Source organism: Neobacillus niacini (genome assembly GCF_000759675.1).
GTDB classification, from domain to species: domain Bacteria; phylum Bacillota; class Bacilli; order Bacillales; family Cytobacillaceae; genus Neobacillus; species Neobacillus niacini_A.
In genome coordinates this window covers 57672-115342 of record NZ_BAWM01000021.1, presented here as the reverse complement: position 1 = coordinate 115342, position 57671 = coordinate 57672, and the positions used below count along the sequence as shown (strand labels likewise).

Below are 57671 nucleotides of genomic sequence, written 5' to 3'. Positions count from 1 at the left end.
AGCAAAGGTGAGGCAACCAAAAACTACTCATTAAACTAAGGAACAATCTGCAGGCTATGTCTATAAAAATCTGTTAGATCGTGATTTTGACGCCGTTCATCCCAATCAAATATGGGTAACGGATATGACTGAAGTTTTGATGGGGCAGGAAAAGTTGTATATTTTTGCGGTAATGGATTTATTTAACCGTGAAGTGATTGCCTTTGAAATGAGTTCAAGCCCTAATAAGGAATTGATAAAAGCCACCATCAAGGCAGCACAGAAAAAGCGGAAATTGGATACATTGGAGGGCGTTCTGATCCATAGCGACCAAGGAAGTGTTTACAGATCCCACATGTATCGCAATCTAAGTAAGGAGCTACACTTCATACCAAGTATGTCACGAAAGGCAAACTGTTGGGATAACGCTGTTATTGAAAGCTTTTTTCGCAGTTAAAAACGGAATTCCCTTGTTTTTATCCCAACTGCCCAATCGAGTCTTTTCAACAAAATCTAAAGAAATATATTCGCTATTACAACGAAAAACGAATCCAGCATAGAATGGGATTCGTTTCTCCTAAAATGTATTATTTTAATTACCAAAATGCTTCATAAACGTCGAATTTTCCAATGTCTATTTTTCGGGGGCTTGACCACAGGCACGGATATTATTTTTTCTTTTATTCCATCTTCTACAACAGTTTTAAAATTAATTTTTTCCATAACTTTATATTAAGAGTCTTTTCAAAATCGCTTAATATATCATAGGCAACCGTTGGAGTAAAACTTATATTTCCTTGAGCATACTTAATTATCTGCACCCTACTAGGATATCCAACTGATTTATAGGAAAGCTGCTTACGGCTATTTTCATTTTCAAAATGTAGAGTTATTTGAGAGTCTTGAATTTCCTTTGGAGTTAAATTCGCTAAATGGACCCCTTCTATTGAAGCTCTAATTTCCTGTAGCAATACAACACCCTTTAAGTGTTTACTTATTAGCGAACCAAGTTTTATGAATGCATTCTTCCAGCTTAAATATTCACCATTCTTATAATGTATAAACTCGTGTGCAAGCATATAATGGACTACATGTGGTTTTTGTGAGTAAATATTAATAAGTGTATCTGTGAGAGTAATTTTTTTTGAGTTTACTGTTGTTCCATTCATTAATGCACCTTCAACAATCCATAGCTCTAGATCATTAGGGCTTGAAGTTTGAACTTTTAATTGACTAAAAAAATTATACAAATTTGGGTGACTCATATTAGTAACCTTTTGACTTTTCCCCATTAATTAAATATCCTCTTCTCCTTTTAGCTTTTGTACGCACTATTTATTCATTCTACTTTTTCTTCCGGCGCCTATTTCATAGCATTCTTTACAACCTCTTGGTCTGTTCGTTTTACTACCCTTTCTGCTATAAACAGAGGCCTGCCATTCGTGCCCTTTATCGCAAATCCACCAAACCTTTTTACTAGAACCGGCTGTTATATGATAAGGTGTAAGATCTTCATTTTTGGTTGGATTCCATTGAGCAGCAAGCTTTGGATTAACCGTAGCTAAACAATTATCACTTCCAACCTTTTTTCCTACACAGTATGGACACCCTTTCCCCCTACTCCGATGTTTCGGAGCAGCCCTGTAAGAATGTCCCTTAGAGCATTTCCACCAAAATTTCTTATTAGAGTTAGGGAGAATATCAAAGGGAGTAAGGGTTTTATTCTTATCATAATCCCATTCTTTTGCTAGCTCTTTTTTTACTGTACCTAGTGATGTTTCAGTTGTAGCTATTTGTCCATCACAGACCGGGCAACCATGTCCCTTTTTTCGGGTAGAAGGTGCTGATTCCCAACTGTGTCCCTCTTCACAAGTCCACCATAGTTTGAAATTAGAACCGTAAGAAAAGTGTTCTGGTCTAAACGGAAAGTTCTTTTCTAAATCAAATTGTTTTGTTAACAAACTACTATTTTGTTTTATATTATTTCTCTGTTCTATAGGAAGTACTTGACTAAGGATTTCAAATCTTTGTTCTTCTATATGGATATCTTTTAAAGCCTCTATTCTATGTATTTCTTCTGCTGAAAGGCTTACTTTTTTGGTTATATATTGTAAAGAAGCCATGACTGCTTCCTTAAGCGGATTTCTATTTTTATTTGAAAACGTAATATTAATAACCCCTTGTAATGGAACTCCAGATAACCCTTGTTCACGCATTCTAATAAGAAAATCGCAGAAATTAAGAAGCTGCCTACTTTTTTCACTATCAATTGAAAGTCTGTCCCGGTGATGAAATTCACTATCGTACTCCAATATTAATTTGTACTTTGGTACATAAATATCAACCTTGTAACTTTTGTCCCCAGCTTCTATCTCGTGATTTAATTTAACCTCTTTAAATACTCTTTTATAAAAATAACCAAATGCTAATTCTTCAAAAGATACGTTATACTTTTCATTACATTTTGGACAAGCTGTTTTTTGACTAGTCCGATGGTTAGGTGTAGTTTGCCATTTATGATTACACTCTTTACATATCCACCAAACTTTTTTATCTGAATAAGCATGTATCATATTCGGCTTCAATTTCCCATTTCTAGTTGGATGCCACTCTTCTAGTATCTTAGGATTAACAGTTGCTAAAGAATTTTCTTCTGTTACAACTTTACCTGCGCACTTCGGACAACCATTTCCTTGTTTTCTATTTGAGATTGTAGATAGCCATGGATAACTACATTTAGAGCACTTCCAATATACTTTTCTAGAAGATCCTGCTGTTACATCATCCGGTGTTAAATTCCCATTTTTGTTAGGGTGCCATTCTAAAGCCATTTTAGGGTGAGTTTTGGTTAATGGCTCTTGGAATCTACCAAAACAAATAGGACAGCCACTCCCTCGATTCCTTGAATTTATCCTAGCTTCCCATTCATGCCCTTTCTCACAAAGCCACCATGCAAAATTATTGGTACCAGCTGCAACATCATCAGGTGTTATAGGAGTATTTTTTGATGGATGCCATTCTGAAGCTAACTTTGGGTTTCTTTGTGATAGGGGGGTAAACTTTTTTGGCATTTTTGAACTCCTTACTACAAATTTATAAATTGATATAAGACATCTGCTGTATTTCGTAATTGTTTTTCAGAATAATCACATCCGTTATATTTTACCATTCCCACCCAGTACAACCATAAATAATCATTAAAACTATTAGAAAATTTTTCAAGTCTACTAATGAGGTTTTCTAACAATTGATGATTCCTTAAACAAAAAAATGGCCCACCTCCCTGTATGGATTTGAGCCTAATGAATCATATTTTTCTATAGTAATAGAATGCTTAAAGTTCCTCTTCTTTCTTTATTCTATAATGATTTTGTTCTAAGTGATAATCGTCCCGCTTTGCTTTGAACTTTTCCATTCTTCCCGACTCCAATAAAGGGTTTATAACACCAAATGAGGTCTTAAAATAAACATCCGCTCGTTTATAAAAGCCATTATTTCCTTTAACACCCTTGGTTCTTCACAATACTTCAGTAACTCCGCAATCTCGGGCCTGTTCCGTAGCGCTTCGTGTCGTTCCGGGACTTTTCCTTTTTCTCTTCTGCCATTAGCTCAAGGAAAGGTTCATACGTTTCAACGGTTGTCCATTCGAACCCGAAGCTTCTCCCCTATTAAAAGAAGAAGATCAACAACCGGTCACCCTCACAATATTAAACCACAACCCCATTCTAGCATTATCTATTAAAATAAAGAACTATCAATCTTCGACAAATCTCGGGGAGTGACAGGCACCGACATTTTGATTTCCACCTAGACCTTCTCAAGACAACCATTACTAAAAAAATGGTTCCATAAGTTTATCTCAGAATCAAATACATATACCCTTATCTACTGATAGATAAGAGTATAAAGCTAATGTAGCAAACTTCCATCATAATCCAGAACCTGGCAGCACTTATTAACCTATCAAACTTCGACAAAACCCGGGGAATGACAGGCAACGGAATTAATGTAAATTCTGTATTAAAATAAGGACTAACCTTTTTAGAATAGATTGAGTTAGTCCCTTTATTTTCCCGATTGGGGGTCTGACCTCGAGCCGTTATAACCGTTTATTAATTTTCCCCCAATGTCGTTTAATCTGCTTACGGATGAGGCTTTTTGTTTTTAACCTAGCCATCTTAGCGTGAGCTCGGTATGCATAAGTGATAAAGTTACCTCGATCTTTATAATCGAAACCGAGATGAGTATAAATTTTATATAAATCTGTTTTTGGTCCCTTCCGATTTGTTACAAAAGCAATGCGCCGACTTGTATCGGCTTTACGATATGCACGGCAGTAATATTTAAAAAGACTCTTTTCACGTATCCGTATTGATTGGCCATTAGTTACAAAACCCAGATAATCTAACTTACTGTTTTGTTGGGATTCGTCTAAAATTATGTGGTTAGTATATAAACGTATTTCTGTTTTTTCCTCTTGAATTTTTAAACCTTGGGAGTGGTATTTTTGAATTATTTGTAGTAATTCATTCTTTTTTCCTTCAACTACTTTTGTTGATCCATTAGTGACTGGAATGACTAAAATTAAATCATCGCAGTATCTACGATAAAGTGCTTTTTGGGCATCAGCCCATGCTTTAACCTCTTGATCAAAATGAATTAAATGTACATTAGAGCAAACAGCACTCATACCAGACCCTTGTGGAATCCCATAAGGTTTTTTATTTTTGTATAGATAGCGTTCTTTAAAAGCCCGAAACTCTTCTGGGGGCATTATTTTTTTCAATTTTTTATTTTTCAAGAGCTCTTTTAGCTTTTTGACACCGTATTTTTGTATTAAATTAACATCAATGTCATTTTTATTTACATATGTAAATTGTGTAAGGTTTTTGAAAACCTTATACCAATCCTGAGACAGCTCTTCAACACCCAGAACAGTTTTGATATTTTGTTTAAGCGTTCGATGGTCAATATGATCAAAGAACTTTGTAAAATCGATAGAAATGACAACAGCTTGATTTTGGGTTAATAGAAAATCAAATACTTCATAAGCAAAATCAATATTATTTTTACCGCACTTATTATTGCGATAAGCTAAAGCGATGATGTCAATTCCTTTTCTTTTGGCATAATCATTATAAGCGTTATTTAATAAGTCACCGTAGTATTTATAGACAAAACGATCTTTGTGCGCAGCATAATATATTTCGCGTACCTTTTTCTTCTTTATCTTCTGTTCACTGACTGGGAGTGTTTTATCCTTAGAGATTGTTACATACTTGTTAAAGTTTATTTTAAAATGGATAGACGGCAAAAAAGCATGTGAAGAAACCCAATCAGGATCTTGGATTTTATCTTTCACATGCTCAATATCGACACGTTCATCAAAGTGTAAATAATACTTAGTTTCATATTTTGACCAATCAATCTTCGAAGAGCTAGGGAGGTTATGTAATTGTCGTGGCCTATTACTCTGTTTCATAACAGAAAACCTCCTAGCATTCGTTGTTGGGATTCAGAAAAGATGAATAGCCCGGTGACCACTATCTCGTTAAACATTTCAATTATAATATCAGTAAGGAGATTATTATAACTGTGATAAGTTTGATTGACAATCCAGGTTTGCTGTTGGTTATTGCACTTGTGGACATGGTCAGGTTACTTGTTGAGGTCCTTAGTAATAAGGAGGTTGACAAGCTGAAACTTATCTCTCTTGCAACCAATTTTGCAAGACACCTTCAACTAGATTGAATTAAAAATATTATATACCAATTTTCTATTTTTTTCAAAAATAAACAAAAACAACAGTTATCTTCATTCTATCACTATTTAGCTATCTAACAATCTATCAATCTTCGACAAAAATCGGGGAGTGACAGGCACCTGAATTTTCCTTATCTAATAAGTGAGCTTCGTCTACTACAACCACTGGCTGAATACCACGGATTCCTCTCATCAACTCTATTTCCCGTTGGAGTTGCCGTTTCGCATCACCTCTATAAAACTTTGCTTCTGAGCCTAATTGTTCAAGCAATCCTTTATAAAAGTGTCGAGGTGTTAATTTTAAGTCAGACAAATAGAGTACTTGAAACTTCCCCTTATCAAGTCGATCTACAAACCTGCGAATTGTGGTTGTTTTACCAGTGCCACAATCCCCGGTTAAAACGGCAAACATTTGTCTTTCTGCCGCATATTTCAGCCTCCCAAGAATTTCTTGCATCATCGGAGAGTCATATAATTTGTCCGTTGGGACATCTCTAGAAAATGGCGTATTTTCCATCCCGTAAGCAGCCTCAAACATTTTCTCCGTCCTCCTTCCAAATTGCACGGAAGGTAACTGCTGGTGTTATTTCAACTTTCCGTTCCTGGTGTTTCTTTTCCGCTGCTTTTAGTAGTCTAGAAGAGTCAGCTTCTTGTGGTTGAAGATGCGATGGAAGTGCAGGCCGTTTTCCTGCCTTTTCACCAATAACCAACTTTCTTGCTTTCCAAGGTGTATGTCCGTCATACTCAATAGTCAATTCCTCTAGATCCGAAGGATCGTAAATGATGTCTACTTGACGGCCAATAAATGAGAGACCAACTTCATATTTCTGATCCATGAAACTGATACATCCTGATTTATCAACCTTCCGTGTTTCACAATGTAAGAAGGCATTTGCCAATGTATCAGGATCAATGAAATGAAGTGCTTTCTTATCACTGCGATATGCCGAATGCGGACTAATTTTTTCACCAAGCGCAGAATGGGGTTTTTCCTGATAACACTCAGTAAGCCAGGATTGAAACAGTTCATTTAATCTTTCTAACGTTTGTGGCTTTTCAAGAGCTGCCTCACCTAGAAAAGAATCAATAACTCTATTAAATCGTTCAATTTTACCCTTCGCTTCAGGGGAATAGGGTTTTGTAAATATAAGGCGAGTACCTAATTTAGAACATGTACGAGACATCCATTTTGTTCGATACTGCTTACCATTATCAAAGTAAACAGATTCCGGTACTCCAAATTTCTGTATTGCCTGACGAAAAGTATCCTCTACAATCCTCGAATCAAGAGTTGGATAAAAGGAGGCATGTAAAACAAATCGTGTTGCGTCATCTATTATGGCTACAAGATATACCTGCTTTTTTGTCCCATTAGGACCAATAGGTAAATATGGACCATATTTAATGTCCGATTGCCACAGTTGATTACGATGCCTTTTTTGAAAGCGTCTAGCTGCCACTCCTGATTGAGAATAAAGTTTCATATGCCGAGAACTATATCCTCTTTCTGTCAATTTCTCTTGAAGAGTAGAACGTTTTAGTTGTCCAGGTACAGCCAAGCCCTCCCACTCAAGTATCTGAATGATTTGTGCAACACTTCGACTCGGGACTTCCTTGCGAAGAAGAATAGCCTGCTCCATTAAGTGCGAAGGAATCGCCTCTGATTTGGTTTGAGCATTCTTACCTTTAGGTTTTAATCCTCCAAAGCCTTCAGAACGAAATTGTGAAACGTACCTTCTTATTGTTCTTTCAGAAAGACCGCTGGTCTTACAAATCTGATCCTTCAATTGCTTGGCCTTTCCAGCATCAAGGCCTTCTTCTAATAGAGGGGCAATAAGCTGGAATCTTTGTACTGCAGTATCTTCCACTTTTTTATAATTTCTCATGATAACACTCCTCTCAATGTGTTTATCATGAGTGTAAATCAACTCTCTTCGGACAAAAATGCAGAACGGGTATGTAACCATAAATTAATATTTACAATAGGCCGGACAATTCTCGCCAGCCATCTAGGGGCATTACCCACCAGACGTCCTAATCTATGAAGTGCGGTCTCTGAACTTTCGGACGGTAAATCCAAAGGGATATTTTCCTGTTTAGTTTGAAGCATGATAGAAATAAGACAACCGACCCAATAATCTAGAAAACTTTTAACGATACAGAGTTGATTCATCTGCAGGTATATCGTGATTAATAGGGTTCGAAAGAACCAGCTCAATGCACTCTGATTCATATCTTTTATAAGGAACTAAGAAATCCGGTAATTCATGATGAATGCATTCACAATTATCACATCTTAAACGTCGAATATTATAAACTCTCGTTTCTCCTGATCTTTCTTTTGATTTCCTATCTCTAGTCCCAATAACACTCATGCTTTTTCCACAACAAGGCGATGGAATCCTCCCCGCACCCCTAACTAAAAACTCCAGTTGATGTCTTTTCAATAAGTTTGTAATCTGATACAATAATCACAGTTGTTTTAGTGGGACGTCTCCCGTATAGCTGTTGGCGCAGTTATACATTATGGGAGGCGTCTTTTCCTTTCTCCGGATTTATACGTGGACATTATACTCGTCTACTTCCGGACAGGCAATACCGTCAACTATCGGTAATTTATGGGTGTCAAAAACAATCAGAAATTGCTAGCATCCTTTCGTAATCCTCCACTCTGTATTGATTCGACACCTATACAGTAGAGGGACTTGGGGTGGCTGGCAAGTCTTTTTTTGTGCACCTATTAAATAAAGTGCAGGACTCTGCAGTTTTTACTTGCAAAGGTCTGCACTTTTATTTTGCAATAAACAGGCTGTGTATTTGCTCATTAAAATAGAGCCACCTTGATTACGAAATCGTGAGCCAATGATCAGAGTGGCTCAAAATGTAGTTAGCAAAAACAGGCCGTAATCAGTGTAACTATTCAGCTAATTTTATTATTGATTGTAACATAGGTATTGGTTGTACCATTACAGTTATGAAATTTCCGACATGTTAGTCTGGTAATCAAGGATATGGCAGATATGGTGAAAAGTCGAGAATAGAAAAGGAACCAAAGCTTATTTTAATAAAGCCTTGGTTCCCTTTATGAAACTATATTATAGTGTCAACTTTTATGACCGTAATGTCAGGCACCCAAATTTTGCTTATAAACTTTTAATCATCTAGCATTATAAATTGATTTAATACTTCTTAATAGATAAACTATATCACCCTTCTTTATGAACAGATATACCGCATACGCTGCCAAATACATAATCAAAGCAAAAGGAAAAGTTAAGGTCCACGATACTAAAATAAAAATAACTGTCATACATATTTCTAGTATTATATCTTTCTTTACTTGAACTTTTAACACTTTTGATAGGTACAATTCCGTAATGATACAACGAAACGCCAATAAAATTACAATGTTTAAAATAGATAAAGTTATATTGTTCAATATAAAAACACTTAAAGATGTCATAATTATACTTAACCCTACAGTAATTAAATTAATTACCAGCATTAATTTTTCTTTCCGAAGAGTTTTTAAATAAGTGTTAATTAACAAAAGCATTTTACCTTCATAAAGACAAATTGGAAATAATAATGCCATATAAGTTAGGCTTTCTGCATAATTTGGTAACCATGCAGAAAAAATCACTTTTGCTGGGTAATACAAAATTAAAAAACCAAGTAATGGAACCGTAATCATTGATCTCATTGTTTGGTAAATAGCAGGTAAATTTTCTTTTGAAGTCCGACGTAAGGTAGGAAATAAAACTATTGCGATCGAATTAATAAACATCATCAACATATTGCATATGCTTAATGTGAGTGATACTTTTCCAAAGGTTTCTATATCCCATTTTTTTTCGATGCAAAATCGTATAATACCAATAATAAGCATACTTGCAAAATTTGCAAACAATAATTTACTTCCAACAGAAATATTTACCCATGTCTCTTTTATACTTATCTTTATTGATGCAAGTTTACCAAACACTAATTCTTTGCATGCAAAAAACGAGTATAGAACTGAAAAAATTTTACCAATAATGTCTGCAACAATTAGGTATTCAAATTGTTCAACTCCGATAAGCAAAAATGTAATGACCAAAATAAAGTAAATTAAACGTTCTAAAATTAATATAATAGAAAATTCTTTAATTCGATTGGTAGCCTGTAAGATAAAAGTTAACAAGGAACGGGGAACTACTAATACGCCAGTTAAACAAGTCAACACAATCACTATAGTTTTACTTGTATCTGTTGCAACTGAACTATACAATAATGCAATTGAAGTATTTATGACAATATCGAATATAACTAGAAACCAATATTGAGATACGAAAACGGGTTTATACAAATCACTATATTCATGTCCCCCATAGCGTAAATAAGCTCCATCTGTTAAACCTAATGACATATATGATATATATGATGTATAAAAAAGATATAACTGCCAATATCCGTAATCATCAACACCAACAAACCTGGGCACAAGCACGATTAAAACTGTGGAAATAATTATTGACAAGCTATTAGCAATAAAAGTATAAGAAAAGTTACGAAAGAATTTTTTGAATTTATTGTTCACGTTATTGCCTCTTCTTTTATCTAATATGTGGAGATTAAATCTTCTATCAGCTTAAGCATTTTATGCTATTTTTTTACAACCTTTATGATATTTATTATACTAATTTAGTACATATTAGACATTTTGTATTTTACTAGCCCAAATAGACAATTTATTAGCCGTTTATTAATTCACATTGAAATGCCAATAAGTCTGCATATGGGCTCAAGAAAAATAGTGAAGGGAAAAACGTATTCTGGTATGGCGTACCATGTTGTACTACAAAGATAATATATTCAAATCTATTAAATGGATACTCACTTCATTGCACTACAATAACCGTGGTAGAAGGAGAAGTTGTGGGATTCAATCAAAATTTGTCCCACTTTGTTTGAACCGTTACGGTAGTTATAATGGTGCGTTTCAATTTATGAATGTAAATCTTGTTTATATTATCTAAAAGTAGATGTGACTTTCCGTATGTGTTTTGTATAAATTCCCTTCCCGACATAGCGCATTATATACATTAGTTTACAAGTAGTATCAATTAATACAATGCTCTTACGGTTTATTACTTTTGTCAAAATTTTTGTATATAAACTTCTTACACCTTCTTTTGAATCGAATACTCTTTTTACCCTCCCAATACTTTTTATTCTATTTACTTCATTTATACGTTCCTTTCTTGAAAGGGGGCTATCTTCTCTATATAAGTTGCTTAAACAAAGTATAAGATAATCTCGTTGTTTTGAAATACAATGTGTTTCAACAACTTTGTTATAGCCGAAGGCAGAAAACATCTCTACTCTTAACTTTGAAATATTTTCATATGCATTTAACATATCAGGTTTGTATTTTGAACTAAGAGTAATATTATCAAAAAAAACGTAGTGATAACTTGCATAATGTGATATATAAATATTTCGACACTGTACTATAAATTTACAATTAAACTCAAAATCTTCTAAATTACTTACACCTATTGGAAATCTAATATTATGTTGATCTATAATTTTTTTTGAATATATTTTATTACAAGGAGATTCTAATAATCTTTTGGAATCATATTCTAATAAGGCACCAGAGATGCTGCTTTTGTCATTAAATAAACCACAAATAGTAGGCTGTGATAATAAAGTATAATCATTATTAGGAAATTCATATGTTAAACCATAACATATAAGGTCATTTTCTTTTATTCTTGCCAATCCTAATACATCCTTCATGTCATTATCCCAGTAATCATCCGAATCAACAAAACAAACATATCTACCCGTCGAAAGTTTAAAACCATCATTTCGAGCAGCAGATACACCTTCGTTTAACTTTTTTAGTAATGATACTATTCTTTTGTCAGAATTCTCTAATTTCATTATAACTTCTTTAGAGTTATCATTTGACATATCATCTATAATTATTATTTCGTCAGTATCTTGAATTACATTTAGAATACTTTCCACACATTTTTCTAATGTATTTTGTGCATTGTACACTGGTATAATTACACTTATTTTTGTATCATTCATTTTTCCTGCCTCACAAATTTATGTTTTCTTAAGACTAACGGCAAAACAATCCCATATGTTGTTAACATATTGCTAAATAATCCAAAACCAAAAAGTTTCTCGCCCTCAAACATCCCGTATGCAAAAATCGATACAATGCTAGCTATAGCCAATGCACCATATTTTGAGTTTCCTTTATATACTTGAATAGCAATTTTTAATGAATATAGGATAAATACACAGGTGAAAACAAACCAAAACAAACCTCCATCAATTGCGGCTTGAAGAAACATATTATGGTACCCCGAAACACCTGCATATTCCTCAATTAAACTACTTCCATACATTGTTCCATATCCAAACAGTGGTTTGTCTGATAGCAATTGCAATCCATAATACCATATGAGATCCCTACCGGAAATCCCTTGATCGGCCTTAATTATATATTCATCAATAAAACGTGAGATCCCATCGATTTGAATTATAAAATATGAAGCACCTAGTAATGCTAATATAATAAACATCCCATGAATTCGCCTATTTTTAAGTGTAGTAAAAATGACAAAAAATATAATTGATGAAAGAATTGCCGTTCTTGAGAAGGTTAAAACCAAATTCATTGCAATAAACAAAATAGCTATTAAAATTATTGCCGTTTTGAAATTAGGTTTTCTTTTAAACCTAATTTCATCAACTAGCGCATAGGTTCCAGCTATTAAAGACAAAAATAAGAATAGTCCAAAACCATTTACATTTGTAAAATAGGAGCTAAAGTTTATCAGGTATCTTGCCTCAAAAGAGGAAATAGATGATAGATAAGAATAATTTTCGACTATATTATAGATGGAAAAAAGAACCGCAAAAATAAGTACATATATATGAATTCTTTTTAACAAGCCGTACTGATCTCTTATGTTTCTAAATATAAAATAGATAAATATAAGATTTAAAATACTAATCGTATCGTGTACTAATTGAAGTAATAAAGCTTCACCCACTAAATGTTCAAAATTTAGGAAGAAGGTACTCAACTTTAAAAAAACAGATAAAATAACGACAAGACTTATCATATCAAAATTTCTATGATATGGAATTTTTGTATTAAACCATATAAATATAAAAGGAAACAAAGAAACAATTGCATTAAATAGTGCAAAACTTGTATTTGGATTAATATGTTTTAAGTAGGGGTAAACTAGTGCTAAAAGACAAAATGAAAAAGTTAATAACTTATCATATCTTTCAATCGCACTTTTTTGAGTTAGTTTCACTTTATTATTTTGTAACATTACGTTTGCCTCTCTTAATTTTATGAAATCCATCACTTAACCATTTATAAGTAACATTTGACTAATATTAAATAATACAGTAAAAAATTATTTATATTACCCTATAATATAATAGCATTTTTATATTCTAATGGGTTTCCAGTGTTTTTTACTATAGATACCATAATACCTGATTGTCATTTGTAATAAAGTCTTTTCAAAAACTACACTGAATTAATGCAATTTACCTTTTACAATACGATTTATAATCATCTAAACCTTTTAACATATGCTTTATAGCATTTAAAAAGCTTATTTCTTTACTGTATAATTGATATTTTCTTATTGCAAATTGTATTATAAGCATTGTTGAAAATATTCTAGACATAGCATAAAAACAGGCCCCTTTATCGAAAAAATATTTTTCGTTAAACCCATTGAACCAAGTTGATTCTTCATGAGATACTAAACCTATTTCATAGGGTACATATAGTATTTTTAGCCCTTTTCTTAAGCATTCCATTAAGAAAATATTTTCTTCTCCCATGCGATAATGTTGAGATCCCGCTCCAAACAATTCATCAAATTTAACACCGGCTTTAATTATACTATGTCGTTTAAATGTTATTTCAAAAGAAGCTATTTTCATGCTGTTTATAAAATTGATGTTTTTAATTTTATCACCATATTTTTTTGAACGTTTTTTATTAGTAGTAGGAACCTGAAATGCTATTATATCAACATCCTGATATTTCTTATATGTTTCATAAATAACTTTCTCATAATTGTTATGATATACTACGTCATCATCTGCAATAATACATATTTCACCTGATGCGTTTTCTATTGCACGATTTCGACTTTTACTTAATCCCCGTTCATTATATGATAAACATCTAATCTTATTTCCATTTATTAGTACTTCTTTATTCTCCACATTATTGCATTGATTTATAATTAAAGTATCTGTTTTTATGCTCATTTTTTTGACAAGTGACATATCTTTTTGATTCATTGTTGAAACAAGCACTTCTATTTTCATAAGCATTCTTCCATTCAATGTTTATTGGAAATAAGGTGTTGGTCAATATACTGAATAAATTTTACTAATAATTACTTTGTAAATAAAAGGAACCTGAATTTTTATTCAAACGTAAAAACACCTTTTTTTAAAAAATTCTTCCCATTTTTTTTAGTTATTTATAATTTCTAAGAAGTATGATTTTTTAGACTCATTTTTATTACTCATTTCTAAAAGAGCCTTAATCACAATCTTTCATAAATTTTTTTAAAAGATATTTTTTATAATTCAATCAATCATATTTGAAATCAAATCAACTATTTTTAAATATGTTACACTTCTATCAAAATATTTTTCCGCAATTACTCTATTATTTTTCCCCATTTGAACTCTCATATTAGGATTGTTATAAAGTATTAACATGTTATCAGCAAGAGTTAGAATGTCACCTGGTGGAGAATTAAGTCCGACATTGTACTGTTCCACTAAATTTCTGTATTCGTTACTTTCTTGTGTATTTAAAACCGCAAGACCAGCAGCAGCATAGTCGCCCACTTTATTGATTATACTTGAAGCTCCTCCCTTAACGATTGGATTGACAGCAATGTCACATAATACTAACATTTTAATCATATCCTCGTATGAAAGCATCCCAGTAAATTCATGTCTAATATTTAGATTTCTGGCACATTCTTCAAATTCTTCACGTTTTGGTCCGTCACCTATGACAATAAACTTTATATTATTTATACCTCTATCATTGAGTAGTTTGATTGCTTTAGAAACAACATTAATATCGTAGCTTGTTCCCAAAGTGCCTATATATCCTACCCAAATTTCACTTTTGGGTTTAATAATTAAATTAGATTCATTTTCTACAGAATCAAACTTTTTTAAGTCAGTACCCAAAAACACACTTAATCCTTCGTTTAGGGATTTATTTACACTTAATCCTCTATTTACATATGTTTCAGATACTGCTACAATAGCATCTGCATTTTTAAAGATTTTATTAGCAGTTAATTCCATAGGCTTAAAAACAAGATCACTTATTATTGGTATATTAAATACCATTCTAAATGCTTCAGGCCATAAATCCTGAATATCAATAACAAAAGGAATATTATATTTTTTTGCAAATTTTTCGACTCTTCGCCCAATCGATATTGGGGGAAATGGACAGTATATTAAATCCGGTTTTTTACGGGCTTTCAAATATTTTATAATATTATTCGCTATTACTTCATTACTATATAGCCTTTTCAAACTAATATTTTTAGAGTATCCAGGTTCATATATTAATGTTGTTTTATAAACTAAACCTTTCAAATCAGTTCCTGAGAAAGTTCGTTGTTTTTTCGTTTTATGATAGAAAGTAGAAGCAATAATTTCTACAGCAAAACCTCTCTGGACTAGTTTTTCAGCAAGATAAGTATATCTACTATTACCAGTCTCCCCAGGAAATTGTGCATAATTTGTAACTAATAAGATATCCTTCATTTTGTCATTCACCTTGATTTTAGAGGAATTTTATTGCATATATTGTTAACAATATTTACTAAGTTTTGTCTATTTATTTCTAATTTTTCATTATCATATTTTAGTATTTTTTCTTCGAAATCTCTTATTTCACTTACTCCATCATTTATTATCTTTTGAATTTCTGCAGGATCGTTAAATTCTTTAAGGTTGATAAAGCTTCGTGAAAGGATTAACATTTGTGAACCTAGCCTATAATGTTCAGTTAATATTTTCTCAGCAGGTAGAATACCCTGCCCTGGTTTTGCGATGCCACCAAAGCCATACTCTATTCCTCTTGCCCATATTTTATTGCAGATGTACTCAACTATTCCACCACTTAATAATTCGAACATAAAATCGAGACCCATAACTAAATGTAAATCATTAAGACCGATGTGTATTTCATCTATTCCATCTACATCGAGTATTTCATCAATACGAGCTAAAGCTTGTGTCGTTTCTAATAGTAAACATGTTCTTGCCTTACACATATTTAATAAATGACGTTACCTCTTGAGGAGTTTTAAACATTGGGAGCATCACGATATCTGCACCTCTAGTAATAACTTCCTTAATCTCATATTCTGAATCTTCATTTATAGGATTAACTCTGACTAACAAGTCAGATCTGTTTAGAACCGAACGTATCTTGGTTACATCATTAATGTCATGAAAAGATATCACCGTGTCTAAATGCCCTTACGCTCAATCTTTCCGATTCTTTCTTAATCTATAAAAATACGATCTACTTCAGCGTCTTGAGCAGCTTCGGCTATATTAATATCATTTGTAATAAACATGAGTTTCATAGGCATTATTTGTTCTTAACCTCTTTTCGTTATATATTAACATAGTTATTTAAGGGTTTATTCTCTCTAAATCTACTTAAATTATCATATATTAAGTTAAACATTCTACTAGATACATTATCTGAAATAAAAGAATTATGTGGTGTTAGTATTACGTTAGGGCATTCCCAAAGAGGGCTTTTATTGGGCAATGGTTCTTCTGAAAAGACATCAAGTGCAACTCCCCTGAGTTTTCCTGTTTCGATATACTTAATAAGGTCCTCCTCATTAACGATTTCTCCACGAGAAACATTTATTAATATAGCACCATCTTTCATAGAACGTAAAACTTCAGAATTAATTAAATTTTGCGTTTTGTCGGTAAGTGGCAAAGTTAAAACTATAATATCGCACTGTTTGACAAACTCATATAAGCTGCTGCTTTGCATACATTTATCAAAGAATTCCTTTTTTGTACCACTTGTATTGAGACCTAGCACATTACACCCAAACGCCTTAACTCTTTTTGCAATTTCAACCCCTATACTTCCAGTACCGATAATCCCTATAGTTTTACCATATAATTCTAACAGCTCCCTGCTTTTCTTCCAAACTGAGTTTCTCTGATTAATTTCAAAAAAACGTGTATTTTTATAAAGTTCTAGAATTTTAAGAATCACCCACTCGGCAATTGGAATGCTGTACACGCCCCTGGCATTTGCAAGTTGGATTTTATTTTCTTTAATATTTTCAAGTGGGGCCCTATCTAATCCAGTACTGGTTAGCTGAATAAATCTCAAGTTTGTGAATTCCTTTATATCATTATAAAGAAACAAACTATTACAAACTACTACGTCAAACTTCGAAACATCAATAGTAAGCGTCACTCTCTCATCCTGAACATATGTTATGTCATAATTTAAGGCAGCCAACTGATTTAATTGGGCATCTGAGTATTGATATGCCCCTGTAATAAGAAGGTTCATACGCTTAGCCTCTCTTTGTTAGTTGCTTTCTTTGTAAATTTCTCAATGCCCTTTATAACCCTACCTGAAACTATATGCAATAAATATGCTGATATTATTATAGCAGTAGTAATTGCAATCCAATTAAGTGGGAATAACAAGAAAGTTAATCTTGGAATAATCACATATTGGACTAAGTAGATTTCCAATGTGATTATAGAAATGAAACTTATAACATTCTTAATCTTAAGAGGTAGTGCCACAAGCTTATTATCAATTCCTGCAAAACATTTAAATACAAAGTAAAGAAGTGCAAACAAAACAACTTGGTTCAATATTTGATATTCGCTTAAGTCTTCAAGGTTTGCAAATGCAAGTTTTGAACCAAAATACAAAGAAAATAATATGGTCAAAGTAATCCAATTAATTACTCTGTTCTCGTTCAAAAATTTATCTTTGTTTATCCTAAAATATGCCCCTAAAAGCATAGACTGAAAGAATAGAAAACGTATCATTGGTTCTCTTACTGTATCAATATGATAAGTTGATTTATCATATAGAAATAAATAAATTAGCAATTCAATAATAAAAATCACTATCATAACCATTGGGATGTTATTTACTAGTTTTTTTGTTCTAATAACAACATAAAAGGCTATATATAGAACAACAATTGATGCAACAAAATGATAGTAGGAAGGATATAGATAGTATTCAATTACAGTCCATTCTTTAAAAGAATAAAAACCTAACAAGATATAGAGAGTAGTAATTATCCAAACAATAGGGTATATTCTAATAATCCTTTTTTTGTACCACGAAATAAAATTTCCTTTAATATTAACAAGACAAAATCCAGAAACAGCAAAGAAAATTACATCACCTAACAATCCGCCATTTGCTATTAAATCTGTGGGATAAACTCCAACATAGTGAGCATTAGTTATTATCATTGCTGCCAATGCTCTAAGTACTGTAATAAAAAATATCATTAAGAATACCCGCCTTAAATCCCAATAAGTTCTACTTGTTTTTTTACAATATCCTCTATCTTGCTCTGATTTTCCTTAAAAAAATCTCTTCCTTTATTCAAAAGCAAATTCTCATAGTCTCTAATTTCCCGAACTCCGTTTTCAAAAACCGAATTGATCTCGTCTTTAGGTTCCTCATTAGTACTTCTATAAAAACTTCTAGATAAAATAGCCATATTTGAGCCTAAGCGATAATGCTCTGCTATAACATATTCCGCTGGCAGTATCCCTTGACCAATTCTAGCAATACCACCAAAACCATAAGGGATACCCATAGCCTTAAACTTATTACTGAGCATTTCTACTGTACCGTCTGTTAAAAGTTCGAACATAAACCTTTTATTATAGTTTAGGTGTAAATCATTAAGACCTATATGAATATAATCAATACCGTTGAGTTCTAAGATATCATCAATATTATCAACAGCCTTCTGGGTTTCACATAACAGACATACCTTTGCTCTACCTCTAACAAGTTCAATGAATACTTCAACTTCATCCTTTGTTGAAAAATATGGGAGCATGATAATATCTGCTCCGTCATTAACAACTTTATCTATTTCGTATTCTGAACCGTCATATATCGGATTTATCCGAACCAACAATTTTGCATTAGTTAATACATTTTTTATCCTTTTTACATCACTTATATGATGTCGTGAAATTACTGTGTCGAGGTGGCCCTGTCTTTTTTCCTTACCATTAATCTCAAGGTCTATGAAAATCCAATCCACACCACTTGACTCGGCAATCTTTGCGATTCTTTCATTATTTGTTATATACATTAACTTTAAAGCCATAAAAATACATCCCAACTTTCTATTTATTGTTTGCGTCACTATTCTTTTTACCATTTGTTCTATCGTGGGATTTATCTAAGGTGTAGTGTTGGTTAGAACCAACCTGACCACTGTTTTCGTTAACAGTTGCAACAATATTAACATTATCCTGCATAGTCAAAACTTTAATAATAGTTTTAATGAATATTTTCAAGTCAAACATAAATGAGATGTTTTTTACGTATTCTACATCGTATTCAATTCTCTTATCCCACTGTACATCTTTACGGCCGTTAATCTGTGCCCATCCAGTAACACCAGGTCGGGTATCAAATCGCTTGCGCTGCTCTTCTGAATATTCTTCAAGTGGCCATGGATGATACGTAAGTGTAGGTCGTGGTCCTATAATGGACATGTCCCCTTTTATGATATTAAAAAATTGAGGAAATTCATCTATACTTGTTGCTCTGATAAATTTCCCAACCTTAGTTACTCTTGCATCACCTTTAGCAGAGTAAACTCCACTTTTCTCAGCCCCTACACACATAGAACGAAATTTATAAATCTTAAAAGTCTTTCCACCTAATCCTAATCTTTCTTGCTTAAATATCACTGGACCCTTTGATTCAAGTCTTATTGCGATGGCTGTAACCAGAAGAATTGGGGATAAAACAATTAGTCCAGTTAATGATAAAATAAAATCTAATATTCTTTTTACTCTAAGGTAAGATAAATTCTTTACCATCTATCTGACTCTCCCATTTCAGCTTTTTAGAATTCAAAATACTGTCCATCCTTGTTCCTTTTGAAGTAAGATTTTCATTATATTCGAAATTTTTATTATTGTACTTATTTTCCTTTATGCCTTATAAGATTGCTTCTTTATCGACCAAACTATTAACTATTTGCAATAGGAAATCAAATAATTCTTCCTTAATTTCCTCATTCTGCAACGCAAACTCAATAGTAGTCTTTACAAACCCAATTTTTTCCCCCACATCATATCTCTTTCCCTCAAAATCATAAGCAAACACTCGTTGAATCTGATTCAATCTCTGTATCGCATCTGTCAATTGAATCTCTCCACCAGCACCAGCTTGTTGTTTGTCTAAAAACATAAAAATCTCAGGTGTAAGAATATAACGTCCCATAATCGCTAGATTAGAAGGTGCAGTTCCCGGTGCAGGCTTCTCCACAAAATTATCAACCTGGTATCTTCGACCTTCTTGCACAGAAGGTTCAACAATACCATACCGATGTGTCTCGTTATCAGGCACAGTTTGCACCCCAATCACTGATGAGTGAGTTTCTTCATATATATCCATTAATTGTCGTAAGCAAGGCGAATCACTTTGAACAATATCATCTCCAAGTAGAACCGCAAAAGGCTCATCACCAATAAAATTACGCGCACACCAAACCGCATGTCCTAACCCTTTAGGTTCCTTTTGACGTATATAATGAATGTCTGCCAAATTAGTTGAGTATCGAACTTTATCTAGTAAATCTAACTTCCCTTTTTCAAGAAGGTTTTGCTCTAACTCTGGTGCAAAATCAAAATGATCTTCAATTGCCCGTTTACCTTTTCCAGTAACGATAATGATATCTTCAATTCCTGATGCAATAGCTTCTTCGACAATATATTGAATTGTTGGTTTATCAACAATTGGCAGCATTTCTTTTGGCATTGCCTTTGTAACCGGTAAAAATCTAGTTCCAAGCCCTGCAGCTGGAATTATCGCTTTTCGTACCTTTTTCATATTCATTCCACCTTTAAAAACTTTTTTATAATCAAACCGAAAGGTTTACATCTATTAATCTTTTAATCCAATATCCTATTTCGCCGTAGCCAACACAGGTGAATGATCAAACTTATTATTAGCAACCGCAATCAATGTATCATGCATTTCCACTTCAGACATCTCTAATAGTCCGCTAATTAACTTACTTAGCACCTCAGCCTGAAGTACATTCGCTTTCCCTATATGAATTTTAGGGAAAATACTTTCAGGATGAACCTCATTCTCATTCAGCAGCTCTTCATACATCTTCTCTCCGGGACGGAGTCCAGTAAAATGTATTCCGATTTCTTCTATTGTATAGCCAGAAAGCTTGATCACGTTTTTCGCCAGGTCAACAATCTTAACCGGCTCACCCATATCAAGGACAAAAACCTCTCCACCGCGTGCTAAAGACCCTGCCTGAATTACAAGACGAGAGGCTTCTGGTATGGTCATGAAATATCGTGTCATATCCTGATGTGTAACCGTAACCGGTCCACCGGCTTGAATTTGCTTTTTAAATAAAGGAATTACACTCCCACGGCTGCCGAGTACATTTCCAAACCGAACAGCAACAAATTTCGTGTTGCTGTGTTTTGCTAGATTCTGAATAATCATCTCCGCAAAGCGCTTCGTTGCTCCCATTACGTTCGGAGGATTCACGGCTTTATCCGAAGAAATTAATACGAATGTACTAACACCGAAGGTATCAGCTGCCTCAGCAACATTCTTCGTACCGAACACATTATTCTTAACTGCTTCTCGAGGATTATATTCCATCAAAGGCACATGCTTATGTGCAGCAGCATGATAAACAACAAATGGTCGATGTTCTTCCATCACCTCAAACACCCTTGACCGATCTTGTATATCACCAATCACTGGAACAATCTCAATTTGCTCTTGATAGTGCTTTTTGAGTTCCATATCGATTTGATAAATGCTGTTTTCACCATGACCAACCAAAACTATTTTTATAGGATTGAACTTGCATATTTGCCTGCAGATTTCTGAACCAATTGATCCCCCTGCACCGGTTACTAACACGGTCTTGCCTGATACATATTCAGAGATACTGCCAATATCTAACTCTACTGGATCTCTTCCTAATAAATCCTCAACTTGAACTTCACGGAATTGATTGACTGAGATTTTCCCCGTCATTAGATCCTCTAGTTTGGGAATAATTTGTGTTTTTGCTTTCGTTTTCGCACATTCCTCGAAAATGCGATTTAACTCTTTTTGTTTTAAAGAAGGAATCGCAATGACAATGTTATCAATTTCGTATTTTTCAACTGTTTCTGCAATTCGGTACGAACCACCAACCACAGGAATTCCGAGAATATCCAATTTGTATTTCTTTGGATCATCATCTATAAATGCAACAGGCTTCAAATCGATTTCATGGTTGTTCAGTAACTGACGTGCCACCATCGTTCCGCCTGAACCAGCACCTATGATCAGTGTTTTCTTGATATTCTTTTGTTTATTCATAATATTGTCTCGGAACATTCTCCAAGAAAACCTCGAACCACCAATTAATAGCACATGCAGCATCCAGGTAATAAGTAATGCTCTTACATACGTATTATGAAAAACAATCATCTGCATTGCAGATGTCACTGCAATCGAAAACGTAACTGCTTTAACAATCGCAATAAGTTCGCCGACACTCGCATATTGCCAGGCCTTATTATAAAGATGGTAAACGGAAGCAAATAAATGATGGCACAAAAATAAGGTAATCGCCGTAACAGGCAGCATTGGAACTTCAAAAATATGAATCGTAGGATTTAGAGTCCAATAGCTTATGTAGATAGCTGTTAACATAATAATAGAATCCATTATAGAGAGTGTAGTTAATCTTTTCTTATATGTCACCTGAACATTCCCCCTTTATCTCTTTATTTGGTTAAACTAAATTGACAAAAAAATAAATATCTAATGGAAACTCAGTTGTCACTTCTCCTGATCTTTCATTAGATATTATTATTTTTACTGTTTTTTTTATAACCAGGCATTTAACCCTTCCTCACATCATGCTATTGACGACAGGCGTCTAAGGATAGGAAGTATGTCTTCCCTCCCACAGCATAATCGAGTGCCTCCATAGATAACGGACAGGGAGCCTCGCCGTTCAGGGGGTTAAGCCTGAAAAATGCATTTTTATTGTAATTCATTCTCATCGGCTTAGTTGTTTTTAAAATAAATGAAATAGCTTTTTCCTCTTAATTCGCTCTGGGTCCTCTTTGTAGACATGCATACCCTCTGTAACGAGAGCTGCATTTTCTTCAAAGTAGCAGACCATTTCATTCCCATACTTTTGACCAATAACGCCAAAGGCCTCTCTCATTTTAAAGCTACGATTTGTAATATTATGAGCATCTGATGCAATAAAGTGAGTTTGATTTGCTTCAATTAATTGCAGGGAGAAGTTCCTAATTTTCTTACCAAAGTCTCCGCAAACACTTGCCGCTGTGATTTGCGTCAATGCTCCTTTTTTAACTAACTGATAGAGTAAATCCGAACGTTCAATGATTTCCTGATTCCGTTCGGGATGGACAATTACAGGTATGAGGCCTTTCATCTGCAGGTCATAAAACAGCTTTTCTGTATACCTAGGCACATGGTTTGATGGAAATTCTACTAGTATATACGGTGTGTGATTAACTGGCAGGATTTCTCCTGCCTCAAATCCTCCGAGCATTTCACCATGTATCCGCACTTCCTGTCCAGGTAATACCGCTAACTCAATATTTTCTATAGCTAAAGCCTCATTTAACTCTTTTACTCTATCAATAATAGATTGCTTCGGATTTTCATAAGAGTTATTCAAATGGTGTGGTGTTGCTACAATTCTATGTATACCCTGTTGAACAGCCATCCTCGCCATGTTAAGGCTATCGGAAAGCGACTGTGCACCATCATCAACACCAGGCAATATATGACAATGCAAATCGATCATGGGGCAACACTCTCTTTCCAACTAATTATTATTTTCCTATGACAATATTCATCGTAACATCGTCGAAATTCTAGGTAAAGGGGTGGATTTTGTCGAAAATTAGTTATTTTGTACCATAATAATAATAATAATCATTATTCTTCAATTCTTTATGGTTTAAAACAACACCAACCAATTTACTTTGTGCACTTTCGAGCAATTCCTTTGCTTTTTTAGCTTGGTCAATTTCTGTTCTGCCACTAAAGACAACAAAAATGGAACCATCGACCTTATTCGCTAGAATTTGCGGGTCAGCCACCGCTAATAACGGTGGTGTATCAAAAATGACATAATCAAATTGTTCATTGGCTTCTTCAATAAACTGTTCCATTGATTTCGAGCTTAATAACTCTGCAGGGTTCGGAGGAACCGGTCCGCTTGTTAAGATATATAAATCCTTCTCTTCTGTTTCCAGAACTGCACTAGCAAGAGTTGCTTGCTTAGTTAATACCGTTGTAAAACCGAATAAATTACTGACACCAAAGGTTCGATGAACGGTTGGTTTACGAAGGTCTGCATCTACAAGCAATACTTTTTTCCCAAGCTGAGCAAAAACGACTGCAAGGTTTGCAGCTGTTGTTGATTTACCCTCGGCTGGACCTGAAGAGGTAACCATTAGTGTTTTAAGTTCCTTATCAATAGAGGAGTATTGAATATTTGTCCGAATCGTTCTGTATTGCTCCGAAATCGGTGACTTTGGGTCTAGATTTGCAATAAGCTTTCTGCTTGGATCTGTTGTTTTAACCTTCTTATTTCTCTTAAACACCATAAGTCTCACCTCTTCCTGCCGTTCTTGTTGCTGCTGCCTTACGTTTTTTTAACTCTTCCATCTTTTGGTCGTCAATTTGCGCTATGACACCTAGTATTGGAAGTTCTAATATTTTTTCAATATCTTGTTCATTTTTAATTGTATTGTCAAAGTACTCCAATAAAAATGCTAGTCCCACAGCTGCCATCAGTCCAACAACAATGGCAATCGCTACATTCATTACTGGCTGCGGTTTAATCGGAGATTGATTTTCCGCTACCGTTGCTTTTGCAAGGATACTTACATTATCTACACTCATAATTTTAACAATTTCTGTTTGAAACACTTCTGCTGTTTTATTCGCTATGTTTGCCGCCATGTTTGCATCTGGGTCTTGAACGGATATATTCACAACCTGTGAATCCTTTTCACTGCCGACAGTAATTTTTTCATTTAATTGTCCTGCAGTCATATCTAGTCCTAATTGAACGATTACCTTGTCGAGAATCGCAGGACTTTTAATGATAACATTGTAGGTATTGATTAATTGAAGGTTGGTTTGAACTTCACTTGGGCTGTATATTGACTGTTCACTTTTTGCCTGGTTGACGAGAATTTGTGTCGAAGCTTGATAGATTGGGGTTAGAAAAAAGTAACTAATGACACCACTCACTAAACCAGCTGTCATTGTAATGAGAATTATCATAACCAGCCGCTTTTTCAACGTCGCTAGTAACTCTTTTAAACTAATAGTTTCTTCCATAATATCCTCCTGTATATGCTCATTCAAAATAAGAGTATTATATCATGAATGTATGTCGGTTTTTGTCGCATTGTGTCGAATGATGAATATTTATTTTTACTGTTATAGGTATTTATACATTATTTGTAACAAATTGGTTTTAATAGATACATTTTACTAGAATGATGACTCAGTCATTGAAGTTTGAAGTAAATTTAACATAACTTTTACATACATATTTAGGTATTTAGCAACTGGAAAAATATTCAACTAATCGATTTTGATTACTTTTTTGTTTATGAATATGTAGGAATTTGTATTTACCAAAACAATAATACCATGTTTTTTGTAAAAATATGTAGATTCTGTTAAATCTGTCTAAATTTCTTTATGTGTGTTTGCTATAATAATAGAAGAAATGCATTTGGAGGTATAAGAATGAAATATTTTTTAACAGCTGCTTGGTCCATTGTATGTATAGGTATACTTGCTTATAGCCATCTTCATTGGAATCAGCAAACTGCTGTAAAGGCAGTTGTTGAATCTGAAATACCACAAGAATCTAGTGAGACTAATCATACGAACTATCTGGCACTGGCTGAAAATTGGCCGGAAGCAGCAAAGGAACAACTAAAGTTGGCCTTAGAAGTTGAGAAGCCTTATAAAATCCTCTTTGTAGGCTCTAGCGCAATGGATTGGGAGAAGAACGTTACTCAAAGTCTAACAGAAAGCTTTGGCAGTGAAAGGATTATTACTGCACAGCATACATATGATCTGACAACAGAGGAAATAATTGCTGAAAATAAGCAGCTAGAACTTGCCGCTGAACAAGCAAATCTCGTAGTCATTGAACCATTTCTATTTAACGACAATGGCAAGTTTAAGATAGATGTAACTTTAGCCAACTTAACGAAGATGATCGAGGACATTAAGGCTGAAAACCCTGACACCACCTTTATCCTGCAGCCATCGTTCCCATTCTATCTTCCGAAGTATTATTCCGTCCAAGTGGAAGCATTAAAGGAATATGCAACTGCAAACAACTTAACATATCTCGACCACTGGACTGCTTGGCCATCCATCGACAATCCGGAAATTAAAGATTATTTAAATAAGGATCAAAGTAGTCCCATCGAAAAGGGCTACCAGGTTTGGGCACAGTTCCTTATTGATTATTTTATTAACAAAAAGGCAAACTAGTTTTAATCCTAGTTTGCCCCTTTTTTCTCTATATTATTGAACCTTTAACTTCAAAAGGTCATGTTTCAAATCAACAAGTAGCTTTTGGACTGTCATCCCATCATCACTTTTACCACGATCATATGCTTTTTTAACAATGGCAGAGAACTCATTTACAGAAAACTCTTCTTTGTTATCCTTTTCCCCCATTTGGTAAATTTCTCCTCCCTTCGCATTCCTTTCGCCCATTCTACTAAACTTCTTCATAATTGTAAATATATTGTCAAAATTTGAGATTTGTATATTTTGTGTAATTTTTTTACGGTTTTTAAGGGGAATTATGGTAGAATATGTTTAAAATACCAGAATAGTAGAGGTGATCTGAGGATGAAAAAGACGATTGTTCGCAGTGTTTCGACTGCTGCCCTTCTTTCGACTGTTTTTGCAGGTTCTGCGTATGCGAGTTCATATACAGTTCAAAAGGGAGACACACTATCAAAAATTGCCTCAAAATATCAAACAACCGTACCGCAAATTAAGAATTTAAACGGGTTAACGACGGATATGATTTACGTCAATCAAACACTTAAGGTTACTGACGAACCAATCCAACCTGAAGTAACTGCTCCTGCTCCTGCACCTACTTCTACTAGTGATTACGTAGTCAAAAACGGTGATTACCTTGGCAAAATCGCCAAGGAATTTAGTACGACAGTTGCGGAGTTGAAATCTCTTAATGGGTTAAACTCAGACAGGATCTATATTGGACAAACACTAAAGGTTTCAGTTGTCGTTACAACGCCAGTCACTCCACCGCCTGTTGAGACTCCAACTACACCACCTGCTGATACTTCAGCCACTGCAGTCTATACAGTGGTAAATGGTGATACGCTAAGTAAAATCGGTTTACAGTATAAAATGAGTGTTCAAGAATTAAAGAATCTAAACAACTTGTCGTCGGATAGGATCTATATTGGGCAAAAATTAAGTGTAACGGCACAGGCAGTAGTGACACCTCCGCCTCCCACAACACCTGTAGCACCTCCTGTTAATCCAGTGCAAACTAGTGATTATATCGTAAAAAGCGGTGATACATTAGGTAGCATATCACAACAGTATAAAATGACTCTTCAGGAACTAATGGGTATAAACGGTCTAAATTCTCATATGATTTATGTTGGTCAAGTACTGAAGGTTGTTGGTGAGGCTGAGGTAGTAACACCACCAACTGGAGAATTTGCAACTGCATTTGTCAATGCAGCACAAAGCGTCATGGGCATTCCTTATGCATGGGGTGGATCCTCGTTAAATGGCTTTGATTGCAGCGGCTTTATCTACTATGCGGCAAATCTAGCAGGCAAGAAAATGGGCCGCTATTCAGCAGAAGGCTACTACAGTCGTACCTTCTACGTCGACCAGCCACAGCCAGGCGATCTTGTCTTTTTCGAAAATACATATAAAAAGGGAATCTCCCATGTTGGTATTTATATAGGTGCTAACCAATTCATCCATGCCGATGAGAAAAAGGGTGTATCAATTGCAAATCTTTCAAACCCTTACTACACAGCACACTTTGATGGTTTTAAACGATTCTATTAATCTTTTTATAAACTTGAAGCCAGGCAGGTTGCCTGGCTTTTTCAGTTGACTGCATTTTATTTTGTCTCTTGAATTTGTTTTATCACAAAGGATTGATTCATTCCATTTTGAAAGGAAGCTAAGCTCGCTAGCGAAGTATTAATGCGTAAATCATACGGTGGATGTATATGATCAAACCATACGACCATTTTGATATTTGAATACTTTGTTGGAAGATCATTGAACATTTTTGTTATCCATTCCGCTTTATTGCCATCTTCTTCAACCGCTCCAACCTCCCCATTCAACAGGACTTTTGTCTACAATGATACTTTCTTCGGGGGTATCCTTCGTTTTGCTTATTTCTGGATTGTCCTTTATTGAAGGATTTTTGTCGATTGTATAATATGTAATACCAGCCCCGGCAAGCGTTAGAGCAATTAGAACTATCGGCAATACTCTTCTTTTCATTCACTATATCCCCACAAATATCTATCTTAAAATATCAAATTTTGATTCCTTTTTTTCCAAAATGATTCAATAACTGGACCTTTTCGTCTAAAATCTACAATTTAATACTATTACCGCAATATTGTTTCGACAATTCCGAATTTTCTAATTTATAGGTACTAATACATGTTATAATAGCCTAAATTGTATATATTTTACAATACATTATTACAAGTAACACCTAAAGGAGGATGTAATGAATACAGCAATAGAGTACATATTCCTGATTGTTCAGTTTGTTCTTTTATTCTTTTGGGCCTATTGGATGATCATTAGTTTCTTTGGATTTGGTAGGGCGAAAAAGATAAGAGACAAAATGCCTCAGAAGAGATTTATCTTACTTATACCCGCACATAACGAGGAAAAGGTAGTCGGTAATTTAGTAGAAAATCTCTTGAATTTAGATTATCCAAAGGAACTTTATGATGTATTTGTCATTGCTGATAATTGTACGGATGATACGGCAAAAATTAGTAGAGAGCTTGGTGCGGGAGTCATCGAGCATTTTAGTAAGCCAGGTGAACTTAGAGGAAAACCTTATGGGATTAAATATGCGATTGATGTCTTGGGTGATGATCTAACCAAGAAATACGATGGAATTGCCTTTTTTGATGCTGATAATTTGGTTACTACTAACTATTTAAAAGAAATGAATAATCATTTGCTAAAAGGTGATCGCTTAATCCAATGTTATTTAGATTCAAAGAATCCTAATGATAATTGGGTAACCCTCTCCTACGCAACTAGTTATTATTATATGAACCGTTCTTGGCAATTGGCCAAGTCTAGACTTGGTCTCGGTAATGCCATTGGCGGAACGGGTTTCTGTGTTGACACCCATCTCTTGGAAGAGGTAGGCTGGACGGCTCGCTCCTTAACAGAGGATTTAGAGTTTACTATGCAGTGTCTTTTAAGAGGAATTCCTGCGAAATGGTGTCATCATGCTCGAGTATATGATGAAAAACCAGAAGGCTTTGTTTCTTCTTGTGTCCAAAGGTTAAGATGGGCACGCGGCCACTGGGATGTTTGTTTTAAATATTCCCTACCATTATTATGGCGCTCTATTAGAAAACTGGATATTCGAGCCTTAGACGGTGTTATGTATCTATTAAATCCAGGGAAAATCATCTTAGCAACCTTAACAAGTCTTATGCTGATTTTTTCTTTCTATTCCAATGGTCTTGGAATTCAACATGTTAGTATGCCCGTCTGGTTATGGTTAACGTTCTTAGTTTATAACTTCGTTTATGTTGCCTTAGCAACTGCCTTTGATTCCGCAAAAAGAATCAATAAAGTCAAAGCGATTATTAGCCTTCTGATTTTCAATTATAGTTACGTACCGCTTTTTATTTGGGCATTTATAACCTCTCAAAATAAAACATGGGTGCGTACGGACCATTCTAAAAATGTTTCTTTAGAAGAAATGCATTTAAAAAAGAGTAGTTAATATATAGGAAGTCTGGGGGGATTCTCATTTTAAGTAGCCTAAATCTTTATAACCTCTCTTTCCACCATTTACTTAGTGAACTAAAAGAGAGAATCTCTCAGCAACAAAAGACCTTCCTTGTAACGGTTAATCCTGTTATCTATATGCAGGGACTCAAAAGTCCTCTGTATAAAGAAATCATTCATCAAGCAGATTATATCACCCCTGATGGAATTGGAATTGTGAAGGCTTGCAAGTGGCTGCGAAGACCAGTAAAGGAGAGAATTACTGGGTTTGACCTCATGACTGAACTGCTTCAATTGGCTAATCAACATCAATGGAAGGTATATTTACTAGGTTCTAAGTCTGCGATTGTTTCTAAAACTAGTAGCAATATGGTAGAGAAATATCCTAACCTCGTTATGGCAGGCTATCATCATGGTTATTTCACAAATGATGGTCATATTATTGAAGAAATCAAGGAAACCCAGCCTGATTTGATTTTTGTAGCAATGGGCTGTCCTAGACAGGAAAAATGGATTTATGAAAGCATCGATAAGTTTAGTAGAGGTCTTTTTATTGGAGTTGGTGGATCAATTGATGTTATGTCTGGTTTGGATCAGCGTGCCCCTCAGAGATGGATTGACATGCAGCTAGAATGGCTATACCGAATCGTAAAAAAACCTCGTAGAATCCTTTTAATCCCCAAGCTACTCTCGTTTATTTTTGAGATATTGAAAGAGTACATTGCTCTGAATACCATCGTAGCCAAACGGAAAGTCATTGAAAAAAAGAGCTAGCGGCACCCAAAATAGGTTTTTGCTGATAAGTATCCTGGTTTCGCTGATATGTTTAGGAACCGCTGATAAGCTATACCTGATCCAGGCTGCCGCCTGGATTTTTCAGCTACTTTATTCTGCCCTTATGACAAGTAGGCAGGTAAGATGGGTTTTATGAAAAAAGGTATTTTAAAAAACGTCTCCGTACTCGATTTTAAGCACCATTTCAATCAATTTTCATGTAAAAAAGCTGAATCCATTTTGTTGGATTCAGCTTTTTCTACTTATTATTGTGGCAATTTAGCTTGTGCTGCTGCTTTAATATCCCCTGGTACTCCATTCGTATTTACAAGTAACCAATAGTCATTTAAGGCCTCTGCTCCGGTCTTGGTGGCAGCGGCATTAAATAATGCTTGGGCCGCACTATTCATGAGGTCTTGGACTTCTTGACGAGCGTTGCCTTCGGTGATGGCGGCGCCTGCGAAGTATACCGCATTGTAATTGTTGCTATTTTCATAGTACCAAGCCGCTTCTGCATATTTCACTTCAGAAGATAATTTCGCAGAGGCTGCTTCTATGATCACGGTTGGGACTCCTGTTGTTGAGATGAGTAGATTATAATCATTTTGCGCCTCTCCAGAGTTCTTGCTCGGAGCTGCATTCAATAACGCTTGGGCAGCGTTGTTTAACAACTCTTGGACTTCTGGACGAGCATTGCCTTCTTCAATGGCCGCACCTGCGAAGTATACCGCATTGTAATTGTTGCTATTTTCATAGTACCAATTCGCTTCTGCATATTTCACTTCAGATGATAATTTCGTAGTAGCTTCTTCTTTGATCGCGGTTGGGACTCCTGTTGTTGAGATGAGTAGATTATAATCATTTTGTGCCTCTCCTGAGCTCTTGCCTGGAGCAGCAGCTACTAATGCCTGTGCTGCGCTGTTTAACAACTCTTGGACTTTCGCACTTGTATCGCCTTCAGCAATGGCTGCACCTGCGAAGTGCACCGCGTTGTAATAGTTTTTATTGTCATAATACCAAGCGGCTTCTAAATAGTTTGGTGAGTTCACTTCAGGTGTTAATTTCGCTTGGGCTGCTTCTTTGATCGCAGCTGGGACACCTGTTGTTGAGATGAGTAAATTATATGCATTTTCAGCATTAACACCGCTTACCGCTTCATCCAATAATGCTTGTGCTGCATCGTTCATCAATTCTTGAACTTCTGGACGTCGGTCTCCTTCATTTATTGCAGCACCTGCAAAGTATACCGCATTATAGAGGTTGTTATTTTGATAGTACCATAGAGCTTCATCATATTTTGCAGATTCCACCGATGGTTCTACAACGGTCAGCTTTTCAGAGATGGTTGCATTGACCCTGTTCCCTGCATTGTCCTCAAAATCTAAACTTACTGAATAGGCGCCTAATCCAGAGTTGGCTGGAATTACATAATCTGCGGTCCATACATCGTTTGCTCCAGACGTTAAGACAATACTAGTTACATTCGGATCGGTACCATTATACAAATAGGCAGTTGCAGATTTCATTCCAGATTTGTCATCTACGAGCTTTGCTTCAAAGTGCACGGTTTCTCCTGGCTTTACAGTCGTTGGAGACATCGCAAAGCTTTCTACTACCGGCGCTGTAAAATCACCATCTGGGTTATGGACTAGGAATGAAACAGCATCAATGAATTGTACTGTTTGATTTTCTTTAATGTCTACCGCATCAATAAAATTAATCTTAATGACTTCTCCGTCAGGAACATTCGTTGGAACCGTAATCGTACCTACCCATTTATTAAGGGTACTGTCGTACGTTAAAGTGACACTTTCATTTTCATAGTAGTTTGCTGTCACAGAAGCTACACCTGACTCTGAATCTTCAACCGTTGCCGATATCGTGACCTGCTCACCTGCATTCACCTCTGTTTTATCAAGCTCAACAGCTGAAATGACCGGTCCTGTATAATCACCTTCAGGATTCACAACCGTAAAGCCACCTTCTGCATCTACAAAAGCTAAATTAAATGATGTATCAAAGGCCGAAATGCTAGCCGAATAGAAACCTGGTGCCGTCGTTTCTTGTACCAAAAGGTTTCCAGTCCACTGATCCTTTGCTGCATCGTAACTCATTTCAACAAATTGCGATCCCTCTTGACTGTAAAAAGTGGCTCTTACAGAATCTACTCCTACATTGTCACTTACATTGGCCGTAACCGTAACAGTATCACCAATCTGGACATCACCCTGTGGAGTCACTTGTACATTAGAAATAATTGGTGCGTCAAAATCACCTTCATTATTGATGACATCAAAGGCTGCAGGGTATTCTTTAAAACCGCTGTTTCCTGCCATATCGGTAGAATGAATAACCACATTCCATACTCCAGATTGGAAACCAGAACCTATGTTGAAATCAACGACCCATTCTCCTGATGCTTGGTCAAGAGTTAAGTGTCGAAGATAGACTTCACTCGGGGAGTCTATCTGTGAAAACTCAGCATAGACGGAGCTTACACCCGATTGTGAATCACTCACTGGAACGGATAGCTTAACACTCTCACCTGGAGAGGCGGATTTCGGTGTAATGTTAGGTGCACCAATCGTTGGGTCTGTAAAGTCACTAAAAGGATTGGTTAATACTAATTCTTCTTCGAGTACTACCCAATCAAAGTTCCCAGCTGTATCAAACATCTGAATATCGATATACCATGGACCCGACTTATCGTTTTCGCTAAAATAATGACTGACTACCCACTCACCGTTGGTTTCATCTAAGGTTAGAGGTAAATAATAATAACCAGTACTATCTGCCGTGTATACAGCTGCATATACGGAATCCACTGCATTATTGTCATTTACTTTTGCCCGAATGCTGACCTCTTCATCTACCCCTACAGCTAGAGGAGAGACGACCACTTCCTCTAAAGTTGGCGCAACAGAGTCACCACCATTTGGATTATTTACTTGAAGGGTATCATTGTCGTCACCAAAGGTATAATTTCCTACGGCGTCCAACAAATCAAAATCTATTATCCAGGTACCTTGTTGATCTAAATTCGTGATAGTATATGTACCTTTCCATGCCCCTGACTCGGCATCAAGCTCTAATGGAAGTTTTTTGTACCCATTTCCATTTGGTAGATTCAAATAAGCAACTACCGCTGCCACACCACTTTCGTCAGAAACTTGAGCAGTAATCGTAATGGTGTCACCTACTCCTACTGAGGCTGGGCTGACAGTTGCACTTTCCAGAACCGGTCCGAAGAAATCATCTGCCACCGTTACAATAGAGGTAGAATCTACTGCCGCTGTTACTTTACTCTCCACTTTTATAGATTGTGGAATTTGTGCTCCATTGGTCTCTGCCAAAACACCGACAGGGAGAGACAATGATAAGCACAAAACACTAATAATAATGGTTCTTTTCCTCAAACATAACCCTCCTTATTCTTTATTCTCTACTTAACTAGTACCCTCCTTTACTACTATGTATAGGAATTATATACCATTTTAGAACTCTATACTATATAGTTAGCTTAATCTTCTATATCTTATGAAAATATTGAATATTACGACAATATATTTAACTTATCGACAGCAATATTTTAACAATAAAAAAGGATTGCCCCTCATAGTATGCGCGAGAGAGCAAACCTACTAAGTTTTAGGAAAGCTTCTTCAATTTACTAACCACTTTTTCAATGCGTTTTTCCTTTTGAATTCGATACAATTCAAAGTATTCATCCCCAATATTATTATTCAGATCTTTTAAGATTACCTCTTTTTGCATACTGGAAATAATACTATCGATCTGGGTCTTTGTACTTTGTTCATAATCGTTATAAATGGCGAGATACTTTCCTTCTAATCTCGAAACATCCTGATTTCTCTCTTTCTTTACGTTAAACTCTTTTTCCGCCTGGTTTATTAATTCAGAAAGCCTTTTATCCGCTAGTTGATTCACCTTTTCCCATTCGGGTTTATACATTCTCTTAATTTCTTCGATTATTTCTTCTTGTTTTTTAGCCTGTGGATCAATTTTTGGATTTGGTTTACTCGTTACCTGTTCTACCACTAGGCTCTTTCCAGAAGATTCTACGGCTTTTTGTTCTTTATGATTCTTACTAAAAACTAGTAAAAGAGTGGTTCCAAACGCAACCACGGCAATGACAGATATAGCCCAATACTTTTTCATTCTTTTCACTCCAGTTATGTAAGTTTTGATTGAAAAAAAATAGGAGGGCGCAGTGGGGAATCTGAGGTGTTTTTCACGGCGGGCACTTCAAATAAGGTCTCCTGGTATAATAATACATTTATTATATAGCGATTTTATCCAAAAAAAGAACCCCCTTTCATTTTCTAAAAAGTGAGTTTTTTCCATTAAAACTTGGTATATATTACTTTTTTCGCATTACTTAAGAAGTGGTTATACCTTTGTATACGATGATATTGGTAGTATTAGTGTAAACAGAGGCGACTTGTAGAACTTCGAGCGGTTTCGACTTCTACCCTCCATTCGACTGATTCTGCCGCTAGCTTAGGGTGGGCCATTTTTACTAGATTTCCCTTTTAGGAGTGGTGGTTGGCAGGTGATTAATTGGTTTTTGCAGTCAATGTAGTTAGTATTCTTTGTCCTTAAATTTATACACCATTTAATACCTGAGCCCGGCTTCCGCCTGGCTTTTCAGCTATAAAAATCGGTCTTCGAGATTGGATGGCAGGGTGAGGAAGGTAAACAAAATTACCTTTTCCTAGGATTTCGCTTTGTCGTTTTCGCTTCGATCGCCTTATCCTGTGCTATTTTTTGAAAATGCAAAAAGAAATCTGTAATCACTTTTGATAAGACGATGATCACGATATAGGTTAGAAACAGGTGGAAGTAATTAACCCATGAGTTGAACTTGAACAAATGATGCATGACAAAAATAGGTTTTAGAATAAATGAAAGAAAAAGACTTAATAGCAGTGTATATAGGTAATAATTTTTATTATGTTTAATCGTCCATTGGTACACCAAGATAAACATTACCGGAACCAATGATGCGTCCATCCCGACACTGTGTGGGATAAAGGGTATCATCTTGTAAGGATACGTCCAGAGTGCTTGAGTCGTACCAAAATCATCAAAATATGTAAACCAAACATGTACGTTGAATCCATAAAAGCCAAGCCGGAGTGCCCTTTTCCAGTCCAATGCAAAATAAAGAATGATTAGCGGGGCCACAAACATAATCACATGAAACCAAAATTGCCACGTATCAAAGGCAGAAAACTCTTGCCAATAGTTGAGCCATTGGCTTGCCCCCTTTTGTTGCTCTTTGATTAACTTATTTAAAGCCTCTTTTTGAGCATCACTCATGGAATTCCCTGCCTTGATAGTATTTTCTATCTTAAGTTGCCCAAAATATTAGCAAAAAAATGGTGGCATAAAAAATTTTATAGGAATCCGTATCTAGAAAAGGAATATAAGTTACTCCTGTCCCTTTTCCGCCAGATTTAGTTGCTTCACCATAGACGAGACTAATGCAATCAATGGATTGATAATGGGCTGGGAAGTTTCCCGCTCTACCTGCTGTGCTGCCCCAACCATGGACAGTTGCGCAACAGAGACCGCTCTTTGCTGATTCAGTTTCTTCAAGAAATTGGACACTACTTGATTGTACTTCTCATTTTGCCCACGCATGATTAATTCAAAGGTATCCTCAATGACCTTAACCTCGATATCAAGTGTTTTCTGCTGAAGCTTTGCATATTGCTGAAGCCGAGTCATCGTTCCTGATACGGTATCCGGGTTCGTAAACAGGATGGTCTGAGGCTGTTCGATTTTACAAATAGCCTCGAAGTACGGTTCATCAATCTTTATGATTGGCACGCTTATGTTACATTGCTCCAGTAAAGCAATATAGTTTGTACATGTAATAAGGATCGCATCCACGCCAGATTGCGCAATCCATTCGACTTGATTCCACACCTTCTCCTTTGCGTCTGACTTCGTGAATTCCTGGTCGGTCATCACCCGGTGCATTAATCCTGGGTCAACGAAATGAGTTAATTCGACATTATAGGTTGAAAGTGTACTTTCGATATAGTCGATATTTGAATAATGTGCATGCAGGCAGCCAATTTTACTCTTCAACCCCAAACACCTCCATTTTTTCCACTCTGTTTTTATAGAACTAACTAATTCATGTAGCCAAGTACATAATTTATTACGTTGAACACCAAGATAATAGATAAAACAAAGGGGGATTTTACCTTGAAAAAACTTCTAATCTGTTTATTAATATCGTTATTTTGCTCCAACGTTTCCTACCCATTTCACTTAAACCAAATAGCCCATGCCCAACAGAAACCTATTCCACCCTATGCCAAGTGGAGTAAAGTAGCATTGGAGAAGACAAAGGCAAAGTATCCGAATGCCAAAATCGTGGATTATCTCCATATTGGAAGAAGGAGTGGACAAAGCACCTCTACCGAGAGATTTAAGTTTTGGTTAAAAGAAAATCAAAAAGAATTCGGTGTTTTTGTAAATATTGAGTTTAACAATCAAACCGAACAAGTCGTTAACGTCACTTTTCAGGAAACGACTAGATAGTGTACTGCCAGGGGTCCATGAGAGCTTTCATCGTTTGACTTCATAATGCAGTTCGGCAAATTGTTTATAGCGTCGAACATCGACCAGTGTGAGTTCATTCTCCCGGTCCCCTGGCACAAACATTGGTATTCCTCGCCCGATAACTACAGGAGCAATTTGGATAATAAACTCATCGATAAGCTTTGCTTGCAGTAGCGGCTGCAGAATTTCACCTCCACCTACCATCCAAATCCGTTTGCCCTCCTGCTCCTTCAAGGACTGGGTGAAACCTACAATATCCTCATTAATGAACGTTACATGTTCATTCGAGCCCGTCAATGTGCGAGAAAAAACATAACATGGCTTTCCTTCATAGGGAAATTTCTCTGGTGAAAGTATTGCGATTTGTTCGTATGTACTTCTACCCATCAGAATCGTATCCACACTATCATAGAATTCCTGATAGCCCGTTTCCTCCTCCCCTTCCGTTCCAAATAACCAATCCAATGAATGATTTTCACGCGCGAGGTAGCCATCCAAACTGATTGCACCGTAAAATACTAACTTACTTTGATTGCTCATATTTTCACCTTTTCCTTCCAATATATAAGATGTGCGAGGAGATTCCCAGGATGTAAGGGTCATTTGCTTTTTCAATAAGCAAGTCTATGACTTTTCCCCACTCTTGTTCTCCTTTATCCCTCCAATAATTCCATTGCTCCTTTGTTAAAACTGAACCTATATTAGAACCGATTAACTCTACACTTTCAAAACCTTGTGCCTCCATGAAAGGTTTGATTTCTTCAATATTAAAGTAATATGCATTGGTGAATCGTCCCTCATCTTGGTGGTTAAAACAACCTGTTTGCGAAAAATCTTGTATGGTGTCGATATTGTTGTTGGGCTTCCAATTTTCAGGATACATCAGTGAGGTCAACATATGCCTGATTCTGGGCATAAACGCAACAAAAACCAGTCCATTATTTTTCGTCACTCTATGTAACTCATTAACTGCTCTGATTCGGTCCTCTTCCTCCTGCAAGTGATACAGTGGACCGAGCATTAATGAAGCGTCAAACTGCTCATCATCAATCATCGTTAAATCTCTAGCATCAGCCTTAAAAAAACCGTTAAATTGACCACTTAAATTAAGCACTCGTGCTTTGTGTTCTGCAATCTCAACAAGTCTTGGAGTTAAATCCGTTAGCGTTACCGTATATCCTTCATTAGCCAGCTGCATTGAATATTTACCTGGCCCTGCGCCATTATCTAGTATATGTCCTGTTTTCGGTAAGTATTTTTTTATAAAGTGCCAATTTACTTGGAATTCAATTGGTTCTCGATCAAGCCGTCCCCATTCATCAAACTGATTATAATAATTAATAATGCTGCTCATCCGCCCACCAACTTCTTTATACTCTTCGTTTTTCATGCATATACCTCATCCATTTTTTCTGTTTCAGACTTGAAATATAGTATCCTGCCAATGCGGCTCCGGTGCCGCCCACTGATAGGTTCAAAATGAGTGCGTGTGAGGTATAGATCCCCGCTACGATTCCTGTGATTCCAAGCAGGGTTAACTGAAATAAATGTTTTTTATTGTTTTCAAAAATCATAAATTGAAATTGTCTTCGTTGTTCCAGTTCCTTTAAATCTTCTAGCCTTTGGGGTGCATTTAAAAACTCTGTAACCGAATGGATGATTTTAAAGACTGGCTGTGATTGAATCCATTGCCATAGTAAGGACCATTTATTGTTGCCTTGTTTGTTTAGCCACTCTATAAAAATAGGTTTACCTAGCTCCATGAGTTCCGCTTCAGGAGCCAGATTGCGAATGATTCCTTCGATGGTAACGAATGAGCGACCTAAAAAGACAAATCTTGTCGGAACCTGAATCGGAAGGGCTTGAATCGTATCGTTCATTTCCTTTTTAAAGACAAGCAGATCCATTTGTTTTAATTGTTCTGGTTCGAAGGAGATCAACTCGGCCAAAAGCTTTTCGATCGTTCTCGAATCCGCTTCCGGGAGCAAGAATCCTAATTGCGCTAAGCAATCCACTGCTTTGGAATAATTTTTCGAAAGAAAGCTTTCAATTAAGTTTTGGAAATGAGCGGCATCCTTTTTGCTGATCTCCCCAATCATTCCAAAATCGAGTAAGATGATTTTTCCATCCAGTGAAACCAGAACGTTTCCTGGATGGGGGTCTGCATGGAACCTACCAGGCTCTAACCATTGGGGAAGAAAAACTTTAATCAGCCTTTGAGCCAGCTCTTCACGACTCACTGCTACCTGCTCCATTGCCTTGATATCAGTGAGCCGTATTCCTTCTACCCATTCCATCACGAGGACATTTGACGTACTCAGTTCCGAATAAACAGAAGGTATCTTTACAACATCCATATCCTTAAATCTTTCTCGAAAAAAAAGGATCGTATCGAGTTCTTTTGTATAGTCAAGTTCTCGTTCGATTACTTGTTTTAGTTCATTAAATAAAACTTTAAAGTTAATAAACCCTTTTGGTATCGGAACGAAGTGATCAGCAAACCAAATGATAATCGCTAACACACGGAAATCCGTTTGGACAATACTATCAATATATGGGCGTTTTACTTTAATCGCGACCTCTGTTTCATCTTTCAAGACACCCTTATACACTTCTCCAATGGAGGCGGAAGCAATCGCTGTTTTTTCGATGGAAAGAAAGTTTTCATGGAGAGCCTTTCCCCATTGGTTTTCAAGTATTTTCTCAATCTCACTCCAGTCAGAAGGGGGAACTTTATCGGTAAGGTCTTCGATTTGACTGATAAATGCTTTCGGCAGCAAATCTGCACGAGTGCTGAGGAACTGCCCTACTTTAATCAATAAGCCTTCTAATTCAAACAGTGTATTTCGATACCGTTCTCCTATTTTCCCCCAAAGTTTTTCCCATTCCGATGCAGGTTTTCTGCGAATTTTATACCAATATATTTGTAGAAAGATGACAAACGCCATCGAAAGCATCTTCGACATTCTGATCAGCTTATTTCTCTGTTTCAACCTCACCCCTCCTCCCATTATTTGTATATTATCTATGAGATTTCGACTTTCCTGTTAAATTCCCCTTCTTTCTTCAACGAAAAAACGTATCAGCCACTATATTGCTAAATTCTCTTAAGTAATGAAGGTAATTACTGCCTCCGTAGTTATATCGCTTATTGAACATTTTGGCGACAACTAGATTGTATTCTGGAATCACTAATAGAGTTGGCCCGGTAATACCTAGTATTTGGTATGAACCTTTAGGGACTCTTTCACCCAATTCACTTTTTAGAGCTGGTGTATCCTGGACATACCAGAACAAGCCGTTTTGTGGCAATTCTTTATTTTTATAATGACGATTTTGAACTTGAGTCGCCAATTGAATCACTTCTTTTGGAACGATCTGCTGCCCATTGTTTAAATGTAGATTGCCCCAAAGCGCAAACTCACGTGCAGAGGTATGCAGATTTGATTCCATTCCATCATTTGTAAGCCCCACTGTATAGGAAGCAGGTTCGTTAGGATTATCAATGACCTGTACCAATTTTTCATTCGGTTCTGTTTGCCAAAAGGTTTCCTTGAATCCTAGTGGTCGAAACACTCTTTCTTCCAGGAGTTCCGGAAATCTTTTACCATAAAGCTTGTTAATCAGCTCAGTCATCATTAAAATGTTAATTCCCTTGTACGCCCACCCTTCGCCAGGCTCAAACTCTCGAATAATCGTTCCGTCCTCAGCTTCATGTAAACCGTGAGAATGGGTAACTAAATGCCTGATCGTCGTTTTCCCCAGCAGCTCCTGATCGAAACTTTCAAAATATTGAGCTGCAAGGTCATCCAAACTATTAATTTTGCCTTCATAGAGTGCATAAGCTATAACTAAACCTAAGTAACTTTTTCTTGCTGAAGCAACATTAAATTGAGAGCTTTCATCTACTGGCCGAGAATTAGCTGTGTTGGAATGATAGCCGCTATAGTGCTCTAAGACTATCTTGTTGTCTTTTATGATAACGAGTGCGGCCCCGCTGCTATGATTTCGTTCCTTTATTTCTTCCAAGTACGATATTAGTTTTTGAAAAATAGTAGTCACACACCTTTCTACTATTCTTTAATTCTATATTTAATTACTTTTATCCTTTAGGATTTAAATTGGGAGGTTAAACATGGAGAAATTGCTTGAAGAGTATAGTCATGGATACCAGTTGCTGAGGAAAGCCATTGAAGGATTGACTGAGGAAGAGCTTCGTTTTAAGCCTGAGGCTGACAAATGGAGCATCCATCAGATCCTCATCCATGTGGCAGATTCCGAATTGGTATCAACCCAGAGGATAAAAAAGGTTTTGTCGGAGGAGGCTCCGCTTTTGAATTCGTTTGACCAGGACGCCTGGGCGAATACGTTGGGGTATGAACAGCTAGACCGCGAACAACATCTTCTCCTGTTCAAATTGCTGCGCTCCAGCATGCTGCCTATTCTGGCGCAACTGCCGGCACAACAATGGGAGCGCGTGGGGGTATATGCCGACGCTGGTCCATTCACAGTTAAGGAATTGCTAGAATACCGCGTCGAGCACGTCCTAGGGCACCTTGCTCAGATTAAACGGGTGAAAGAGGCATATCGGGAGAGCCAAAAATAATAGATTCTTGTAACACTTACTTGCACACTTGAATATATTATATCAGACGGGAGGCAGCACCTCGCGTCACATGGACTGACTTTAATAGTCAGTATTTTTTTTGGAAAAATGGCAGGAAGCCTATCACTTTTATCGAATACTATGCAGTGAATAAAGGAGGCATGCAGATGAAAAGTCGCCATGAAGTATTTTTTACCCAATTAGAAAGCTATCGAAGTGAAATTTTAGGAGTACTAGCGAATGTAACTGCGGCCGAAGCGGAAGTAATTCCAAAGGGATTCAACAATAATATTCGCTGGAACCTCGGGCATATCTACCTCGACCAATATTTGTGGATCCAGGCTGTAACGAAAGAAAAGACCGGTGTTCCCGAACAATTTAACACTTGGTTTGGCTATGGGACCTCCCCTGCTAACTTCACTGCTGATACACCTTCAATGGAGGAGTTAAAGAATCTACTAAAAGAGCAACCTTCTCAAATCAAAGCAGAATACGGTAACCGACTAGAGGAAGAGTTCCCGCCAACAGAAATGGGCATGCATACCATCGAGCATGTTCTGGTTCGAACCATTTTTCACGAAGGGATGCATTTACAGACCATTCTGGATCTGAAAAAATGCATGAGCTAAGCACAAAAGAGGACACCCTCTCTTGTGCTAACTCCAAATTTCATTCAATTTATCAGAATAGAAATGAATCGCTTTTTTATAATGTAGGATGTCATCGTCTGTTGTCGTATCAATCAAGCATGTAAGCAGGATCTCCATTGCACGGTCATGCACTTTTAAATTATATAGGACCATTGAATAGAAAACTTGAAACGCCAGATTGTTTGGAAATAACTCGATTCCCTTTTGAAAAACGGTTTTTGCTTTTCCATATTCTCCCAATGCCCGGCAGGAACTCCCTAACCCTAGCATCGCTCCCTCTAAATCCTTGCCGGACAGCCCTAGATCAATTGCTTTTTCATAAAAGGGGATGGCTTCTTTTTCCATCCCTAATAAATCAAAGCTCCAGGCACATTGGTAGTTGACATAGGCATCCGTTGGAAACTCCTCCACTACTTTTAAAAGTAATTCGTTTGATTCCTTTTCTTTCCCTTCATGACGTAATTCAATGGCTCTTATCACTTCATTTTGCATCGAGTTCACTCCTTAGTGGGTCTAGCAGTTTCAAATTAATCCCTCCAGTGAATCGGTTACCGCTTTCCATGCCGAGGACGAAGGATCGACAACCATGAAGTGTTCCGCATCTGGAAGTGTGACCAAACGGACACTATCGCCAAGCTCTATTGCCCTCCGATGATACCCAACACTCAAGGAGACTGGAACATGGCGGTCTAACTCACCATGAATTAAAACTTGCTCCACATTCATGGGCAGCAATTCAATTGGAGACGCAATCGGTAACTCTTCAAGTGAGTCGCCAAGGAACGCTGTGACGGGACTAGTAATTGCTCTTTCAGTATGTATCTGCAACATTTCGTTGAGGTTGGAAACCCCCGCGAGGCTGATGATTCCTTTTATCGAAACAACCAATGGGCTTTCCTTTTGATTCAAAAGCGATCCCAGCAAAAGAGCCAAGTGCCCTCCCGCTGAATGCCCGATAACCACCATTCTTGAGAGATCAAGTTGATAGCTGTCTTTAAGCTGGTCTAGATGGTTGACTGCACTGATCACATCGTGAAAAGTGCCCGGCCACGCTCCGCCTTCCTCGCCGATTCGACGGTACTCTATATTCCAAGTCGCATAGCCACGCTTCGCCAAATCTTTAGCAAGCGCGTCATTTTCATCAAGACCATATTTCGACTGCCAAAAACCGCCATGAATACTTACCACAACTGGACAACTTTCCGATGTCTTGGGCCTGCGCAACACACCAAATTGTGACGGGTGCTCCCCATATGCTATTTTAATACTCATGAACAAAACCTCTCTCACTCTACAAATTATCAGCTATCCCTTTTTCGAGGAAAAATTAGAAATTCCTCGATTAACTTGGGGCGTTAAGCCAGTTTCTCGAATTACTTATGTACTTTGAGCAATATTGACAATTCTATGAATAACAGACTGAATCTCATCACTGTTTGTAATTTCAAATAAATAATCTGCCTCATCTTTTGTTGGTTCTAATATATCACCTATATGAGACTCAGCTTGTTGCCTAATCAGCACTTCCTCAAAAGAAGAAGCACTCCTAAATATAGTTTTACTACGGCGACTTTCTGCGACTCGTTTTCGTAGGATATGTTCAGGAATATCAAAATTTACGAGAATGTTGATAAATCCCATTTCATGAAAATGTTTAAGTAGTTCTAAACGTCCTTTGCGAATACGATTTGAGTTACATAGAATAAGATGAAATTTAGTCTGCTCCACAGCATAATCTACAATCGTTTGAGTGATCGCGTACTTTATCGTATTAGTCCCTTGTTTCGGCAATAGTTTTTTATAATAGGTGTTGATGAATTCAGCATGGTTATCTTGGTCAATCACAAGTGAGTTGGACAACTCTTGCTCTAGGGCTCTAGCAAATGTTGTTTTTCCACTATGTGTTTTACCAACTGTTATTATCACGAGCCTTTTCATTCAATAAGCCCCCAATCTTCAACTCTTATCTCTAACATCCGTTTCTTCTTTGATAAATTCGATTATTTCTCCATTCGGCGTAATTTTCACTCCTGCTAGAAAACCCGAATAGGCTGCACCCGTATCAATATTCCATGAATGGCTGCCCGCATCATACATGGGCTCATCGCATGGCGTATGACCAATAATTTGCAGTTTTTGAATGTTCTTTAACGGACTTCGATTCCAAAGTACACTAAATCCATCGTCTTCCTTAAATGGATCCGCTGCTTGCTCAGCGATTCCCGCATGACACACAAACAGGTGATCATTTTCCCAAAATAGCGGCAGCTCACTCATCCACCTAACATCACTCTGACAATCTATTCCTTCTGCCTCGTACTGCCTTAGCGTTTCCTCCCCGCACTGCCTCAGCCAATTATGATTGGGGTGATTCATAAAATGATCAATGATTTCAAACTCATGATTCCCCCTTAAAAAGATCGCTTGTTCAGGATAATTCTCTCTTAATTGCCTTGCCAGCTGCACCATCTGAGGCGAATTCTTTCCTCTGTCAATGATATCCCCCAACTGAATAAGCACTTCATTCTCTTTATTCCAATGTTTCGTAATCATTTTTTTAAACGTATGATAGCAACCGTGTACATCACCGATAACAAAATAATTCATTGTTGGTGGTACTCCTTCTCCAAAAATAAAGGCAATTCAGCTAGATCCTCCACTACACAATCCCCTACAATCTGGTTCCATTGAGGATCTTTCTTCCAAACTCCTATCATCCCTACATTCTGAGCCGCTTTTACATCATTGTCAGGATGGTCCCCAACATAAATACTCTCGTGGGGTGCTACATTAAGCTGCTTCAATGCTCTCTTAAAGATATCGGGATCTGGCTTTTTTATTCCTTCCCATTCTGATATTAAAATACGATCAAAATACTCTTCGATCCCTAATGCCTTTATATTATCAAGCTGAAACTGCCCTCTGCCATTTGTAATCATGCCTAATCGAAGATTCCTACTCCTCAACTCTTCCAGCATGGGGATGAGATTAGGAAATGGAACGCAATGATTTTTGAATTCAGCGATATAATCTTGAAGCATCTCTTCCCAAGTGATTTCCGTTATTTGAAATTCAATGACCAGTTGCTGATACACTTTATCCTTCCACACATATCCGCGTTGATCTAATTCAATAAATCTCTTTATGTAGTTCTCTCTTGGAATATGGCCAACAATATTATTCAACCTGTCATATTGGCTATGAATGAACCCTTTTACCGACTCATCTCGATCTAACAACGTTCCATCTAAATCAAATAACACCGCTTTAATCATTTTGAGCACACTCCCTATCCTTATATTCTTCTTTTTAGGGGGATGAAAGTCCTGCTTTAGCGATTAAACCGCCGACTTTGGCGAGTAAATGGTAAAAATCCGCGAGTAAATCACTAAAACTCGCGAGTAAAAAGGGGTTTTACTAGAAAAGGTATCTTTACATGATTATAAATTCCAAATAAAAGAAATATAATGACTTAAAAACTCCCTCGAACTTAGAAAAATACCAAAGGCAATGACCTGAGCCCGGCGTTCGCCAGGCTTTTTTGAAATTTTGTTGATGGGGAAATCGGTTTGGCACGTAAAAGAGGATTTCGGCACGTAAATTTGGAAAACGACACGTAAAATCCAAAATCGGCACGTAAATATAAAAAAAACACCAGGTTCGCATCCACGAACCCAGTGTTTCTATTATGCAGCCTGTTCGATCATTGCCTCACTGACCTGTTTACGTTTAAACGAGATCGTAAAGTAGATAAATGTGACAAGCATGAAACCAGCGATGTAGGCTAGCAAGATGGCGTTGTTTTGCCACATGAATGCAAAGTCGCCGCTTGAGATCACTGCTTTAAACGCTTGGACACTGTACGTCATTGGGAAGAATGCGTTAAATGGCTGCAGCGCCTCTGGAATTAACGCAAGTGGGAAGGTACCAGCGCTTGTGGTTAATTGCATGATCAAGATGAGAATGGCGATAAAACGGCCCACATCCGCTAACGTTGTGACGAGCATTTGGATCAATGTAACGAACACCATGCTTGTTAAGATTGTTGTCACGATAAACAATGGCAAGCTTTGTACTTCGATTCCAAGTCCAACGAGTAACACAAAATCGACTAATAGTGCTTGGAACACACCTATGATTGTAATGACGCCTAACTTACCTAAAAACCACTGTGTCGCTGAAGCTGGTTTTACGGCTGGTTCTCTTAGGCCGAATACGATTGAGATGATAAGAGCACCAACAAAAAGACCAAGTGAGATGAAATATGGTGCAAAGCCCGTACCGTAGTTTGGCACAGTGTTAATCTCATTTTTATCAACTTTCACAGGTTCGCCCATCATATCAAATGTGTCATCATTCGCTTGTACACTATTCGCCGCTTCAGCCCCGGCTGATAGCTTCTCATTTAATTCTGAGGTTCCGTCCTGCAATTTTTCTGAGCCTGCTTGTAATTCAGCAGATCCTTCTGCAAGCTTACCAGTTCCTTCAGTTATTTTACCTGCACCCGCAGACAGTTCTCCCATACCAGCTGTCAGTTGGTTGGCACCCCCATTTAGTGCGGTTGACCCTGTATAAAGCTGGTGGATTCCTTGCTGTAATTTCACCTGGTTGGCATTGATTTCACCGATTCCGCCAATTAACTGATCAAAGACAGGATCAGTTTGTTTTTTCAATTGAGATTCTAAACCAGCAGTCGCTCCAAGCAATTGTCCATTTACCTGCGTTTTAAATTGCGAGAAGCCCTGGTGTAATCCAGGTTTAATTGCCTGCGCAACCTGCTGTTGCACTTCTTCCTTAGTTGGTGCATCCTGTTGTTCCATTATTTCTGTCACTTTGTCAGCTGGAACTCCATTAGCGATTAACGCCGCTGCCAGCTCCTGCATCTTTGCTGTTTGCTGTGCGATCATTTGGTCAGCAATCTGTACGGACAATCCTGCACTAATCTGTGTTTCAAACTGATTGATACCTTCGTTTAATTTTTCAGTACTTCCTGTTAACTGGGAGTTGATTTCAGCTGCGATTCCAGCTGGTAACTCTTTTTTAATCTGCTCGGCCCCCGCTTGTGCTTTTTCGGTGCCTGTCACCAGCTGCGGCAGCTTTTCATCTACTTCCTTTAACCCTTGTTGGATGGCCGCTGTCCCTTTTGCTACTTCATTGGAACCCGTCGCCGCACTATCCACACCTTCTTCGAATTCAATCGAATTACTTGCTAAGAGCTCAAGGTTTTCCTTGATTTGCCCTGCTCCCTCGTTGAGTTTTACCGAACCCTCGTTGAGCTGGTCAGCCCCCTCACTTGCTTTGCCTAGCCCATCACCCATTTCTGTTACTTTTTCAAAAATGCTTTCAGAGTAGGTTGTGACTATCTCTTTAGAAATCTCCGCTTTGATTTCCTTCATTGCGGTTTCACCAATTTGCGCAGATAGGAAGTTTGCCCCTTCATTCGGCACATACTTGATTTGCAGCTTTTGCGGCTGATCCTCAAGCAAGGTTGTCGCATTTTTCGAAAAATCACTCGGAATTTCCACTAGGATATAATACTTTTGATCCTCCAAGCCTTGGTAGCCCTGCTTCTTATCCACTATATCAAAATCAAACGTATTACTTTTCTTCAAGTTTTTTACCAGGTCCTCACCAATTTCAAGCTGCACACCACCGAGCTCGGCCCCCTTATCCTGATTGACAATCGCCACAGGCAGGTCGCCTAAATATTTATAAGGATCCCAAAACGCCCACAAAAACATTCCTGCATATAAAACTGGAATAAAGAGGATGGCGATGATGGGAATGAGAACCTTCCGATTAGAAAGGATAGTTTTTAATTCTGATTTAATACCTTTCATGTTGATAACCTCCTGACTATTTTATTCACATGGTCATTTTTGTTTTTTAATAATGACCATTTTATTCAAATGGTCATTATTTCTTAAAAATAAAAGACTCATTTAGTTTAACAAGCCTTTAAGTAAGTAAAGTTCAAAGAGCGTAACTATTTCTTCTTTTTTTAATGGTGGATGGTTCCTTTGCCAGTCGTTAACCAAGGAAAAGTACATCTTCAGCATCACAAAGGCCGTGACCTCAGGATCACAAGTTTTGATTTCACCCTTATCAATTGCTTTTTGAATAATGGCTTTCATGTACTGGATGATTGATTGCTCTACTCTTTGCATTGCTTCGACAACGGTTTGCGTGCCCATATCACGTTCTTCCTGAATCAATTTAATCGTTAACTGATGCGATTTACGAAACTCATGAACCCGGCTTAACACCCTGTCCACATTTTCAAGAATCCAAGCTGAATCATCCATTGCGCTTTCCACTTCGAATCGAATATCAGCGATAAGCGAATTGATAATTTCATCAAATAGCTCTTCCTTCGTTTTGAAAAAGGTATATATTGTTCCCTTCCCCACATTGGCTAACTTTGCAACCTGATCCATCGTCGTTGCCTTATATCCATACAAAGAAAATGACTTAGCCGCCGCCTCAATAATCAACTTCTTACGATCAATCACTGCCACATCCACTCACCTCACTTCTTAAAAACTGACTAAAAAACTAATTTGGTCATTTGCACGAAAAATAATATATCATATCGATTTTAAAAAAGCAACACACTGAAATTTTCTTTTTTAAGAATTTTTTTATCTTGCAGATTTTGTCAAAATGTTTTATGGAACAAATCACCATTTACTTACGTCTTATTGAGTAGAGAGAAAAGGAAATAACTGGGGGATCATTTCGATGAAAAAAGTTTTAATTGCGTTGTTTATTGCGCTGGTTTTGTTTTGTGCTACAGGTGGCTTGGAAAGGTTCGCTTCTGATATAGAAACACAGGAAACTGGGGTTACCGAAAATATAGATTCAGTAGAAAATTTATAATAAAGGTATTCCAGTCCTAGTACTGCTGGGGCTGGTTTTTGCGTGTCATGCCGCGACACAATCTTTAATTTGGACATACCTTGTTAGTGGGACTCTGTGAGCCTGGGCGAAGTCGCCATTAAATGAGTGTACAAGCGCTAGATTTAAGTTTGAGGATAGAATAATAAGAAATTCGAAGCTAATCAAAAAAATATCAATAATGTAATCCTTATTATCAAATTGGCCAAAACCCGGTAACACCACTGACCATTTCGCTGCTGCATAGGGGGATTTATACCCATGTCTTTGTCTCATATTGCCCATCCTCTATATTACCTGCTTCATCCTTGGGTCTGGGGGGGTTTTAAAAACATTCACAGAATTTGGTGTTTTAGGTTTATCAGGATAATTAGCGCTCGGGTACTTGGAACTATATTTCCATTTGTATGTATAAGAGAATGATAGATTGGTAAGAATGTGGGTAGGAACGAATCTTAAGGGGGAACGAATCCATGAATGAAACTAAATTGCTATTATCACAATTTGCTAATGATGAAGGCTTCGAGCTTACAAAATACCTCACTCACTTGTTTGAATACGTCTCACACCAATTGGCACAGAATCCACCTTTGAACACAACCTCCGAAATGGAAAATACCTAAGCCCAGGCGTTGCAAAATGCCTGGACTTTTTTTGTTTGTGGTCGAATTTTTGCATTCGGCACGTAAATTAAAAATTTGGCACGTAAATGTGAGATTCGGCACGTAATCCCCGGAAACGGCACGTAAATATTATTTTTCTAGAAAAGGATTTCATTTGGTATTTTGATCTATGATCTCTACACGATGAAATGACCTGAAACGTAGATATAATCAAAGACAATTACCTATGCCCGGCATGCGCCAAGCTTTTTTTACTGCTGGGGATCGGATTGACACGAAAAATTTGAATTCGGCACGTAAATATACGACGATTTTTTTAATAAAAATGCTTGTCTTGAATAGAAATCCCTTTTTCTCTCCTCGAACGGCCAATTTTTGGGTATAATATAGGAATATGGATTTTTCTAAAAAAGGGGGTCGTGACTTTGGGGTCAACGACTGCTAATGAACGGATTGAACTTCTTGCAGAAGAGATTAAAGATTTGCTGCATCCGCATGATGCTGATGATGTAAAGCTCGTTCAAAAGGGCTTAATGCTGTATCGGCAAGGGTTGGTCAAGCAATTACAAATATGGAATAACCAAATTACGGCGATGGTACAGGACGTGACGCCTTGCCACGTGAAGCTCAATTTTGCCTTTCTGGCTTCGAGTCAGTGTACTTGTCCTCACGAGGGACTGTGCCGCCATCAGATGGCTGTATTTTTTGCTGCTTATGCAAAGGTCGGCAGCGTGGCCGATTGGGTGGCGGAGTGGCGGGAACCGATGAAAGAGAAGAATGACGTTGCGACCTGGGGGCTTCAAAAGGCAAAAGATTTGATTAAGGCGAACGGTGTGATGAAGCCTGATTATGGGCGCTGGGTCGAATCGTTTGAAGTCAGCTTCGACACGATCCTTAATTCAAAAAAGTATTCGAGCCCTTTTATTATTGCAGAGCTTTTCAATATTTACGAACGGCGGATTAAAGCGAGTGCTCCAGTGGAACAGGAATGGCGCTTGTTATATGAAATGGTCGGGATTGTGGTTTCGTTTAAGAAGCTGGCTGCTCTTACAGAGAAATCAGGGTTTGCTGAGGATGTAGTAAGACGCGCGTACCTCTCTGTGTTCCATAATTTAATCGAGGATGCAGATGAACTCGTCTTGAAAATTGGCGTTCAATCGCTGCCGTTTGACTTCGACGAGTTTATTTTAAAATTAAAGGACGAAGTGTTTGAACTGCTTACAGTTTCTAAGGAACTTGAGCAGGAACGTGTCTATCTCTACCGTCTCCTCTGGACCAACCTTTTTAAAAAGAAGGAATGGCGTGATCAAGAAATCATATTGATTAATGACCGGATGAAGTCCCTACAGGATTGGGAGAATCCAAATCCGCTAATGGTTGCAGGGATTCATATCAGCTTTTTGCAGCAAAAGGATGAACTGGCATTAGACTTGATTAATAAAATTGACGATAAGGTCATCACACCCTATTTGCTCCATTGGGTTGACCTATTATCACAAACGAAAGCATGGAAACGAGTTGGACCGCTAATTGAGCTGTTTATTTCCAAACTTAAAGGCTATTTAGATTTCCTAAGAACCTATCATACCTGTGCGTCTTTTACTCGATCGGCGCTTAAGGCTATCGCCCCTTACGTCTCTGAGAACGGGAAAGTGGAATTGTACGAGCGCGCCATGCTCGCGACTTTGCCTTACAGCTATACGGAATATGAATTTATGTTGTTTGAACGCAGGCAGTTCGACAAATGGGGTGATCTTCAGGCGTTCATGGGCTGGAATTTTTACGACCTGCCAAAGGAACGCGTAAAGGTAATCGAAAAGGAAAAACCGGAGGTACTGCTCGGAATGCTGCACCAAACCGCGCTGAACGAAATCAATCAAAAAAACCGGTCCAGCTACAAAGCAGCTGTCCGGCACCTAAAAAAACTGCGTACATTATACAAAAAAATCAAACGAGTCGACGACTGGCAATACTTCCTCGACAGCCTAATGGAAAAAACCAAAAGACTCCGCGCCTTCCACGAAGAATGCAAACGGAGCAAACTCATAGAAGAATAGTGTGGAATAGGCGGTGCCTGTCACCGCCCGTGGACACTGTCTTTCTGTGGTGACAGGCACCGCCCGTGGACATTGTCTACCTCAGGCGGACAGTATTCGTCCAAATATTCCACATTTTTTAGGTAGTTCGGACTTAAAATATGTTTTGGACTTTTTTTCTAATGTTTTGGACTTTTTATCTAATGTTTTGGACTTTTTTAGAGGACTTTTGGATATTTTTTTAGGGGTTTTGGACGTTCAGACAATATATGGAAATAAAAATCCTTATTTTGTCCACTGCACATCACCCCACCCTAGTAAAAGGAGTAACCTTACGATGCTGAAAACTAGATTTGTTAAGCTTCTGACAATTAAATTGGCTGATGGCCGTTATCTTCTGGCTGCTGAGGATGAGCACGGGTATGGTTTGCCTCCTTCTGAGTGGAAGAATGTGCTGTTCAGCCGTCATGATGAGAGCTTTTTTGGCACGCTTCTAGAAACGGAGTCTGTGGATGGCATCGAGGGTGTTGTGGTTACAGGCTGGCACCTTGTCTCTCTTTTTGCAAAGGAGTCGTTCAACCGGTTTATTGACTGGGACTGGAGTGATCAATCAGAGATTTGTTTAGCTGCGGCTCACTCTCTCCATGAAGGAATTCTCGAGAAGGACTGGCTTCCTGACTTTTCCGTTTGGGAAAACGGCGACTTCCGCTGGCAGCTTCCTGTCCGGGTTGTAGATGAGTTCGACCCTTCTTTTTGGGATCAGGAAGTCAATCCACGAGATGAAGCTTCTGAAACCGTACAGGAATTTATCTCAGATTTATACGACCATGCCCTGGACGCCTATTTAACGCGAAATGCTTCCATGAAAGAGTTGTTTGGACCAAAGCTTGCTTTACTCAGAAAACAAGGTATTTCTGGTGCTGAACTGGCACGGTATTTTGACGAGGAAACCTGGCTTGAATGGGTCGGAATCAAGGAAAGCGACACTCCCTTCACCATTGGTCTGAGGTTAGAGGAACCCCTAGATGGAGAAGGTCCTTGGAATCTCGATGTCTTTTTGCGTGGTAAGAAGAATGTCGATGATGTTTATGGATTGGATGCAAAGCTCCCTGCACGATGGAAACCCTTTTTGGAGAGAGTTGACCGTGAGCAAGGTCGCTGGGCAAGGTTAATACCATGGCTATGTGAGGACGGAGTAACATTGAAATCTGGCCTCACAGAGGAAGAAGCATGGATGTTTTTGACAGAGGCCAGTGAAACCCTTGTGGCTTTGGACGTGGAGATACTACTACCTGCCTGGTGGCAGGCAATGAAGAATGCCAATTTAAAGGTGAAGGCGTCACTAAAAGGTTCATCCAGCCACCGCCCGTCATTTGTCGGGCTGCAGGCTATGCTTGATTTCAACTGGCGTTTTTCCATGAACGGTGTCGACCTGTCCGAGGAAGAATTCGGCCAGCTTGTCGAAGAAAAACGTCGACTTGTGTTTATTCGCGGACGTTGGGTTAAGCTGGACCCAGGATTTATTCGACAAATTCAGGATTTGATGAAGCGTGCCGAAAAGGAAGGCTTGCATGTAAGGGATTTACTCGAGCAGGAGCTTGTTGAGACTCCTCCTACTGAAGATGAACTAGAAAACCCGAAAGCCTTCGCGCGTATTCAAATTGAATTGAACAGCCAATGGAAGAAAATGATTAAGCAGCTTTCTGAAGCACATGAGATACCAATGGAAGAAGTTCCTGCAGGGCTTCAGGGCGAACTCCGCCCGTACCAGCAGCTAGGAATGAGCTGGCTCTGGTTCCTGCGTCAATACGGATTTGGTGCAGTCCTTGCTGATGACATGGGGCTTGGAAAAACAGTTCAATTAATCGCGTATCTATTGAAGGTTAAAGATGAAATTGGAGCACTTCCTGAAACGGTGACAGGTACCAAGGACGGAGATCCTGAAAAAGGTTCCAAAGTAAAGAGCTCCTCCACTGAAAAGACGCCTGTTAAGGCTGCATTGATTATATGCCCGACATCTGTACTTGGTAACTGGCAGAAAGAGCTTGAGCGTTTTGCTCCTGAGATTAATGTGTATTTGCATTATGGTTCGAACCGACTGAAGGAAGAGGATTTTACGGAAAAGATCAAGGATGTAGATGTTGTCCTAACTTCTTACGGACTGAGCCATATGGATTCGGAGGAGTTTGAGTCGATACTCTGGAGTTCGATTTCGATTGATGAAGCACAGAATATTAAAAACGCAGGAACTAAGCAGTCAAGGGCGGTGAGAAGGCTTCGTGGAAGCCATCACATCGCTTTGACCGGTACTCCGATGGAAAACCGCTTATCAGAGTTATGGTCGATCTTTGATTTTACCAACCATGGCTATCTTGGCAGCTTAGGGCAATTTCAGAAAAAATTCGTCATTCCGATTGAAAAGGATGAGAAAAGGGAAAAAGTTAATGAACTTCAGTCGCTAATCCGTCCGTTCCTTTTGAGAAGGACGAAAAAGGACGACGAGGTTGCCCTTAACCTTCCTGACAAGCAGGAACAAAAAGAGTACTGTCCGCTTACAACGGAGCAGGCTTCGTTGTATGAGCAGCTTGTCCGCGATACCTTTGCAGAAATTGAAAAGCTTTCGGGCTTTGAGCGCAAGGGGTTAATCCTACAAATGCTCAGCAGGCTGAAGCAGCTTTGTAATCACCCTGCTCTCTATCTTAAGGAAAAATCAGCTGACCGGCTGCTCCTAGATCGCTCGAATAAACTAGAAAAGTTAGTTGATCTTGTAGAAGCAGTTTTAGAGTCAGGCGAAAGCTGTCTGATCTTTACTCAATATATTGAAATGGGCGAAATGATTCGCTCGACAATAAAGAATAAGTTTGGCGTTGAGGTGCCGTTCCTAAACGGAAGTGTACCGAAGACACAGCGTGATAACATGATTGAGCGTTTCCAAAACCAGGAGTTCCCAGTGTTCTTGCTTTCCTTGAAAGCAGGAGGAACCGGATTGAACCTGACGGCTGCCAATCATGTTATCCATTACGATCGCTGGTGGAATCCAGCAGTCGAAAATCAAGCCACTGACAGAGCATATCGGATAGGTCAATCCCGATTCGTTCACGTGCATAAACTCATCTGTACCGGCACACTAGAAGAAAAAATCGACGCCATGCTAGAGAAAAAGCAGCACCTAAACGACCAAATCATCCAAAGCGAAAACTGGATCACCGAACTCTCCACAGACGAACTCAAAGATCTGGTGTATTTGGGGTAATTGGTATTATTTGGTTAATTATACAGTAATGTATATTTGGTGACAGGCACCGCCCACGATGAAATGAAAAAAGAGATCAAACATCTTTTAAGGATGTCGGATCTCTTTTTTCATTTACTATTGTAAAACGACGATTTTCACGGTTTTTCTGCCCCATGCAATTGCATGTGCATTGTCTGGCATTACCACATCAATTTTATGGCCTTTGATGGCGCCGCCGGTATCTCCAGCAATCGCCACACCATAACCTTCTACCCATACCCTTGAACCTAATGGGATAACAGATGGATCAACTGCAATTAATTTTATATTTGGATTTTCTTTTATATTGATGCCCGTTGCTGTTACACTTCCTGAGGATTGCCAGCTGTAAGCAGTCGAAGTGACATACATTTCTTTACCCGTCGGTGCTGGAGTTGAAGGCGGTGCAGGACTGTTAGCAGCTGCCATTGCTCTCGCTGCATCTTGTTCTTGACGAACTCTCGCTTGTGCCTCTTGCAACTGCGCTTGAATTCCTGCCATTTCTTGGTCAACTTGACTATACTTTTGTTGCATTACCGTTAATGATTCTTGTCTCTTTTGTAAATTCATATCAAGTTCAGCCTGATGTTTCGCAAGGTTTTCTTGTTCTACGGCTAGCTGTTCTTCTTGCTTGGCAATTTCCTTCTTATCTTCTTCAATTTGCTTAAGGTCGTTTTCTTGGTCAATCATAATATCTCTATCAGCGTTTAACAGAGTCGTTACCGCACTTGCGCGTTGAATTAAATCTGCTACACTTTCAGATTCTAACATTACATTAATCACGACATTTAGTTTATCATCCTCTTGTAACGCCACTAATCGATTTTTCATAACACCTTTACGGTTATGAATTTTATCCTGAAGGACAACGATTTCCTCTTTTTTCTTTTCAATTAATTGATGGGTTGCAGCAATTCTCTTTTGAGTTTCTGCCAAAGCTTCTCTATTTTGTGTAATATAAGTTTGTAATGATTCCATCTCTTTTTTTATATTTTGGATTTCATTATTAATAGAGTTCTTTTCATTCGCCTTTTGTTCAAGCTCTTGCTCAACGTTATGTAAAGTTTCCTTACTTGATTGTGCATGTGCCACAACGGTACCTGACACCAATAATACGCATGTTAGAAACATGAAAATCATACGCCTTAAAAGTTGCATACGCTTTCCCCCTTCTCTATTAATCTATTTATACCATGACAATGTACCAGTTATATTACAAAAACATTAAAACTCTATCACAAATTGTCATATAACAGTGGAAAACAACTCAAACAGATGAGAAATATAGGTAAACCTCTCGGTGCCTGTCACCACTCGTGGACATTTCGCCCTTTTTGTCCGCGTGGGGTGGACAGTGTGTTTTTAAATGTAATATTTACGCTAATGGGTGGTATGTATATGAGGTTTTTTACACGCGCATAGAGGGGGAAATTGGGTTTTTATTGTCTAAATTGTGAAGTGGATGGTGCATTTTGGTTTCTGGTTAACTATTCTGAGCACTTAGGTAGAAACAAGAAAAGGACTCCGGAAAAACTCCGAAGTCCTTTCGATTAAATTTGTCATTCTTTTATAATATTAGGTGATGCGGTTAATCTTTTATTCCAGGAATGGGATGTTTTTTCCCATCACCTTGATCCTCGTCTTCGGCGATTACTTCATGCTCCTGGTGGAATACGATCGGTGACTGCCCTGTAATCTCATCAAATGGTGTGTAATTCGCCGTAATATTCTTTTTTAATACGAACATCTTGAAAAATCCAATTAACACGATAACGAAAATAACCAAAGGCAACCCGACTGCAGCAAGATTTAGTATATTCAACGCAACAACCCCATTTATTAAATTTTATTAGGTTATTTTTCGGTATAATACATGATTCAAATTATACCTGACTTCTTCGAACTTTAGGAGCTCGAAGAAATTGATTTTTGTTTAGGCCTCCAGCTTCTTACTAGCAACCAAAACCCTTGGGTCTACTTTTTCTCCTAATCTGATTCTTTTTCTGCCTGAAAGCATTAAGAACGCGACTTTGTTGTCG

At 37.5% G+C, this 57671-nt stretch carries 57 protein-coding genes (2 of these 57 cut by a window edge); 15 read left to right on the top strand and 42 right to left on the bottom strand.

Annotated features, from left to right (window positions below; translation table 11 throughout):
* The 3 genes in view from TR08_RS33925 to TR08_RS33920 are tightly spaced (at most 36 nt apart) and all read left to right on the top strand, a layout consistent with a single transcriptional unit that may run on beyond the window.
* A protein-coding gene (locus TR08_RS33925; protein WP_370576308.1) for a hypothetical protein crosses the window boundary here: on the top strand, nucleotides 1–34 show its end. It extends 53 nt beyond the left edge of the window; 34 of the gene's 87 nt are visible here — the last part of the coding sequence; the start codon falls outside the window, past its left edge; the stop codon is at nucleotides 32–34.
* 36 nt (nucleotides 35–70) lie between these two features.
* Nucleotides 71–436 carry a DDE-type integrase/transposase/recombinase gene (locus TR08_RS31955; protein ID WP_274521011.1) on the top strand — a complete coding sequence of 122 codons (366 nt, stop codon included), beginning with the start codon at nucleotides 71–73 and terminating at the stop codon, nucleotides 434–436.
* Between the two features lie 35 nt (nucleotides 437–471).
* Entirely contained in the window at nucleotides 472–594 is a 123-nt protein-coding gene (locus TR08_RS33920) for an IS3 family transposase (protein ID WP_370576307.1), read from the top strand.
* A gap of 77 nt (nucleotides 595–671) precedes the next feature.
* Here the strand turns inward: TR08_RS33920 and TR08_RS30305 are convergent, their stop codons facing one another.
* The 3 genes from TR08_RS30305 to TR08_RS13390 all read right to left on the bottom strand — a co-directional run bounded on the left by TR08_RS30305 (nucleotide 672) and on the right by TR08_RS13390 (nucleotide 5461).
* Nucleotides 672–1271: a hypothetical protein gene (locus TR08_RS30305; RefSeq protein ID WP_052427454.1), complete on the bottom strand. Its 600-nt coding sequence runs from the start codon at nucleotides 1269–1271 to the stop codon at nucleotides 672–674.
* 39 nt (nucleotides 1272–1310) lie between these two features.
* Nucleotides 1311–3050: a zinc-ribbon domain-containing protein gene (locus tag TR08_RS30300; protein WP_052427453.1), complete on the bottom strand. Its 1740-nt coding sequence runs from the start codon at nucleotides 3048–3050 to the stop codon at nucleotides 1311–1313.
* A gap of 1028 nt (nucleotides 3051–4078) precedes the next feature.
* Nucleotides 4079–5461: a reverse transcriptase domain-containing protein gene (locus TR08_RS13390; RefSeq protein ID WP_045518854.1), complete on the bottom strand. Its 1383-nt coding sequence runs from the start codon at nucleotides 5459–5461 to the stop codon at nucleotides 4079–4081.
* 113 nt (nucleotides 5462–5574) lie between these two features.
* Between TR08_RS13390 and TR08_RS32535 the strand changes: the two genes are divergently transcribed.
* Nucleotides 5575–5730, top strand: coding sequence for a hypothetical protein (locus tag TR08_RS32535; protein WP_193747740.1), 156 nt, complete (start codon nucleotides 5575–5577; stop codon nucleotides 5728–5730).
* 97 nt (nucleotides 5731–5827) lie between these two features.
* Here the strand turns inward: TR08_RS32535 and TR08_RS13385 are convergent, their stop codons facing one another.
* The 18 genes from TR08_RS13385 to TR08_RS13305 form a co-directional block, all read right to left on the bottom strand.
* A complete protein-coding gene (locus tag TR08_RS13385; RefSeq protein ID WP_045518853.1) occupies nucleotides 5828–6280 on the bottom strand; it encodes an ExeA family protein in 453 nt (150 codons plus the stop codon).
* Nucleotides 6273–7628: a DDE-type integrase/transposase/recombinase gene (locus TR08_RS13380; protein WP_045518851.1), complete on the bottom strand. Its 1356-nt coding sequence runs from the start codon at nucleotides 7626–7628 to the stop codon at nucleotides 6273–6275. The genes TR08_RS13385 and TR08_RS13380 overlap by 8 nt, the downstream gene beginning before the upstream one ends.
* Before the next feature lie 264 nt (nucleotides 7629–7892).
* On the bottom strand, nucleotides 7893–8117 hold the full coding sequence (locus TR08_RS33155) for a DUF6431 domain-containing protein (RefSeq protein ID WP_238579133.1): 225 nt from the start codon (nucleotides 8115–8117) through the stop codon (nucleotides 7893–7895).
* Nucleotides 8118–8899: 782 nt separating this feature from the next.
* Nucleotides 8900–10321, bottom strand: a complete 1422-nt coding sequence (locus TR08_RS13375; RefSeq protein ID WP_045518849.1) for a lipopolysaccharide biosynthesis protein — start codon at nucleotides 10319–10321, stop codon at nucleotides 8900–8902.
* 431 nt (nucleotides 10322–10752) lie between these two features.
* Nucleotides 10753–11826 carry a glycosyltransferase family 2 protein gene (locus TR08_RS13370; RefSeq protein ID WP_045518845.1) on the bottom strand — a complete coding sequence of 358 codons (1074 nt, stop codon included), beginning with the start codon at nucleotides 11824–11826 and terminating at the stop codon, nucleotides 10753–10755.
* The gene (locus TR08_RS13365; protein WP_045518843.1) at nucleotides 11823–13094 is read right to left on the bottom strand and encodes an O-antigen ligase family protein; all 1272 of its coding nucleotides are present in this window, start codon (nucleotides 13092–13094) and stop codon (nucleotides 11823–11825) included. The genes TR08_RS13370 and TR08_RS13365 overlap by 4 nt, the downstream gene beginning before the upstream one ends.
* Before the next feature lie 223 nt (nucleotides 13095–13317).
* Complete coding sequence (locus TR08_RS13360) at nucleotides 13318–14115, bottom strand: glycosyltransferase family 2 protein (RefSeq protein ID WP_045518842.1); 798 nt, start codon at nucleotides 14113–14115, stop codon at nucleotides 13318–13320.
* 267 nt (nucleotides 14116–14382) lie between these two features.
* Complete coding sequence (locus TR08_RS13355; RefSeq protein ID WP_045518841.1) at nucleotides 14383–15594, bottom strand: glycosyltransferase family 4 protein; 1212 nt, start codon at nucleotides 15592–15594, stop codon at nucleotides 14383–14385.
* Between the two features lie 8 nt (nucleotides 15595–15602).
* Nucleotides 15603–15968: a hypothetical protein gene (locus tag TR08_RS32970; protein ID WP_238579132.1), complete on the bottom strand. Its 366-nt coding sequence runs from the start codon at nucleotides 15966–15968 to the stop codon at nucleotides 15603–15605.
* Nucleotides 15969–16453: 485 nt separating this feature from the next.
* The gene (locus TR08_RS13345) at nucleotides 16454–17389 is read right to left on the bottom strand and encodes an NAD(P)-dependent oxidoreductase (RefSeq protein ID WP_045518840.1); all 936 of its coding nucleotides are present in this window, start codon (nucleotides 17387–17389) and stop codon (nucleotides 16454–16456) included.
* A complete protein-coding gene (locus tag TR08_RS13340) occupies nucleotides 17386–18360 on the bottom strand; it encodes an acyltransferase family protein (RefSeq protein WP_045518839.1) in 975 nt (324 codons plus the stop codon). Before TR08_RS13340 ends, TR08_RS13345 begins: the two co-directional genes overlap by 4 nt.
* Nucleotides 18361–18374: 14 nt before the next feature.
* Complete coding sequence (locus TR08_RS13335; RefSeq protein WP_045518836.1) at nucleotides 18375–19199, bottom strand: aldolase/citrate lyase family protein; 825 nt, start codon at nucleotides 19197–19199, stop codon at nucleotides 18375–18377.
* 19 nt (nucleotides 19200–19218) lie between these two features.
* Nucleotides 19219–19923, bottom strand: coding sequence for a sugar transferase (locus tag TR08_RS13330; protein ID WP_081954472.1), 705 nt, complete (start codon nucleotides 19921–19923; stop codon nucleotides 19219–19221).
* A gap of 121 nt (nucleotides 19924–20044) precedes the next feature.
* Nucleotides 20045–20938 (bottom strand): UTP--glucose-1-phosphate uridylyltransferase GalU, encoded by an 894-nt coding sequence (gene galU, locus TR08_RS13325; RefSeq protein ID WP_045518834.1) that lies wholly within the window; start codon nucleotides 20936–20938, stop codon nucleotides 20045–20047.
* Nucleotides 20939–21013: 75 nt separating this feature from the next.
* The gene (locus tag TR08_RS13320; RefSeq protein WP_045518832.1) at nucleotides 21014–22840 is read right to left on the bottom strand and encodes a polysaccharide biosynthesis protein; all 1827 of its coding nucleotides are present in this window, start codon (nucleotides 22838–22840) and stop codon (nucleotides 21014–21016) included.
* A 319-nt stretch (nucleotides 22841–23159) separates the two neighbouring features.
* The gene (locus tag TR08_RS13315) at nucleotides 23160–23924 is read right to left on the bottom strand and encodes a tyrosine-protein phosphatase (protein ID WP_045518830.1); all 765 of its coding nucleotides are present in this window, start codon (nucleotides 23922–23924) and stop codon (nucleotides 23160–23162) included.
* Between the two features lie 103 nt (nucleotides 23925–24027).
* A complete protein-coding gene (locus TR08_RS13310; RefSeq protein ID WP_045518829.1) occupies nucleotides 24028–24732 on the bottom strand; it encodes a CpsD/CapB family tyrosine-protein kinase in 705 nt (234 codons plus the stop codon).
* Complete coding sequence (locus TR08_RS13305; protein ID WP_045518828.1) at nucleotides 24722–25474, bottom strand: YveK family protein; 753 nt, start codon at nucleotides 25472–25474, stop codon at nucleotides 24722–24724. The genes TR08_RS13310 and TR08_RS13305 overlap by 11 nt, the downstream gene beginning before the upstream one ends.
* Nucleotides 25475–25891: 417 nt before the next feature.
* Between TR08_RS13305 and TR08_RS13300 the strand changes: the two genes are divergently transcribed.
* Nucleotides 25892–26653 carry an SGNH/GDSL hydrolase family protein gene (locus TR08_RS13300; protein ID WP_045518827.1) on the top strand — a complete coding sequence of 254 codons (762 nt, stop codon included), beginning with the start codon at nucleotides 25892–25894 and terminating at the stop codon, nucleotides 26651–26653.
* Between the two features lie 33 nt (nucleotides 26654–26686).
* Here TR08_RS13300 and TR08_RS13295 read toward each other — a convergent pair whose 3' ends face one another.
* Complete coding sequence (locus tag TR08_RS13295) at nucleotides 26687–26842, bottom strand: hypothetical protein (RefSeq protein WP_193747739.1); 156 nt, start codon at nucleotides 26840–26842, stop codon at nucleotides 26687–26689.
* Nucleotides 26843–27019: 177 nt separating this feature from the next.
* Between TR08_RS13295 and TR08_RS13290 the strand changes: the two genes are divergently transcribed.
* Nucleotides 27020–28231 (top strand): C40 family peptidase, encoded by a 1212-nt coding sequence (locus TR08_RS13290; RefSeq protein ID WP_045518825.1) that lies wholly within the window; start codon nucleotides 27020–27022, stop codon nucleotides 28229–28231.
* Nucleotides 28232–28287: 56 nt separating this feature from the next.
* Here the strand turns inward: TR08_RS13290 and TR08_RS13285 are convergent, their stop codons facing one another.
* Nucleotides 28288–28518: a hypothetical protein gene (locus TR08_RS13285; protein WP_045518824.1), complete on the bottom strand. Its 231-nt coding sequence runs from the start codon at nucleotides 28516–28518 to the stop codon at nucleotides 28288–28290.
* Entirely contained in the window at nucleotides 28493–28681 is a 189-nt protein-coding gene (locus tag TR08_RS13280) for a hypothetical protein (protein WP_045518823.1), read from the bottom strand. Before TR08_RS13280 ends, TR08_RS13285 begins: the two co-directional genes overlap by 26 nt.
* A 235-nt stretch (nucleotides 28682–28916) precedes the next feature.
* Here TR08_RS13280 and TR08_RS13275 point away from each other — a divergent pair, with 235 nt between their 5' ends.
* Both TR08_RS13275 and TR08_RS13270 read left to right on the top strand, forming a co-directional pair.
* A complete protein-coding gene (locus TR08_RS13275) occupies nucleotides 28917–30167 on the top strand; it encodes a glycosyltransferase family 2 protein (RefSeq protein WP_045518821.1) in 1251 nt (416 codons plus the stop codon).
* A gap of 143 nt (nucleotides 30168–30310) precedes the next feature.
* The gene (locus tag TR08_RS13270) at nucleotides 30311–30946 is read left to right on the top strand and encodes a WecB/TagA/CpsF family glycosyltransferase (RefSeq protein ID WP_052427452.1); all 636 of its coding nucleotides are present in this window, start codon (nucleotides 30311–30313) and stop codon (nucleotides 30944–30946) included.
* 266 nt (nucleotides 30947–31212) lie between these two features.
* On the opposite strand, the gene TR08_RS13265 is transcribed toward TR08_RS13270, so the two are convergent.
* From TR08_RS13265 to TR08_RS13250, 4 genes are all read right to left on the bottom strand, one after another.
* On the bottom strand, nucleotides 31213–34362 hold the full coding sequence (locus TR08_RS13265; RefSeq protein ID WP_045518817.1) for an Ig-like domain repeat protein: 3150 nt from the start codon (nucleotides 34360–34362) through the stop codon (nucleotides 31213–31215).
* Nucleotides 34363–34594: 232 nt separating this feature from the next.
* Complete coding sequence (locus tag TR08_RS13260) at nucleotides 34595–35125, bottom strand: hypothetical protein (RefSeq protein WP_045518816.1); 531 nt, start codon at nucleotides 35123–35125, stop codon at nucleotides 34595–34597.
* A 546-nt stretch (nucleotides 35126–35671) separates the two neighbouring features.
* Nucleotides 35672–36289, bottom strand: coding sequence for a CBO0543 family protein (locus TR08_RS13255; protein ID WP_045518814.1), 618 nt, complete (start codon nucleotides 36287–36289; stop codon nucleotides 35672–35674).
* Between the two features lie 111 nt (nucleotides 36290–36400).
* Entirely contained in the window at nucleotides 36401–37066 is a 666-nt protein-coding gene (locus TR08_RS13250) for an aspartate/glutamate racemase family protein (protein ID WP_045518813.1), read from the bottom strand.
* 120 nt (nucleotides 37067–37186) lie between these two features.
* On the opposite strand from TR08_RS13250, the gene TR08_RS13245 reads away from it, so the two are divergent.
* Nucleotides 37187–37525, top strand: a complete 339-nt coding sequence (locus TR08_RS13245; protein ID WP_045518811.1) for a YqzG/YhdC family protein — start codon at nucleotides 37187–37189, stop codon at nucleotides 37523–37525.
* 27 nt (nucleotides 37526–37552) lie between these two features.
* Here TR08_RS13245 and TR08_RS13240 read toward each other — a convergent pair whose 3' ends face one another.
* The 4 genes from TR08_RS13240 to TR08_RS13225 all read right to left on the bottom strand — a co-directional run bounded on the left by TR08_RS13240 (nucleotide 37553) and on the right by TR08_RS13225 (nucleotide 41599).
* Nucleotides 37553–38086, bottom strand: coding sequence for a dihydrofolate reductase family protein (locus tag TR08_RS13240; protein WP_045518809.1), 534 nt, complete (start codon nucleotides 38084–38086; stop codon nucleotides 37553–37555).
* A gap of 4 nt (nucleotides 38087–38090) precedes the next feature.
* Nucleotides 38091–38900 carry a class I SAM-dependent methyltransferase gene (locus tag TR08_RS13235; protein ID WP_045519049.1) on the bottom strand — a complete coding sequence of 270 codons (810 nt, stop codon included), beginning with the start codon at nucleotides 38898–38900 and terminating at the stop codon, nucleotides 38091–38093.
* 16 nt (nucleotides 38901–38916) lie between these two features.
* Entirely contained in the window at nucleotides 38917–40545 is a 1629-nt protein-coding gene (locus tag TR08_RS13230) for an ABC1 kinase family protein (protein WP_238579131.1), read from the bottom strand.
* A 67-nt stretch (nucleotides 40546–40612) separates the two neighbouring features.
* Complete coding sequence (locus tag TR08_RS13225; protein ID WP_045519047.1) at nucleotides 40613–41599, bottom strand: serine hydrolase domain-containing protein; 987 nt, start codon at nucleotides 41597–41599, stop codon at nucleotides 40613–40615.
* 82 nt (nucleotides 41600–41681) lie between these two features.
* Between TR08_RS13225 and TR08_RS13220 the strand changes: the two genes are divergently transcribed.
* Nucleotides 41682–42152 (top strand): DinB family protein, encoded by a 471-nt coding sequence (locus TR08_RS13220; protein WP_045518805.1) that lies wholly within the window; start codon nucleotides 41682–41684, stop codon nucleotides 42150–42152.
* Nucleotides 42153–42319: 167 nt separating this feature from the next.
* Nucleotides 42320–42781, top strand: coding sequence for a DinB family protein (locus TR08_RS13215; protein ID WP_045518803.1), 462 nt, complete (start codon nucleotides 42320–42322; stop codon nucleotides 42779–42781).
* Nucleotides 42782–42808: 27 nt separating this feature from the next.
* Here the strand turns inward: TR08_RS13215 and TR08_RS13210 are convergent, their stop codons facing one another.
* From TR08_RS13210 to TR08_RS13180, 7 genes are all read right to left on the bottom strand, one after another.
* Nucleotides 42809–43294: a tetratricopeptide repeat protein gene (locus TR08_RS13210; protein WP_045518801.1), complete on the bottom strand. Its 486-nt coding sequence runs from the start codon at nucleotides 43292–43294 to the stop codon at nucleotides 42809–42811.
* A gap of 30 nt (nucleotides 43295–43324) precedes the next feature.
* Complete coding sequence (locus TR08_RS13205; protein ID WP_045518800.1) at nucleotides 43325–44074, bottom strand: alpha/beta hydrolase family protein; 750 nt, start codon at nucleotides 44072–44074, stop codon at nucleotides 43325–43327.
* A gap of 105 nt (nucleotides 44075–44179) precedes the next feature.
* Nucleotides 44180–44740 carry an ATP-binding protein gene (locus TR08_RS13200; RefSeq protein ID WP_045518798.1) on the bottom strand — a complete coding sequence of 187 codons (561 nt, stop codon included), beginning with the start codon at nucleotides 44738–44740 and terminating at the stop codon, nucleotides 44180–44182.
* Nucleotides 44741–44758: 18 nt separating this feature from the next.
* Complete coding sequence (locus TR08_RS13195; RefSeq protein ID WP_045518796.1) at nucleotides 44759–45409, bottom strand: metallophosphoesterase family protein; 651 nt, start codon at nucleotides 45407–45409, stop codon at nucleotides 44759–44761.
* Nucleotides 45406–46077, bottom strand: a complete 672-nt coding sequence (locus tag TR08_RS13190) for an HAD family hydrolase (protein WP_045518793.1) — start codon at nucleotides 46075–46077, stop codon at nucleotides 45406–45408. Before TR08_RS13190 ends, TR08_RS13195 begins: the two co-directional genes overlap by 4 nt.
* Nucleotides 46078–46488: 411 nt before the next feature.
* Nucleotides 46489–48642 (bottom strand): YhgE/Pip domain-containing protein, encoded by a 2154-nt coding sequence (locus tag TR08_RS13185; RefSeq protein ID WP_045518792.1) that lies wholly within the window; start codon nucleotides 48640–48642, stop codon nucleotides 46489–46491.
* Nucleotides 48643–48744: 102 nt separating this feature from the next.
* The gene (locus TR08_RS13180) at nucleotides 48745–49314 is read right to left on the bottom strand and encodes a TetR/AcrR family transcriptional regulator (protein WP_370576306.1); all 570 of its coding nucleotides are present in this window, start codon (nucleotides 49312–49314) and stop codon (nucleotides 48745–48747) included.
* A 229-nt stretch (nucleotides 49315–49543) separates the two neighbouring features.
* Between TR08_RS13180 and TR08_RS32530 the strand changes: the two genes are divergently transcribed.
* The 4 genes from TR08_RS32530 (at nucleotide 49544) to TR08_RS13165 (ending at nucleotide 55611) form a co-directional block, all read left to right on the top strand.
* Nucleotides 49544–49681 (top strand): hypothetical protein, encoded by a 138-nt coding sequence (locus TR08_RS32530; protein ID WP_193747738.1) that lies wholly within the window; start codon nucleotides 49544–49546, stop codon nucleotides 49679–49681.
* 491 nt (nucleotides 49682–50172) lie between these two features.
* Nucleotides 50173–50322: a hypothetical protein gene (locus TR08_RS32525; protein WP_193747737.1), complete on the top strand. Its 150-nt coding sequence runs from the start codon at nucleotides 50173–50175 to the stop codon at nucleotides 50320–50322.
* A gap of 425 nt (nucleotides 50323–50747) precedes the next feature.
* Nucleotides 50748–52379, top strand: a complete 1632-nt coding sequence (locus TR08_RS13170; protein WP_045518790.1) for an SWIM zinc finger family protein — start codon at nucleotides 50748–50750, stop codon at nucleotides 52377–52379.
* A gap of 316 nt (nucleotides 52380–52695) precedes the next feature.
* Nucleotides 52696–55611: a DEAD/DEAH box helicase gene (locus TR08_RS13165; protein ID WP_045518788.1), complete on the top strand. Its 2916-nt coding sequence runs from the start codon at nucleotides 52696–52698 to the stop codon at nucleotides 55609–55611.
* A gap of 117 nt (nucleotides 55612–55728) precedes the next feature.
* Here the strand turns inward: TR08_RS13165 and TR08_RS33580 are convergent, their stop codons facing one another.
* The 3 genes from TR08_RS33580 to TR08_RS13150 form a co-directional block, all read right to left on the bottom strand.
* Nucleotides 55729–56790 (bottom strand): 3D domain-containing protein, encoded by a 1062-nt coding sequence (locus tag TR08_RS33580; protein ID WP_045518786.1) that lies wholly within the window; start codon nucleotides 56788–56790, stop codon nucleotides 55729–55731.
* Between the two features lie 430 nt (nucleotides 56791–57220).
* Complete coding sequence (locus tag TR08_RS13155) at nucleotides 57221–57454, bottom strand: DUF3951 domain-containing protein (protein WP_045518784.1); 234 nt, start codon at nucleotides 57452–57454, stop codon at nucleotides 57221–57223.
* Between the two features lie 111 nt (nucleotides 57455–57565).
* Nucleotides 57566–57671, bottom strand: partial view of a hypothetical protein gene (locus TR08_RS13150; RefSeq protein WP_045518783.1) — the final stretch only. 290 nt of this gene lie beyond the right edge of the window; only the last 106 of its 396 coding nucleotides appear in the window; its start codon lies beyond the right edge, outside the window; the stop codon is at nucleotides 57566–57568.

Bases quoted from the DNA above. Each gene is read 5' to 3' on its own strand.
- TR08_RS30305 (WP_052427454.1), bottom strand. From the start codon at position 1,271: ATGGGGAAAAGTCAAAAGGTTACTAATATGAGTCACCCAAATTTGTAT.
- TR08_RS30300 (WP_052427453.1), bottom strand. From the start codon at position 3,050: ATGCCAAAAAAGTTTACCCCCCTATCACAAAGAAACCCAAAGTTAGCT.
- TR08_RS13390 (WP_045518854.1), bottom strand. From the start codon at position 5,461: ATGAAACAGAGTAATAGGCCACGACAATTACATAACCTCCCTAGCTCT.
- TR08_RS13385 (WP_045518853.1), bottom strand. From the start codon at position 6,280: ATGTTTGAGGCTGCTTACGGGATGGAAAATACGCCATTTTCTAGAGAT.
- TR08_RS13380 (WP_045518851.1), bottom strand. From the start codon at position 7,628: ATGAGAAATTATAAAAAAGTGGAAGATACTGCAGTACAAAGATTCCAG.
- TR08_RS33155 (WP_238579133.1), bottom strand. From the start codon at position 8,117: ATGAGTGTTATTGGGACTAGAGATAGGAAATCAAAAGAAAGATCAGGA.
- TR08_RS13370 (WP_045518845.1), bottom strand. From the start codon at position 11,826: ATGAATGATACAAAAATAAGTGTAATTATACCAGTGTACAATGCACAA.
- TR08_RS13365 (WP_045518843.1), bottom strand. From the start codon at position 13,094: ATGTTACAAAATAATAAAGTGAAACTAACTCAAAAAAGTGCGATTGAA.
- TR08_RS13360 (WP_045518842.1), bottom strand. From the start codon at position 14,115: ATGAAAATAGAAGTGCTTGTTTCAACAATGAATCAAAAAGATATGTCA.
- TR08_RS13355 (WP_045518841.1), bottom strand. From the start codon at position 15,594: ATGAAGGATATCTTATTAGTTACAAATTATGCACAATTTCCTGGGGAG.
- TR08_RS32970 (WP_238579132.1), bottom strand. From the start codon at position 15,968: ATGTTCGAATTATTAAGTGGTGGAATAGTTGAGTACATCTGCAATAAA.
- TR08_RS13345 (WP_045518840.1), bottom strand. From the start codon at position 17,389: ATGAACCTTCTTATTACAGGGGCATATCAATACTCAGATGCCCAATTA.
- TR08_RS13340 (WP_045518839.1), bottom strand. From the start codon at position 18,360: ATGATATTTTTTATTACAGTACTTAGAGCATTGGCAGCAATGATAATA.
- TR08_RS13335 (WP_045518836.1), bottom strand. From the start codon at position 19,199: ATGGCTTTAAAGTTAATGTATATAACAAATAATGAAAGAATCGCAAAG.
- TR08_RS13330 (WP_081954472.1), bottom strand. From the start codon at position 19,923: ATGGTAAAGAATTTATCTTACCTTAGAGTAAAAAGAATATTAGATTTT.
- galU (WP_045518834.1), bottom strand. From the start codon at position 20,938: ATGAAAAAGGTACGAAAAGCGATAATTCCAGCTGCAGGGCTTGGAACT.
- TR08_RS13315 (WP_045518830.1), bottom strand. From the start codon at position 23,924: ATGATCGATTTGCATTGTCATATATTGCCTGGTGTTGATGATGGTGCA.
- TR08_RS13310 (WP_045518829.1), bottom strand. From the start codon at position 24,732: ATGGTGTTTAAGAGAAATAAGAAGGTTAAAACAACAGATCCAAGCAGA.
- TR08_RS13305 (WP_045518828.1), bottom strand. From the start codon at position 25,474: ATGGAAGAAACTATTAGTTTAAAAGAGTTACTAGCGACGTTGAAAAAG.
- TR08_RS13300 (WP_045518827.1), top strand. From the start codon at position 25,892: ATGAAATATTTTTTAACAGCTGCTTGGTCCATTGTATGTATAGGTATA.
- TR08_RS13295 (WP_193747739.1), bottom strand. From the start codon at position 26,842: ATGGGGGAAAAGGATAACAAAGAAGAGTTTTCTGTAAATGAGTTCTCT.
- TR08_RS13290 (WP_045518825.1), top strand. From the start codon at position 27,020: ATGAAAAAGACGATTGTTCGCAGTGTTTCGACTGCTGCCCTTCTTTCG.
- TR08_RS13280 (WP_045518823.1), bottom strand. From the start codon at position 28,681: ATGAAAAGAAGAGTATTGCCGATAGTTCTAATTGCTCTAACGCTTGCC.
- TR08_RS13275 (WP_045518821.1), top strand. From the start codon at position 28,917: ATGAATACAGCAATAGAGTACATATTCCTGATTGTTCAGTTTGTTCTT.
- TR08_RS13270 (WP_052427452.1), top strand. From the start codon at position 30,311: ATGCAGGGACTCAAAAGTCCTCTGTATAAAGAAATCATTCATCAAGCA.
- TR08_RS13260 (WP_045518816.1), bottom strand. From the start codon at position 35,125: ATGAAAAAGTATTGGGCTATATCTGTCATTGCCGTGGTTGCGTTTGGA.
- TR08_RS13255 (WP_045518814.1), bottom strand. From the start codon at position 36,289: ATGAGTGATGCTCAAAAAGAGGCTTTAAATAAGTTAATCAAAGAGCAA.
- TR08_RS13240 (WP_045518809.1), bottom strand. From the start codon at position 38,086: ATGAGCAATCAAAGTAAGTTAGTATTTTACGGTGCAATCAGTTTGGAT.
- TR08_RS13235 (WP_045519049.1), bottom strand. From the start codon at position 38,900: ATGAGCAGCATTATTAATTATTATAATCAGTTTGATGAATGGGGACGG.
- TR08_RS13220 (WP_045518805.1), top strand. From the start codon at position 41,682: ATGGAGAAATTGCTTGAAGAGTATAGTCATGGATACCAGTTGCTGAGG.
- TR08_RS13215 (WP_045518803.1), top strand. From the start codon at position 42,320: ATGAAAAGTCGCCATGAAGTATTTTTTACCCAATTAGAAAGCTATCGA.
- TR08_RS13210 (WP_045518801.1), bottom strand. From the start codon at position 43,294: ATGCAAAATGAAGTGATAAGAGCCATTGAATTACGTCATGAAGGGAAA.
- TR08_RS13205 (WP_045518800.1), bottom strand. From the start codon at position 44,074: ATGAGTATTAAAATAGCATATGGGGAGCACCCGTCACAATTTGGTGTG.
- TR08_RS13200 (WP_045518798.1), bottom strand. From the start codon at position 44,740: ATGAAAAGGCTCGTGATAATAACAGTTGGTAAAACACATAGTGGAAAA.
- TR08_RS13195 (WP_045518796.1), bottom strand. From the start codon at position 45,409: ATGAATTATTTTGTTATCGGTGATGTACACGGTTGCTATCATACGTTT.
- TR08_RS13190 (WP_045518793.1), bottom strand. From the start codon at position 46,077: ATGATTAAAGCGGTGTTATTTGATTTAGATGGAACGTTGTTAGATCGA.
- TR08_RS13185 (WP_045518792.1), bottom strand. From the start codon at position 48,642: ATGAAAGGTATTAAATCAGAATTAAAAACTATCCTTTCTAATCGGAAG.
- TR08_RS32530 (WP_193747738.1), top strand. From the start codon at position 49,544: ATGAAAAAAGTTTTAATTGCGTTGTTTATTGCGCTGGTTTTGTTTTGT.
- TR08_RS32525 (WP_193747737.1), top strand. From the start codon at position 50,173: ATGAATGAAACTAAATTGCTATTATCACAATTTGCTAATGATGAAGGC.
- TR08_RS13165 (WP_045518788.1), top strand. From the start codon at position 52,696: ATGCTGAAAACTAGATTTGTTAAGCTTCTGACAATTAAATTGGCTGAT.
- TR08_RS33580 (WP_045518786.1), bottom strand. From the start codon at position 56,790: ATGCAACTTTTAAGGCGTATGATTTTCATGTTTCTAACATGCGTATTA.